The following is a 57018-nucleotide window of genomic DNA, read 5'->3' on the forward strand; positions in this document are numbered from 1 at the left end:
CTGGATATCGATAGCTCTCGCAAGGCGGCGCGGTTCGTGCGCTTCTGCGACTGTTTTGAGATCCCGATTTTGACGCTGGTGGATGTGCCCGGCTTCCTGCCCGGGACGCAGCAAGAATATAGCGGCGTGATCAAGCATGGTGCCAAGCTGCTTTATGCATACGGTGAGGCGACTGTGCCGAAAGTTACGGTTATCACCCGTAAGGCTTACGGTGGTGCTTATGTTGTTATGGCCTCGAAACATCTGCGTGGCGATTTCAACTATGCGTGGCCTACGGCCGAGATCGCGGTGATGGGTGCGAAAGGCGCGACCGAGATCATTCACCGTGCTGACCTCGGCGATGCTGAGAAGACCGCGCAGCATGTTGCCGACTACGAAGACCGTTTCGCCAACCCATTCGTGGCGGCTGAACGCGGCTTTGTGGATGAGGTGATCATGCCGCAATCAACGCGCCGTCGTGTCTCACGGGCCTTTGCCAGCTTGCGCGGCAAGCAGTTGAAAAACCCGTGGAAAAAGCACGACAACATCCCTCTCTGAGCGTGCGGGGTGGGGCGACCCACCCCCGACCCGCTGAAAAATTGCGGTACTCCGCCGCAATTTGCCCGAATTCAAGGCAGAATTGACAAAGAGCGAAAAATCGTCGAATGATCCGATCCATCAGACATAGAACCGCGCGGGCACATAGCACTGCGCGCGCGATCCCGGAAGGAGGAGCCTGCCTTTGGCGGGTCCGGGATCGCGCCTTAGGTCTGATGATCAGCATCTTGTCACTGCCAAGCATTACTATTGCCGAGGCGTCTCTGCCCGTACCCTCGGGCCAACCCGTGCATCTGAGCGACGTTCTGTTGGACAACAACCCCGGTGAGCTGTGGCTGCGGTTCCGGTTCATCGCCCCGAAGATCGGCGCGACGGTGGGGCGGATTGGCTATGACGTGGCCTCGAACGATATGGAGCATCTGTGCCAGACGCTGGCGGTCGCTTATGTCGCCCAGCATGATTTGGATCCGGCCTTGGTGGTGATTTCCCTGTCCGACCGTCCGATCCAGTTCGGCGATGCCGCCCCCGATGCAACTCAGTTTTTCGAAGCCTACCGGCTGGAGCAGTCCCGGTGTATCTGGGAGGGGCTCTGACCATGATCTGTCGTCATGAATTCAGAGTGTCTCAGACAACGGATGCGGCTTTGGAGGTGCGCGCTATGACTTTTACCCCTTACGGGTGCGAATTGTTGTTCCCGATGACAGCAGTTAACGAGGTGCCAGGATGTTGAAACATCGGGGCTTTCCGGGCCGTCTGCCGGGTACGGATTTTCAATTCACCATCCGCCGTGCCAACCCCAAGGGCGTGACGCCGATCACCCGGCGAGAGCGGTTCCGTGACCGCAAACCTGCGGACCGTCGCGCAGATGTCGCCTTTATGGAGGCGCTTTGGCAAAATTTCGGGGATCAGCCCTTTGAGCGCGGCAATCTGGATGCAGGACGTCTGAGCTGGCTATTTGAGCGTGAGGTCGTGCCAGCCGAAGATCCGTTCGACCCGGCGAGCTACGACGCGTTGTTGGTTATTGATCTGGACGCCGCACGTGCGTCTTTTCCCGAAATCTTCGGAGCGGGCTGAGCGGTGATCCACCCTGTGCCTCATATCCTTGCCCGCATGGGTAAAACCCTGCCCGAAGACGGGCAGGGCGGATATGTGGCGTCAGAAGTTCAGCTGTGCTGCAAGTTGAACGCGGTTGCCGTCGAAGGTGTCACCGGTCGTGGCATCGTTCCGCTCTCCATAGATGTACTCGGCGCTCAGCGTCAGGCTGTCGGTCGCCTGATAGAACGCGTTGACGTGGATCGTCTCCAACTCGGTGAAATTGAGGGCTCCAGTGCCGTCCGAGAAGCTGTTGGTCGCCAGATCATAGTCCTCTTTACCGTAGGCGATGCCGACATTCCATTTCTCACCCAAATCCTGGCGGAACTCGATCGTGTAGCCGTCGACGTCATTGGCCTCACCGTTGACGATGGCGTTGCCAAGACCGATCAGGTAAGGGCCAATCGCCTGACCAGTCACGTAATTGACCTGGAACAGACCGCCCTCCCATGGGCGAACCGATCCCGACAGGGTCACGCCCCACTGGTCTACTTCGGTAGCGCCATCGCTGGATTCGGCTTTGCCGTAGAGGCCCGATATGCGCGCGACGTATGTACCGTCGTTATATTCGGCCGCCGCGGTCAGAACCGGGTCGTTCGAGTTCGAGCCGCTGACGTTTTCCTCAAGCGAAACGCTGAACTCAGTGTTTGCGCCGAAGCTGTTGGTATAGCGGATCTGCGGTTGACGGGCGAAGGCGATGCCGACCGGGCCGTTGAATTCAACCGATGTGGGGTAGGTGTCGAGTGGCTGGAAGTTGGTCCAGTACTGACCGATCAGCCAATTGTCACCGATGGTGATGTTGGCGTGGCGCAAGCGCAGCTCGGCTGCGTCGTCGGACGCGAACAGGTCGAGTTCCAACTGACCGCCGATATCACCCAGCGCGCTGGGCGTGCTGGTGCGCAGCCCGATGCGCGACTGGCGTACGGTGCTGCCGAAGGTGCCGCTCGTTGCGGTCGACGGCTCGCCGATGACGTTCACGAACGCGGTGTCGCCCTGGTCGAAGTCGAAGTCATAGAAGAAGTCGGCCTTGATGTAGCCGTAGACGTCCAGACTGGTATTCCCAATGCGAAAATCGCCATTGGCGGGACCGGCGCTGGAGGCCTCGAGCGCTTCGACCCGAGCGCGCAGAGCGTCAAGCTCGGCCTGGGTCTGGGCGTCCTGAGCAAAGGCAAGCGTGCTGGTCACACTAAACGCAGTGGCAGCAAGCAGGATTGCCTTTTTTCTCTTTGTAAACATGTGGGTGTTTCCTTGTATGCGAGTGTGCGTGGCCAAAGTTCCACGCGCCCGGCGATCAGGGAAATCACGAAAAAGGGACGGGAAACGCGCTTTTGCTCAAGCATTTGTGCGAAAAATCCGGCTGTGGTTCACGGCTGGGTGAACAGATCGGTCAACCCTCAGCATATGTTCGAAAAAATTCTGCGAGCGGGTGTGATTGCCCGTGATGTTGCGGGTGCAGCAATCAGTGCGGCAGCAGGGAAATGTAACGAAACTGTGACGATTTTGGTGGGTCCCGCCCCGCAAAGCCGTGCGGGTCTTGTCGGCATGAATTTGCGCGGAGTTTTGCCTGTTGGGCAGATTCTGGCCGGAATCTTGGGTGGAAACAATACTTTGTTTGCAGACGGGATTGTGCAGTGCATCTTGACCCAGCCGTGCGGCTCTACTTTGCCTGCGTCGCACATGCACCTACTATTCCGTACCCCTTCCTTGCGCGGGCAGGCTTGTGTTCCCCACATCGTCCTGTCCGCGTTTTTCTTTGCACAAAAAACTGGCCTGAATGGGCATAAACCTGCGCAAAATGCAGATTTTACCCCGTTGTTATTGAATAACGGTGCTGAGTTCCTGCATCTGCCTCTAAGAGCAATACAAAAAACCACGAGGCAGACATCATGCGTATCTCAAAACTGTTCCTTGCACTGGCAACCTGTGCAGGCCTCGCGGCCTGCGGAGATACTCTCGGCGAACAGGCCATCCTGGGCGGCGGCGCGGGCGCTGTCGGGGCAGCCGTTCTCAGTGCCGATCCGTTGGTCGGTGCGGCCGTCGGGGCCGCAGGCAACGTGCTGTACTGTAAGACGCAGAACACCTGTAACTAACGCGAATTTTCGGGGCGCAAGCCGCCCCGTCCGTCGTCACGCTTTGCGCCGACGTGGGGAAGCCCTCCCTGCGGCGGCTCTTTGCGTTTCCAGAACACCAAGCCAAAGGACGTTCCATGTTCAATAAGATCCTGATCGCCAACCGGGGCGAGATCGCCTGCCGGGTTATCAAGACCGCCCGTAAAATGGGTATCGGCACCGTCGCCATCTATTCGGACGCGGACAAGAACGCTCTGCACGTGTCGATGGCGGATGAGGCTGTCCATATCGGCCCGCCGCCTGCCAACCAGTCGTATATCGTGATCGACAAGGTCATGGATGCCATCCGGCAGAGTGGCGCACAGGCTGTCCACCCCGGCTATGGCTTCCTGTCTGAGAACGCCAAATTCGCCGAGGCGCTGGACGCTGAAGGCGTGGCCTTTGTCGGCCCCCCAGTCGGCGCGATTGAAAGCATGGGGGACAAGATCACCTCGAAAAAGATCGCGAAGGAGGCCGGTGTTTCCACGGTTCCCGGCTATATGGGCTTGATCGAAGACGCCGACGAGGCGGTCAAAATCTCGAACGACATCGGCTACCCCGTCATGATCAAGGCCAGCGCCGGGGGCGGCGGCAAGGGCATGCGGATCGCGTGGAATGACGAAGAGGCCCGCGAGGGGTTTCAGTCCTCGAAGAACGAGGCTGCGAACTCGTTCGGTGACGACCGGATCTTTATCGAGAAATTCGTGACCCAACCGCGCCACATCGAAATTCAGGTTCTGTGCGACAGCCATGGCAACGGCATCTATCTGGGTGAACGGGAATGCTCGATCCAGCGTCGCAACCAGAAAGTCGTGGAAGAGGCTCCGTCGCCCTTTCTGGATTCCGAGACCCGCAAAGCCATGGGCGAACAGGCCGTCGCACTGGCCAAGGCCGTGGGCTATTCCAGCGCGGGTACGGTGGAATTCATTGTCGATGGCGAAAAGAACTTCTACTTCCTTGAGATGAACACCCGTCTTCAGGTGGAACACCCGGTGACCGAACTGATCACCGGTGTCGATCTGGTGGAACAGATGATCCGCGTTGCGAATGGCGAAAAGCTGACCATCACGCAGGATGACGTAACGCTGACGGGCTGGGCGATCGAGAACCGTTTGTACGCCGAAGATCCCTATCGCAACTTCCTGCCCTCGATCGGCCGTTTGACCCGCTATCGCCCGCCGCAGGAAACCGCTGCCGGTCCGATGCTGGTCAATGGCAAATGGCAAGGCGACGCGCCCGAGGGTGAGGCTGCTGTGCGCAATGATACCGGCGTCTATGAGGGCGGCGAGATCAGCATGTACTACGACCCGATGATCGCCAAGCTTTGCACATGGGCCCCAACCCGCGAAGCCGCGATTGAGGCGATGCGCGTGGCGCTGGACAGTTTCGAGGTTGAGGGGATTGGCCACAACCTGCCGTTCCTGTCGGCGGTGATGGATCACCCGAAATTCGTCAGCGGTGACATGACCACCGCCTTTATCGCTGAAGAATACCCGGACGGGTTCGAAGGCGTGACGCTGCCCGAAGACGACCTGCGCCGGATCGCGGCCTCATGCGCGGCGATGCACCGGGTGGGTGAGATTCGCCGGACGCGAGTTTCGGGCCGGATGGACAACCACGAACGCAAGGTCGGCAAGCGCTGGGTCGTTTCGCTGGAGGGTCATGATTTTGCCGTTCAGGTCAACGCAGACAAGGAAGGCGCGACCGTTAAGTTCGAGGACGGCTCGACCGTTCGCGTCGCATCAGACTGGACACCGGGCGACCAGCTGGCGGTGCTGGATGTAGATGGAAGCCCTCTGGTTCTGAAAGTTGGCAAGGTTTCGGGCGGGTTCCGCATTCGCAACCGGGGTGCCGATCTGAAGGTCCATGTGCGCCGTCCGCGTCAGGCCGAGCTGGCCAAGCTGATGCCGGAAAAACTGCCGCCGGATACGTCGAAAATGCTGCTCTGCCCGATGCCGGGTCTGGTCGTGAAGATCGACGTGGAAGTCGGTCAGGAGGTCCAGGAAGGTCAGGCGCTGTGCACCATCGAGGCGATGAAGATGGAAAACATCCTGCGCGCCGAGAAGAAGGGCACCGTTGCCAAGATCAACGCAGGTCCGGGCGACAGCCTTGCCGTAGACGAAGTGATCATCGAGTTCGAATGATCATGACCGCGCTTTTGGCATATCTTCAGGTCTCACCGGCGTTCTGCGCCTGTGGCTTGAGGCGTGGCAAAAGCGTTCAGCCACCCTCGCGCCGTTCGCGGATTTCGCGTTCGCGCAGGGGGGTTTTGTCGATCGAGCGGCCGATCTCGCGCACGCTCCACGGGGACGGTTTGCGCAGTTTGACCACGCCGTCCTTGTCGACAAAAACCATCTGGAACCCGCGCGGGCGCAGCTTGGACCGGATCGCGGATCGTGCGGACGGATCGGTATCCGTTAGCACCACGACATCCCGATCCCGCATCGCGTCCTCACCTTCCAGCAACATGTCGATCTGCTGCTGGAACCGGGGATCGGCGGGCGTGTCGGCGAAGACGACAATGGGCCGGTGGGTCCACATGAAATCGCTCAACTCACTGTCGCCAACAGGGCGAACATATTCATCATCAGCAGGTGCTGTTCCGTCGGCGGCCATGGCAGCCAGCGGGATAAGTGCCGAGAAAACAAGGGCAAGCGTTTTGTTCATGGGGCCTCCTGTCCCGTTGAATATAGCCTCTGCGCGCGCGAATGCGACCGGCGATTTGCACAAGACGCTCAATTTGTCGCGCGTGGGCCATGCCCGGCATCTGCTGAACCACGATACGCACGGATTGCAGGCTGCTGCAGGCCGAACTGACAAGAGGACACCTCGATGACCGATAAGAATGACTGGCGCGCGCTGGCCGAGAAAGAATTGCGCGGACGGCCACTGGACGATCTGACCAAGGAAACGCTGGAGGGCATCAGCGTCAAACCGCTTTATACGCAGGACGACACCGCAGATTTGCCGCATATGGGCTCTCTGCCGGGGTTTGGCCCGTTCACGCGCGGTGTGAAGGCGACGATGTATGCCGGGCGTCCGTGGACCATTCGCCAATATGCCGGGTTCTCTACCGCCGAGGAATCAAACGCCTTTTACCGGCGCAATCTGGCTGCGGGTCAGCAGGGTGTCTCCGTCGCGTTCGATCTGGCGACGCACCGCGGTTATGACAGCGACCACCCGCGTGTTGTCGGCGATGTCGGCAAGGCCGGTGTGGCGATTGACAGCGTTGAGGATATGAAAATCCTGTTTGACGGCATCCCGCTCGACAAAGTCTCGGTCTCGATGACCATGAACGGCGCGGTGATCCCGGTTCTGGCCAGCTTCATCGTTGCGGGCGAAGAGCAAGGGCACGACAAATCGGTCCTGTCCGGCACCATTCAGAATGACATTCTGAAAGAGTTCATGGTGCGCAACACCTATATCTACCCGCCTGAGCCGTCGATGAAGATCATCTCGGACATTATCGAGTACACGTCGAACGAGATGCCCAAGTTCAATTCGATCTCGATCTCGGGCTATCACATGCAAGAGGCTGGCGCGAACCTTGTGCAGGAGCTGGCCTATACCATCGCGGACGGGCGCGAATATGTGCGGGCTGCGCTGGATGCGGGCATGGATGTGGACAAGTTCGCAGGTCGTTTGTCGTTCTTCTTCGCCATCGGCATGAATTTCTTCATGGAGATTGCGAAACTGCGCGCCGCACGGACCCTATGGCATCGCGTGATGACCGAGTTCGGGGCGAAGTCTGAACGCTCCAAGATGCTGCGGACACACTGCCAGACCTCGGGCGTGTCGCTGCAGGAGCAGGACCCCTATAACAATGTGATCCGCACCGCCTATGAGGCGATGAGCGCGGTTCTGGGCGGCACCCAGTCGCTGCACACCAACGCTCTGGACGAGGCGATTGCCCTGCCCACCGATTTCTCGGCCCGCATTGCGCGGAACACGCAGTTGGTCTTGCAGGAAGAGACGGGTGTGACCGATGTGGTCGATCCGCTGGCGGGCTCTTACTACGTGGAAAGCCTGACCAATGATCTGATCGAGAAAGCCTGGGCCCTGATGGAAGAGGTCGAGGAGATGGGCGGCATGACCAAAGCCGTCGCCTCGGGCATGCCCAAGCTGCGGATCGAGGAAAGCGCCGCGCGGCGTCAGGCGATGATCGACCGGGGCGATGAGGTGATCGTTGGGGTCAACAAATACCGCAAGGAACAGGAAGACCCGATCGACATTCTGGACGTCGACAACGTGGCCGTGCGCGAATCTCAGGTCGCGCGGCTGGAAGAGATCCGCGCCACCCGCGACGAGGCCGCCTGTCAGGCCGCGTTGGACGCGCTGACCAAGGCCGCACAAGAAGGCGGAAACCTGCTGGCTGCTGCGGTTGAGGCCGCCCGCGCCCGCGCATCGGTAGGAGAGATCAGTATGGCAATGGAGAAAGAGTTCGGCCGCCACCGCGCCGAGGTGAAGACCCTGGCGGGCGTTTATGGCGCGGCCTACGAGGGTGACGAGGGCTTTGCCGCCATCCAGAAATCCATTGAAGATTTTGCCGAGATCGAGGGACGTCGCCCCCGTCTGTTGGTGGTCAAGATGGGGCAGGATGGTCATGATCGGGGTGCCAAGGTAATCGCGACGGCCTTTGCCGATATCGGGTTTGACGTGGACGTTGGCCCTCTGTTCCAGACCCCGGCCGAGGCCGCGCAGGATGCCGTGGACAATGACGTGCATGTGGTGGGTATCTCGTCTCAGGCGGCAGGCCACAAGACGCTGGCACCGCAGCTTGTTGAGGAACTCAAGAAAGCCGGGGCTGAGGACATCATCGTAATTTGCGGTGGCGTGATCCCGCAGCAGGATTATCAGTTTCTGTATGACAACGGGGTCAAGGCGATCTTTGGGCCGGGGACGAATATTCCCGATGCCGCACAGGACATCTTGCGCCTGATCCGCGACGCGCGGGACTGAGGCGGGGCAGGGGGGCTGTCTGCCCCCTCTTTGCCTGACGGCAAATTCACCCCCGAAGGTATTTTCAAACAGAAGAAGGGCGCGGGTTTGGCTTGCGCCCTTTTGTTGTGTGCTTAAAGCGTTTTGCGTTTTACTTGGGATAAAAGCATCGAAATGCGCGTTCGACCGGAGGGAGAGGCAGCGTATTTTGATTCAAAACAAACGGAAAGCGATCTAGGGTGTCATCGTGGAGGGCGCGATGGAGTTGGATCATATTGCGGTGGCGGGTGCCACGTTGGAAGAGGCCACGGCGCATGTGGAAGATGCGCTGGGTGTCAGTCTTCAGGCCGGTGGCAAGCATGAGGCATTCGGCACGCATAATCGGCTGCTTGGCCTGAAGGATGGGCTGTATCTGGAGGCGATTGCCATCGACCCGGATGCGCCTCGGCCGGACAGGGCGCGATGGTTCGATCTGGACCGGTTCGAGGGTGCGCCACGTTTGACCAACTGGATTTGCCGCGTACCCGATATTGAGGCCTCACTTTCCGTGTTTCCCGATGGTGTTGGGACGCCGATTGATTTGGCCAGAGGGGCCTTGCGGTGGCGGATGGCAGTTCCGCCAAATGGGCGTTTGCCTTTTGACAACTTGTTTCCGGCGCTGATCCAGTGGCAGGGGGATCTTCACCCCGCGCGTATGTTGGAGGATCATGGGTGCCGCCTGAAACGTCTGATTGTCTATCACCCGGATGCGTTGCTCTTGGCAGAGCAGCTGGGTCCGCTTGATCCGGTTGTTTTTGACACAGGACCGGCGTCAATGCAGGCCGAGATCGAAACGCCTCATGGGGTACGTATTTTGCGATGAGGGTCCGTCAGGCCCAACCAGCGGATGCAGCAGAGATTGCTTTGATCACCAACGCGATTATTCGCGACACATTGGTGACCTTCACGACCGACGAACGCAGCGCAGAGTCGATTGCCAATGATATCCGGGCGAGGGGCGCAGCGTTTCTTGTGGCTGAGGATCAGGGCCAGGTCATTGGTTTCGCAACCTATGCCCCGTTCCGATCCGGGCCGGGCTATGCCAAGAGCCGCGAGCATTCGATCCAGCTGGCAGACTATTCGCGGGGCCGTGGCGTTGGGCGCGCCCTTATGGAGCAGTTGCAGCAAGTGGCCCGCAGCGAAGGGGTGCATGTTCTGGTCGCCGGGATTTCTTCGGCCAATCCGGGGGCGATCGCCTTTCATTCAACGCTGGGGTTTTCGGAGGTGGGGCACATGCCCGAGGTTGGGCACAAATGGGGTCAGTATCTGGACCTTGTGCTGATGCAGAAAATTCTTTCTCCCGAAGGATCTATCGCACCTGACAGTCCTGCAATGGGACGCTAGTGTACGCCCATGTCGATCTGGACCCGCATATCCGACGCGCTGAGCGCTCTTGCCCAAGGTGAGAGCCTGACGGCTGTTTTCGAAAAACTGCGCTCGCCACCCGAACGCTCGGTCGCGTTCACCATTGCGGTGATCGCGCTGGGGGCCAAGATGGCCAAGGCCGATGGGCAGGTGACGCGGGATGAGGTGACGGCCTTCCGCGACGTGTTCCAGATTGCGCGCGAAGATGAAGAGGGCGCGGCCCGTGTCTTCAACATGGCCCGCACGGACGTGGCGGGCTATCAGGACTATGCCCGCAAGATCGCTCGGATGTTCTCGGAGGACAGCACCACCCTGTGCGACCTGATGGAGGGGCTGTTCCATATCGCCATGGCCGACGGGTTCTATCACCCGAACGAGAACGAGTTTCTGGAAGAGGTCAGCCAAATCTTCGGGCAGACGGATGCGCAGTTTCTGGCCCTGCGTGCGCGGTTTGTGCCGGATGCGCCGAATGACCCCTACGTGGTTCTTGGGGTCTCGCGCGATATGCCCGTTGCCGAGATCAGGAAGGTCTGGCGCAAGCTCGTGCGGGAAACCCACCCCGATGCGATGATGTCGCGTGGTGTCCCGGAAGAGGCGATCCGCCTGGCCGAAAAGAAGATGATCGACATCAACCGCGCCTGGGATGAGATCAACGGCGCGACGGTTTAGGCGATGCGTCTGGCGACCTACAATATCGAATGGTTTGCCAACCTGTTTGATCGCAATGACAGACTGATCGTCGATGACAGCTGGTCGGGTCGGCATGACGTGACTAAGGCTCAGCAGGTCGAAGCCATCGCCAAAGTCCTCACCGCGATTGACGCGGATGCGGTTCTGGTCGTCGAAGCGCCGAATACGGGCAAGCGGCAGAACACGGTGCGCGCCTTGCAGGCGTTTGCCGAGGTTTTTGACCTGCGCACCTCGCAGGCGATCATGGGATTTCCCAATGATACGCATCAGGAACTGGCGCTTCTCTACGACCCGGAGGTTCTGTCGGTTCGCCATGACCCAAGGGCGGCAGATGACGCCCCGCGTTTTGACTCGGAATTTCGTATAGATCTGGACGTGGATGCGACGCAGGACGTGGTGCAGTTTTCCAAGCCACCTATGGAGCTGTCGGTCCAGACCAAAGCGGGGTTTCAGTTTCGCCTGATCGGCGCGCATCTGAAATCCAAAGCTCCGCATGGGGCGGGGTCACGGGATGAGGCGATCCGTATCTCGATCGCCAACCGCCGCAAGCAGTTGGCTCAGGCGATCTGGTTGTCCCGTCGGGTCGCGCATCACTTGGCTGAGGATGATCCAGTGATTCTGTTGGGTGACTTAAATGACGGCCCCGGTCTGGATGAGTTTGAACATCTGTTCGGGCGCTCCTCGGTCGAGATTGTGCTTCAAGCCGGTCTGTTCGACCCGCATGCGGTGACAGCGCACGGGCCGCACCCCGGTTCGGTGTCCTCGACCGCACGGTTTGCGCGACCCGAGAACGGCACGTTCCTTGAGGCGTTGCTGGACTACATCATGATCAGCTCGGATTTGCAGTCCAGGCGACCTGTCTGGCGCATTTGGCATCCGTTTCGGGATGCGGCCTGCTGGGCCAAACCTGACCTGCGCGAGGCCCTTTTGACCGCATCAGATCACTTCCCTGTCACGCTGGATTTTGAGCTGTGACCTTTCAACCGGGCGCGGAAAGGCTTACATTGAGCATATGAAACATATTCTGATGATCGGCGCGATGACAGCCGCTTTTGCGCTGCCTGCAACGGCCGAGGAAGAAGATACCCCAACGCTGATGGAGCAGGGGGCAGAGTTGTTTTTCGAGGGCCTGCGACGCGAGATGGAGCCGGCTTTGGATGAATTGCTTGGCCTTGCCGATCAGTTCGGCCCGGCGATGCAGTCTTTCATGCAGGAAATGGGGCCTGCGTTAGCAGAACTCGCATCCGAGGTGAAGGATTGGAGCGTCTACGAGATGCCCGAAATCCTGCCCAATGGCGATATCATCATCCGCAAGAAACAGACCGAAGATGCGCCTGAAATACCCGAATCTCTGCCAGAGGCCCCGGACGGCGCCACGGACATCTAAAGCGTTTCGAGTTTTCGTTAAAGCGCCTGCATCGCTTTTCGCGTTCGACCGAAGGGAGAGGCAGTGAAAAAGCGATCCAACATAAACCCGAAACGCTATAGGGGCAGCTCAGCCCTTGATGACCACACGCACCTCGGATTTCAGGGCATTTGCCAGTGAATTCAGGCGGGACTCGGCCACTTCGTTGAAAAGGGGCCGTACGGATTCGGGCAGCACCAGATCAAGTTCGCGCTTTTTGGGATAGAAGCGCAGCTTGCCCACATGCGCGTCGCTGTCCATGCACAACATGGCCCCGAACCGCATCGCCTTGCCCAGAATCTCGGCCTGTTTTTGGCTTTTTTCATCCAGCAACTCGTAGAGAGGCGCAAAACGGTTGCCCTCGCGCTTGTTGCGATAGCGATGTTGCAGCGCAAGGCCGATGAAAACGCGTTCGGAGTGTTTCAGCCCCCCGAGATTGGCGCGGGTGACGTAGTCGAAACAGACTTCGGCCCGGTAATCAGGATGCGCGCGCCAGCTGACATCATGCAAAAGGCAGGCGGCCTTGATCAGACGGACCTGCGTCGCAGGTGCAGATTTGAACAGAGGCATCACAAAATCGAACAGCGTGCGGCCCATGCCCGGCAGGCGGGCATCCTTCGCCTCGGAAAAACGACTGGCCTCGACCAAGGGGTCGCGGTCGCGCTGTTCCTGCGACATCTGCTCGTACAGCAGGCCTTCGCGGATACCATAGCTCGAGATCGCGATATCCTTGGGTTTGAACGTGCGGATCAGCCGCGCAAGCACGTCCATCGCATAAGGGATCAGCGCCATGCGAGAGCTTGAAACTCCGGCCTGACTGCGCAGTTTGTCATGATCGTTCGCATCGATGAACTTGATCGTTTCGCGCACTTGCTTGGTGGTCATGCGGTATTCGTGCAGGACGTTCAGCGGATAGCCCCGCCGCAGCATGTCCAGTCGTGCAAAGGCACGCCAGCTACCGCCCACCAGAAACAGCCGGTCGCGCTGCTGGCCCATCTGACTGTGCAGCTCTTCCATGGTGGATTTGATATGGGCCTTGCGCGCGCGGCGCCCGCCCTTGATATCGCGCAGCTTCAGCGGACCAAGGGCCGAGGTCACGCGGCGACCCACATCGCCGCCTCCGATCTCGGCCAGTTCCATGGACGAGCCGCCTATGTCGCAGATCAGGCCATACGCTCCGGGCCAGCCCAGCATAACACCCTGGGCCGACAGGCGTGCCTCTTCCTGACCGTCGATCACAGCCACATGCAGCCCGGTTTTGGATTTCACGTCCTGACAGAATTCGGGCCCGTCTTTCGCCTCACGTACGGCGGCGGTGGCTACGACATGCAGCCCCGGCAGGCCGAGGTCCTCTGCGATCCGCTGAAAGCGCTGCAGGGCGGCCATCGCCCTCTCACGCCCTCGGGGATTCAGGTGGCCGGTCTCGGACAGGCCCGCGCCCAGCTCGCACATAACCTTTTCGTTGTAGAAATAGGCTGGTGACCGCGCCGCGCCATCAAAGACCACCATCCGGACCGAGTTCGACCCGACATCGACCACGCCCACCCGGGACAGCGCCCTTGTGCCGGGGTCGTCGAACAGAGGTCTTCCGAAAGGCCCCCAATCAGGAATGTCGGTTTCGACGGTCTGGTCCATGTCTTACCCGGAAATTTCGGTGTCAGAATGCGCAATTGGCGCGCTTGGGTCAATCATTCGGTTCGCCTTCATCCGGGTCCATTTTCAAGACGCGGATAGCCAGGGCGCGCGTGATATCCCGTTTCTCGGATAGCGCGAAGTCGTCCAGCTGTGCGACCACATCGGCGGCGGTCTCAAAGCGGCGATCCATGTGCTTGACCAGATAGGCAATCACCTCGGGGCCGGGGTTCAGCTGCCGGTCGACAAACAGTTTCGCAAGCACCGCGCAGAGCAACGCGTCATCCGGGGGATCAAGTGCCACGTGATGCGCGCCTTCGACCCGGCTTTGCAGATCCGCCAGCGGCAATTGCCAGAATTTCGGCGCCAAACGACCCGTCATCAGCAGGGCGTGACCCTCGGCCAGAACGAGGTTGTGCAGGTGAAACAGCACTTTTTGCTGCTCGATATCACCGGCGATCATCGGAACGTCTTCGACCGCAATCGGGCTGCGCGCCAGATCGGGTACGTCCTCGTACCGCAGCGCTTCGGCTTTGATGATGCGCCCACCGGTTTCAGCCGCCCAGACATGGGCCAGGTGGGTCTTGCCTGCGCCCGCCGGGCCGCTCAGCACCAGTTTGTTGCCGGGCCATGAGCTGGCTGAAATCATCGCAACCGCAAGCGCGTTCGCCGGAGAGACAAAGAAATCCTCCCGCCCCAGCGCGGTCTTGGCGGGCAAATCGAAGCTTAATTGTCGGGCCATTTACGCGTTGTCCTGATCCTGGCTTTCGAGACCGGTATAAAGGCGGCTATCCAGGTAAACCGACGTGCCGAACCGAGCCAGCACACCCAAAGCTGCGGCAACCGGAACGGCGACCAGCATCCCGACAAAGCCGAAAAGCGCGCCAAAGACGGACAGGGCCAGCAACAGCCAGACCGGGTGCAAGCCGACCGAGCTGCCGACCAGTTTGGGCGTCAGGAAGTTGCCCTCGGTCACCTGTCCCAGCGCAAAAATGCCTGCGACCAGCCCGATATGCGCCCAATCCCCCCAGAACTGGAACAGCGCCAGCCCGATGGCCAAAGTGCCGCCGATCAACGCGCCCAGATAGGGGATAAAGGTCACCAGCCCAGCAATGAAGCCGACGATCAGGCCGAATTGCAGCCCGACCAGCATCAGGGCAACCGCATAGTAAGTGCCAAGGATCAGACAGACGGTGCCCATGCCCCGCACGAATGAGGCCAGCACGTTGTCGATCTCACCGGCGAGACGTTTGATCGTGGGGGCGTGGTCGCGGGGCAGCAGCTCTCCGATCCGGGCGACCATGCGGTCCCAATCCAGCAGCAGGTAGACCGAGACGACAGGCACGATGACCAGCAGCACCACCACGTTGATTGCCGAACCCAGCGAGGCCACAACGGATTGCAGCACATCCCCGGTTTTGGATTTCAGGGTGTCGCCCAGGCCCACAAGGAATTGGTGCGAGCTGGATTCGCGGTCCAGAATCGACGGGAATTGCTTTTCGATGAACGCGCGTAGTTCCTGGAACAGGCTGGGCAACACGTCGATCAGGTCGATCAACTGCGTGACCAAAGCCGGCACAACCATCAGAATCGCAAGTACAAATCCAAGGACGCCAACCACGGTGATGATCCCGGTGGCAGCCATCCGCGACAACCCCAGCTTTTCCAGCCGATCCGCGACGGGGTCGAGGAAATAGGCGATTGCGCCGCCGATCACGAAGGGCAGAAGCACATCGCCCAAGGCCCACAGGATCACGACAAAGACGACGGCGGCGATGCCCCAGTATCTCAGCTGATCCTTAACCGGCAAAGCCATGGCGCATCCCTTTGTTGCACAGCGTTGCCATGTTCTTGGCCCATGACGCGCGGCGATGCAAGCGGTTCATGGGCCTTGGTTTCCGAGGGTCAGTCGGTCAGCGTGCCAAGTTCCGGAGTAGCCCCTGTCGCGGTCTCGTCCGGCCAGTTGGTACGCCAGATTTCAGCGGACCAATGGCCGCAATGCACGGCGGGGCGGTCAAAGCCGGGCAGGGCGGGTAGCAGAGGCTCAACAACCACATCATGGCGCGGAACGGCGAAATAGGGGAACGAGTACCGCTCGCGCCCTGATCGGTTGACGACGCGGTGCGGCGTGGATTTCAATCGACCGCCCGACCACAGTTCCAACATGTCGCCGATATTGACGACGAAGCCACCGGGCGGGCAGTCGGGTGTGATCCAATCACCGGTGCGGGTTTGTACCTCCAGCCCTCCGACGGGATCTGGGGCGATGATGGTCAGCGCGTCGGTATCCTTGTGTGGGTGAATGCCATAGCCGCCCTCATCCGGCGCCTGCGGAGGGTAGTGCAGCAGGGTCATGTTGGTCATCGGGTCTTGGAATGCGTCGCGCAATTGGCGTTCCGACAAACCCAGCCCGGTTTCGAGCGCTGCGAGCAGAAGGTCTGCCACGTCATCCAGCATCGTCCAGTAGGTCAGGATGACATCGCGCGACCCCGGCACTTCGACTGGCCAGATGTTTGGGCCATACAGCCCGCAATTTTCACGGATTGCAGCATCGGCGTCGACTTCGTGATGCAGCTTGTAGCCTTCGTATTTGTCGGCTTTGCCCGAGCCGTCATTTGGCGTGAAGAACCCCATCGGGATAAACCCGCGGTAGTTCTCGCGGGTGATGGCTTGTTGCCATTTAGAGGCCTCTTCAACCGCAAAGATCGCGCGCGCCATTTCGCGCACCTCATCAACAGTTGCCTGCGGAATGCCAGTGCCTGTGATGGACAGAAAACCGATCTCAGTGCAGGCTTCCATGATCTGCTGCACGGTTTGGTCCCGGTCGGGATGTGTGGCGTCGCGCAGAGGGCTGAGGTCGATTGTTGGAATGTAGTCCATCAGTGAATCCTGACGCCTTGCCGGTCCAGTTCAGCGTGAACAGGGGCAAGGTTCATGCTGTGCAGCTCCTGATTGCTTTTCAGCGATAGGGCAGCCGCGATTCCGGCCCCTTGTCCCATGACCGCGCAGCACGCCATGTTGCGCGTGGCCGCATGGGCCACTTTGTCGGCCCCGTGCGAGCGTCCTGCAACCAAAAGCCCTTTGACCCCTTTGGGCAGCATCGACCGATAGGGCACCTGCATATAGCGGCCAGTGGTCGGCAGGATCAGGATGCCGTAGCCGTCGATAAACTCGGGATAGATACCAATCGTATCCTCAAACCGGCCCTGATGGCGCGCGTCATTTTCGGTCATGTTGTAGACCGCGTCGATCTTGCGCGTGTCGCGGATGCCGATGGTCATCCCAAAATTTCGCAGCCGCGCGTTCTCGCAACCGGGCATGAAGCGACGCAGCGCCTCGATGGCCAGCATCGACTGACGACGGCCTTCGATCTCACCCTTTGTGAGGCTGTCGGGGTCGGTGCCGTCGATTTCAGCCAGATGGATGAGGTTCATATAGGTCAGCTCACCCGTGTCGTGCATCGCGCCCCAGGTGCCTGCGATGGTGTTCAGATGAGGCGGGATCAACCCCTCATCAATCGCCTGCTGGAAAGGCTTGTGAACGAAGGGCGAGAACATGTCGTCCTCTTTGCCCGAGGTCTCAATATTCCATTCGCCACCGCCACCCCAGTCTTTATAGGTCTGGGGGTCAGCCTTGACGCCTTCCATAAAGGCGCGTTTGTCGACACCGGCCAAGTGGAACATGACCGAGGCGGCCATCATATCCTCGCGCGCGGTTTTGTGTGTGGGCGCACCGGCGCGATGGGCGACATCGGCGTCGCCAGTCGCGTCGATCACGACATTGGCCAGAATCGCCTCGCGACCGGCTTTGGATTCGGTGATGATGCCGGTGATCCGGTCCCCCTCCATGATGGGGGCGACGAACTGACGGTGCAGCATCGGATGCACACCCGCCTCTTCGACCAGTTTGTCGGCCACTAGCTTGAACCCTTCGCTGTCCAGCTCATAGCTGAGCGACTGGCTTTCCGGCACTGCGGCGCCCATGTCTTTGGCGCGGGTTTCGAACTCCATGCCGATGCCGCCAGCCTCGACCGTTTGTTCGTGGCGATACCCGGCGAATCCTTCGACCCCCACGGCGGTGATATTGCCGCCCATGCAGCCGAAACGGTCGACCAGCGACACTTCGGCCCCGGCGCGCGCGGCGGCCAACGCGGCGGCCAGCCCGGCGGGGCCGGAGCCGACGACCAGAACATCCGTTTGGTGAACAATAGGGATTTGACGGGCGGGTTCCGAGATTGTCTGCATCGGGGCCTCATGGTTTTACATTTCTGTCACATTTGAAAACCCTGATCGGCGGGTCAATCAAAAATCCGACTGACCTGAGGTCGCAAAATCACCAATGGCCGATTGCCCCCGGCGGGGGTTTGGCATAATCACCTTGAAAAGCTCAAATCCACCTTTGAAGGTCACCCAATGCGCCTTAGCCGTTACTTTCTGCCCGTTCTCAAGGAAAACCCCTCCGAGGCCCAGATCGTCAGCCACCGGCTGATGTTGCGCGCCGGGATGATCAAGCAGGCCTCGGCCGGGATCTATTCCTGGCTGCCGTTGGGCTTCAAGGTCCTGCGCAAGCTGGAGAACATTGTACATGAGGAACAGGCGCGGGCAGGCCATATCGCGATCCAGATGCCGATCCTGCAATCGGCGGATCTGTGGCGCGAATCCGGTCGCTATGACGACTACGGTCAGGAAATGCTGCGCATGCAGGACCGTCACGGTCGCGACATGCTGTATACGCCGACCGCTGAGGAACTGGTGACCGATATCTTCCGTGGCCATGTCAGCAGCTACAAGGACCTTCCGCTGACCCTCTACCAAATCCAGTGGAAATTCCGCGATGAAATCCGCCCGCGTTTCGGCGTGATGCGGGGGCGCGAATTCTACATGAAGGATGGCTATAACTTCGACCTGACCAAAGAAGACGCGCTGCACGCCTATAACCGCCATCTGGTGAGCTACCTGCGCACTTACGAACGCATGGGCCTGCAGGCGATCCCGATGCGCGCCGATTCCGGCCCGATTGGCGGCGATGACACGCACGAATTCCTGGTTCTGGCCGAAACCGGTGAATCCGAGGTGTTCTATGACAGCGCCGTCACTGATCTGACCTTTGGCGACCGTCAGATCGACTATGATGACCGCGCGCAATGTCAGGCGATTTTGGAGGAGTTCACCTCGAAATACGCGCGCACGGACGAAACCCATGATGAGGCGCTGTTCAACCAGATCCCTGAAGAGCGCCGCCGCGTGGCGCGCGGGATCGAGGTTGGTCAGATCTTCTACTTCGGCACCAAATATTCCGAGGCTATGGGCGCGACCGTTCAAGGCCCCGATGGCAAGCCGGTTCCGGTTCACATGGGCAGCCATGGCATCGGCGTCAGCCGCCTGATCGGCGCGATCATCGAGGCCAGCCACGATGACAAAGGCATCATCTGGCCCGAAGGCGTGACACCGTTCCATTGTGGCATCGTCAACCTGAAACAGGGTGATGAAGAAGCAGACGCGGCCTGTGACAAGCTCTATGGCGCTCTAACCGCTCTGGGTCTTGAGCCGCTCTATGACGACCGTAATGAGCGGGCAGGGGGCAAGTTCGCCACCATGGACCTGATCGGTCTGCCATGGCGTATCACCGTCGGGCCGCGCGGGTTGAAAAACGGTGTGGTCGAGTTGACCTGCCGTCGCACGGGCGAAAGCGAAGAGCTGAGCCCCGAAGCCGCCGTCACCAAAATTGCCGGGATTTATGAGCAGATCGCCTGATCCGCTGATCTCGGTCATCACCGCGACCTACAACCTGCTGTCCCAAGGGCGGCAGGACAGTTTCAAAGGCGTTGTCGATTGCATGAAGCGTCAGAATTGCGCGCGGGCCGAGCACATAATTCAAGACGGTGCCTCAACCGACGGCACCGTCGCTCTGCTGCACGAGTTGACCGAAGGGATGCCGCGCACGACTGTGATCAGTGAACCGGATGGCGGTTTGTATGACGCGATGAACAAGGGCGCGCAGGCGGCAAAGGGTGAATACCTTTTGTTCCTGAACTCAGACGACTCGCTGGCCTCGGATGATATTCTTAACCAAGCCGCAGATCGGCTGGAGGCGACCAAGCCTGACTTCCTATATGGCTCAACGCTGCGCCGTTATGAGGATGGTGGCGAGACGATGGAAAAGCGGATGTCGCTGAAAGCCATCCTGCAGCGCATGCCGTTCTGCCATAACTCGGTCTTCATTCGTCGTGATGTATTTCAGGCGCTGGGGGGGCACGATCGCCAGTTCCGTATTGCTGCCGACTATGACCTGATGCTGCGCCTGATTGGTTCGGGCTATCAGGGTGAGCGTATGGATGAGCCGATCTCACTGTTCTGGGATCGTGGCGCGACCAGTGATCAGGATGCGACCGGCAAGGATTACGCTCGGGTCTGGATGAACTACTACGCGGGATTCAAATCCGCGAAAGCCCTCAGTCTGGATGATTTCGCCGGGTTCTATCGACGTGGCCACATGCCGGCTCGTCTGATCTGGGAGCTCTTACGGCGACCCGACACACCCGAGCCGATCAAGATCGCCGCGCGCCACAGTCTGGCAAAAACCCTGCGCCGATCCGTTCAGTTTTGGCGCAGCTACTAGGCCTGTACCACCGGACGCGCAGTCAGAATGTCGCCGTCTGCGTCGTTCCCGCGGGCCACAACGATCGGACGCCCCATGCGGCGCACCAGCTCCCGAAGCTCAAAGCCCAGAAACCGGATCCCACAGACGCGTGCGCCGGTGTCGCGGTCGGTTACGCAAAGACGCCCTTCGCGAAAGGCAAGGCGATAGCCTTTGTCCCTCAGGACCTCGGCCAAATTGTTCCAGCTAACTGCGCTTGCAAAGATCGGACGGATCGCAGCACGAAGCAGTGCCGCAGTTTCACAATCCAAATCTGATGAAGGTTTGTGGGCCAAAATCGGGCCCGTCCCAAGTGTTGTATTTTGAATATTCATGAGCGACCCCCGCTCTTTCAAATGTGTTCCCCCAAAGTCAGGGTGACAAAGTTTCTGATATTAAGCAAAAAGCGAAATAAAATTGCTTAATTGTTGTGGCATTTTGAGTTCAGTGCCTCACGCAATGCCGATATTGACTTCATAGCTGAAACAATAGCGGCCTGTCTGTGAAGGTCGTCACAACCTCTGGTGTAACCAATTGGCGGGCAAGACTACTTTTACCCTGCCAAAGTGCCGGCAAGTGATTCGTTTCGATCTGGAGGCAGTGCAATTTGACCTCGGCAGATTTGCTGATAGACGAGGGCACGCCCCAGAGAAAGGCCGCAGGTTCGTGCTGAGTTTCGCCACTATTGTCTATTCCAAGGATTATCCGCTGCTCAGGCTTCAGGCGATGTCTATGGCCAGGTTTGTTGCGCCGGATCAGGTGGCCTCGATCCATGTTATTCTGAACGATGTAGATGAGGCCGGGCTAGCCGCGGAGATCGAACCGATCCTGCAGCACTACGGCCCGCTGCGCCCTAAGGTGCGGATTCTGAAAGGCGAAGAGGTGTTGCTGGGCGAAGGGCACACTGCCAAGCGGCCGCTGAAAGATCGAATCCTGATCGAAAACCGCTATCGCCTTCCCCTGATCCGCAAAGGCGGATGGAGGGGCAACAATGGCTACCGTATGCAACAGGTGCTGAAACTGGGCGCGGCGCGGGTGGCAGAGACCGAGAATATCGTCATTCTCGACACCAAGAACCTGTTCTTGCGGTCGTTCGAAGAAGGCGAGTTCTTCTCACCCCAAGGACCAGCCCGCATTCAGTTCATGCCAGTTCAAAGCGACTATCACCGCAATTGGTTGCTCCAGAGTCTAGAGGCTTTGGGTGTTGAACAAACGCTGACGGACGACCTGCGTACCACGACGTTTTCGACGCCCTTTCCGGTGCGCCGGACGCTGATCCTTTCGCTGCTTGATGAGATCAATACACGCTACGGCTCGGTTCAGGCGCTGTTTGCGTCTAAACGGCGGCCATCGGAGTTCATGTTGATGAACGCGTTCTGTCTGAAGTCACGTGATGGCTATGCGCCGTGGTTCGAACCCACTGACCCTGCGCATATTGGGATGTGGCCGACGTATTCCACGGATGAACTGGCTAAGCTGGTCGCGCGGCTGCAGGACGACAGGTCGCTGACCCTCGGGCTGCACAACAGGGCGGTCGCGAATCTGCCGGAGGATTTGCGCGGGCAAGTCTATGCGGCCCTTGAAACGCGTGGCATATGCGATCGCCAGGTGACCGAAGAGGTTCTGCAGCAAACTTCCGCGCTTTCGAGCTGACCTATAAGGACAAGCGGCTTGACCCTCGGGCGAAATGCCGAAAGGGTCGCGCCAAACCAGAAAATAACCCGGAGCAGGCATGGCCAAAACACCCCAGCCTTTCGCCCCTTTTGAATGGAAGATCGCCTGGCGCTACCTACGCGCGCGTCGGGCCGAGGGTGGCGTCAGCGTGATGACCTGGATCTCGCTTATCGGGATCACATTGGCTGTTTTTGCCCTGATTGCCACTTTAGCGGTGCGCTCGGGATTTCGGGCCGAATTCGTTGGCACCATTCTAGGGGCTAACGCACATGTGACGGTCTATTCCTCGGGTGAGATCGACGCGCAGGGGCGGGTTGATCGGACCATTGCAGATTTTGAGGAGCGCACGGCGCGTCTGGCGCAAGTGCCCGGGGTTGAACGGGTCGCGCCCTTGGTCAAAGGGCAGGTGCTGATCACCAACCGCGACCGCAGCAGTGGCGTTCAGGTGTTCGGGATGCGCCCCGACGATCTGCGTGATTTGCCGGGGATTGCGGAAAGCGAGGAAGCGGTTGGCGATCTGTCCGAGTTTCAGACGGGCGAAGACGTCATCGCCATCGGCTCCGGCGTAGCGCGCAGCATTGGTGCCACGGTTGGCGACACCGTTAAGCTCACTTCGCCCAACGGGGTCAAAACCGCCTTTGGAACGTCGCCACGGGTGAATGCATATCGCGTTGTCTACGTGTTCTCGGCCGGGCGCTACGATATCGACCGCACGCGGGTCTATATGCCGTTCTCGCAGGCGCAGAGTTTTTTCAACCGTGAGGGCGTCGCCGACGAGATCGAAGTCATGGTCGAGCGCCCCGAAGACCTCAATCCGATCCTGATCCCTATCCTTGAAGCCGCAGGCGAGCGCAGCCAGATCTGGACGTGGCAGGATGCCTCGGGCGGGTTCCTGAGGGCACTGGAGGTCGAGGACAACGTGATGTTCATCATCCTGTCGATCCTTGTCCTCATTGCGGCGATGAACATCGTCTCGGGCCTGATCATGCTGGTCAAAAACAAGGGCCGAGATATTGGCATCCTGCGCACCATTGGTCTCAGCGAGGGTTCGGTCCTGCGGGTGTTTTTCATCTGCGGCGCGTTCACGGGCATCATCGGCACGGTCATGGGTGTGATCCTGGGTTGCCTGTTCGCGCTCTATATCGACCCGATCTTCTCGTTTGTGAACTACGCGATGGGCGGTGGTGTCTGGGATCCTTCGATCCGAGGGATCTACGCCTTGCCCGCCGAGCTTCACCTCAGCGACGTTCTGAAGGCGATAGGCCTGTCTCTGGGCCTGTCTTTCTTTGTCACCTATTTCCCTGCCCGCCGCGCCGCGCGGCTGAATCCGGTTGAGGCGCTGCGCTATGAATGATGTGAGCTTGCGGCTGAACGGCCTGACGAAAACCTACCTGCAAGGCACCCCCGGTGAGGTGCAGGTTTTGCGCGGGATTGATCTAGAGTTGCAGGCGGGTGAGGCCGTCGCGCTTGTTGCGCCGTCTGGCGCGGGCAAGTCGACCCTTTTGCATATCGCCGGGCTGCTGGACACGCCCGACAGCGGTAACGTTGAGATTGCGGGTCAGGATCTTGCAGGAAAAGGCGACCGCACGCGCACGGCTATGCGGCGTCAGGGTGTCGGGTTTGTCTACCAGTTCCACCATCTGCTGCCCGAGTTCACAGCGCTCGAGAACATCACCCTGCCACAACTCGCCAACGGTGTGTCCGAGCGGGATGCGCAGGACAGGGCGATGTCCCTGTTGGATCGCGTCGGTGTCGCCCAACGCGCCGATCACCGTCCGGCGGCGCTGTCCGGGGGTGAACAGCAACGGGTCGCGTTCTGTCGTGCTCTGGCCAACGCGCCGCGCGTTTTGCTGGCGGATGAACCAACGGGCAACCTTGATCCGGATACATCGGATCAGGTGTTCGAGGCCCTGATGACTTTGGTTCGCGACCAAGGTCTGTCTGCTCTGATCGCCACGCATAATCTGGACCTGGCCGCGCGGATGGACCGCATCGTCAGGTTGGAAGGCGGAGTGCTCAAGCCAGTTGAGTGATCGCCACTCCGATTGCCATCACCGCAATCCCGCCTGCGCGCATCAGGGTAAGTGGCGTGACCTGCGCGCCGAAAAGGCCGAAATGGTCGATGGCGGCCGTGCTGATCAATTGTCCCAGAAGGACAAAGAACACGGCATTGCCGACGCCGAAATGCGGCGCGACATGGGTGATCGACAGGACGTAGAAAGCGATCAGAACGCCCGCCAGCAACAGGTGTTTTGGGGCCTGCGCCACTTTTGACAGCGCCTCAAAACCGGGAAAGACGACCATCACCAGCGCGGAAGACCCGAAGGCGATGGCAAACAGGATCACAGCCGCAGTGGTCGGCGAGCCGATGAGTTTGCCAAGCGCCGCGTTCAAAGCGGCCAGGATTGGGACTCCGATCCCGGCGGCCAACATGATGGCTGCGTAGTGTGTCATGGCCCGAACCCTCTTTACCCGTATTCGTTGATCTGGATCATTGCGCCAAGCCGCGCAGCGGGCAAGCCTGTTGAGAGCAAATGTGGTAGGAGGATGCGATGATCACAAAGCTTTGTTTTGCAACGGCGTCAGCTCTGATTGCCATGTCTGTCCCGCTATGGGCGCAGGATGCGGAGAAAGGCGCTGAGCTTTACCAGCACTATTGCGCCACCTGTCACGGGATTGATGCAACCGGCCATGGGCCGATGGCGGGTGTGCTGGTCATTCAGCCAACCAACCTGAAGACACTGGCAAACGCGGACGGTGCCTTCCCAACGGCCCGTGTGGTGGCGCGGATTGACGGGCGTGATCCGTTGGTGAGCCACGGCAGTCCAATGCCAGTTTATGGCCCGTATTTCCAAGGGCAGGACGCCGCGATCAAAACGCCCGAGGGGCAACCGATCCTGACCAGCCAGCCCATTGTCGATCTGGTGGAATATCTGAAAACCTTGCAGGGCAGCTAAACGCTCAGCTGCAGATGCCTTCGATCTTTGCCTCGCTCCACGGGATTGCGATGTCACGCTCGCGGCCGGTCTGTGGCAGCGGGGACAGATCAAAGTGTATACCTAGCATATCGTGCAACCTTTTGGTGCGCTCCGCCTGAGGGTCCAGCGCGCGGCAGCAGACATATTCCTCGACAATCGCGCCCTGCTGTTCGAACCCGTAGGACAGGAAATCCGGCGAGGTTTCCAGATCGAACAGATACGGATCCTTGCGCCCTCCATGTTCCGCCGCGGCGCGCAGAGGGTGATAGCCTGTGGTCTCGCGGTTCTGCCATTGCCAGATATGGGTCAGTTCGTGCGCCAGCAGCATGGCGGCGATCAGGTTCATCTCTTCGGGGTAGTCGGACATGTAGTCCTCAAGATACCAATCGCGTGCGAAATAGACCTTGTTGAACAGGGCAACGGCGGCCGGTTTTCCGGTGACCACGCCTGCCTCGACCGGAGGCAGGATGCGTTCCCGACAGGCCTCACGCGGGCGCGCTTCGCGGAAATAGGTGACCGGTACGACAGGGGCCCCTTTGACCAGCCGGACGCTATCCAGATCCAGCGTCGTGCCTTGCACCGCGCTTGCAAAGCCACGCTCCTGCTCGGTCAGGGGACGCCCGCAGGAGGACAGAAGCAAAAGGAGCATAAACAGAGTGCGCAAGGCCATGTGATCAACCCTAGTGCGTCACTAGAGTTGCGCAAGGCGATTTCACGTAGACGTGGCCGGGCCGCAGCCGGTGCTTGATTCAGCGCAAGACCAAATCGGCACGATACCGCTACACGGGTCGAAATATCTATCGGAGAGTCCATGTCCAGTTGGGTGCCATTCATATCGGCTTTGACGGCGTTTTTCCTCAGCCACGCCATTCCCGCGCGGGCTCCGGTGCGGGCCGGATTGGTCACGGTTCTGGGGCAAAGGGGGTATCTTCTGGCGTATTCGTCATTGTCCGTCATTGTCCTTGCATGGCTGATCGTGGCCGCGGCGAATGCGCCCTATGTCGAGGTCATCCCTCCGTGGCCTGTGCTGCGTTGGGTGCCGTTGGTCGTGATGCCGGTGGTGTGCTGGCTCGCGATGGCCGGACTGACCATCCGCAACCCGTTTTCGTTTGGTGGGTTGGGAAAGACGGCTTTTGATCCGGAACGCCCCGGTATTCTGCGCACAACCCGCCATCCGCTTCTGGCGGCTCTGTCGCTGTGGGCCGGGGCGCATCTTCTGGCGAATGGCAGTTTGTCTCATGTGATCCTGTTTGGCCTTTTCGCCGTTTTTGCCGCGCTGGGCATGACGTTGATCGACCGCCGGACGGCCCGGTCATTAGGCAAGGACTGGCCTCGCCTGTCGCGCAATACCGCACGGTTTTCGCTACGCGCGCCCTCACCGTGGCCGCCCATTCACGTATGGCTTGCCTCGCTTGCCGTCTTTGCGGTTCTGATCGGCTTGCACGGTGCTGTGATCGGCGTCTCGCCACTTCCCTGAAGCAAGGAGTGGTCGACCCGCATATCCCGTGCTATCTGGTATGCCGAAATCTGAACTACGAGGTCCAAAAATGCATCTGGCCTATGTTACCACCACCGATCGCGGCGCGACCGACCGCTTGCTAAGCGCCGTCGCCGCACACCTGCTGGCGCGTGGGGCGAAACTGGCGGGGGTCGTGCAGACCAACACGGAATGCACCGATAGCAGCAAATGCGATATGGATGTGCAGGTTTTGCCCGATGGCGAGACCATCCGTATCTCGCAATCCCTGGGCGAGCATGCGCGCGGCTGCCGTCTGGACCCTGCAGCGCTCGAGCAGGCTGTAGGACAGGTCATGGCCACGCTTGCCGATGATCCGCAGTTGATGATCATCAACAAGTTCGGCAAGCACGAGGCCGACGGACGTGGTTTCCGCCCCGTCATCGCCGAGGCTCTGGCACAGGACATCCCCGTTTTGCTGGGCGTCAACGGGTTGAATGATGAGAAGTTTCAGGCCTTCACGGGCGGGGCGGCAGAACAGCTATCCCCGGATCTTGAGGCGATTGTCAGCTGGTTCGAAAAGGTCTCAGCACAGCGGGCGGATGCCGCCTGAAGGCAGCCTCACGTAGCGTAATGCGCTGATATCCTGACTTGTTTGGCGGTGCCTTGGCTGCAATCCTCGTTCAGGGAGGATGATAGGCATGTGGACAAACTGGGCCAGGAACGAAACCGCCACCGTTCCGATTGCGCGCCCTTTGGGGTTGGAACAGCTGCGGGCGACGGTGGCGGAACCTGAAAACCTGCGGGTCGTCGGGGCAGGGCATTCCTTTACCCCAATCGTAGGCGGCGCCGAGCGGATATTGGATCTGTCACAGTTGCATTTGCCTACGGTTGGACCAGTCAAAGATGGGCAGGTCTGGGTCAATGCCAATGCGCGTTTGCGAGATCTTTCGCCCGCTTTGGCCGAGCAGGGCTTGGCGTTTCGCAATTTGGGTGACATCAACACGCAGTCTCTGGCCGGGGCTGCATCCACGGCCACCCACGGCACCGGACGCACTCTGCCCTGCCTTGCGGCCGAGATCACGGATGCCAAGTTCATAGGGGCGACCGGTGACATGCTGACCACCTCGCAGATCCCTCTGGAGATGGCGCAGGTGACGTTGGGCTTGCTGGGCATTTTGACGGAGGCGCGGATCAATGTCGTGCCGAAATACAATCTGCGCCGTCAGGTCACGCTGACCGATCTGTCGGATGTCTTGTCCAACATGCATCAGAACTGGGCCGAGAACCGGAATTTCGAGTTCTTCTACATCCCCTTCACCGGCAAAGCGGTCGAGCTGCGCCATGCCGTCTCCGATGCCCCCGAAAGCAAGGCCCCGCGCGATCTGGATATGCTGGCGGTCAAGGTACTGAAGCTCGCCCGAAACGCTGGGCGCTTCAGCCCCGGTCTGCGCAATCTTTTGCTAAACCTGCTCACGCTGGCTCAATCGGATGAGGACTACGTCGGCGAAAGCTGGCGGGTGCTGTGCAGCGACAGACATATTCGGTTCAAGGAGATGGAGTATCATCTGCCCGCCGATATCGCTGGTGATGTGTTGGCCGAGGTCTTTCTCCGACTGGAGCGTGACCACAAGGACATCTATTTCCCAATCGAAGTGCGCCAGACAGCAGGTGACACGGCCTGCCTGTCACCGTTTCAGGGCGGCCCACGGATCTCGATCGCGCTGCACACGGATGCGGGTGAAGACCACAGTCGCTATTTCAACGCGCTGGAACCGCTGTTTCTTGAGGCCGGAGGGCGCCCGCATTGGGGCAAGATGCATAGTCTTTCGTACAAAGACTTGTCCGGCCTGTATCCGGATTTCGACCGGTTCTGCGCCCTGCGTGAGGAATTGGACCCAAAGGGCAAATTCATGACGCCCGCCTTGGCCCGGTTGTTCCGGCCATGAGCGATCCCTACTTCACCCAACTATCAGAGACCCTGCGCACCCACGGGGTCGACCAGCCTGTCGTCGCGATAGATCTGGATCGTGTCGAGGCAAATTGTCGGGCAGCACAGGCCTCAGCTGACCCCGGACTGGACCGGCGCTTGGTCGCAAAATCTCTGCCTTGCCTGCCGTTGCTGGATCATATCCGCGGGCTGATCCCAAGTTCAGGCCTGATGAGCTTTTCCGAACCGATGCTAATGGAGTTACTGCAAGCGGAACAAAACACGGACCATCTCATCGGAAAACCGTTGCCTGTTTCTTCTGCCGCGCGTGTGTTGCAGACCTGCGCGGGCGCCGCATACCGGGTGCAATGGCTGATTGACACCCCCGAACGCCTGCGCGCGTATCTGACCTTGGCGGAGACAAGCCAAACGTCCCTGCGTTTGTCGCTTGAGGTGGATATTGGTCTGCATCGCGGCGGGCTGAGGGTAGATCAGGTTTCCGAACTCGCGCAAGTGACCTCAGCGCATCCAAACGCGCGTCTCAGCGGGCTTATGGGGTATGAGGCGCATCTGGCGAAACTGCCCGGTGTCCTGAAGGCGCGGGCGACGAAGGCCAGCGCCAAAGCGTTTGAACATGCCGTGGCTGCACTGCCTGAAGGCGCGGGGTATTGCTTGAACACCGGCGGCAGCCTGACATTTCAGAGCTACCGCACGCCCGGGCCAGCCACCGAGGTTGCGTTTGGCTCGATCCTCGTGAAGCCATCCGATTTTGACCACGCGACCACGACGGGCTTTCAACCAGCTGCGTTTCTGGCCACCCCTGTTCTCAAGACCATGCCGTCAAACCCTCTGCCCGGATTGGAATTCCTGCCCCGGCGCAAAACCCATATCGCGATCTTCGGAGGGCATTTCCTCGGCCAACCCGTGCACCCCGGCGGGTTCACCTATTCCTCGGTCTTCGGGCGGTCGAGCAATCAGGAGGTTTGGACTGGCCGCTCTAGTCATGCCGTCAAACCCGGTGACATCGCGTTGATCCGCCCGAGCCAAAGCGAGGCTGTTCTGAACCTGTTCGGAACGGTTTTAGCGTTGCGAGAGGGGCAGGTGATCGCGGAATGGCCCTGCTTGCCGAATTGACTCCGATAACACTGCGATACTTGTGCGATTTTTCAGCCGTTTTTCACCGCGAAGCGCATTGAATTCGCAAAGCTATGGGCGTAGGTCTCAACGCGTGCCGACCACGGGTCGACACAGGTTGCCCGCGTGGTGGAATGGTAGACACAAGAGACTTAAAATCTCTGGGCCGGAAGGCCGTGCCGGTTCGAGTCCGGCCGCGGGTACCACACACAGCTCCTTATACCGGATAGTCGAGCCTTGTGATCAGCTGCCAGATATCTCGGTTCAGGGTGGACAGGTCTTCGACAACCTGTTCAATCTCGCGCAGGGCCTCACCATCCAGAGTATCTGAACGACCCATTTTGATGTCTGTTTTCCGATCCGCAATGCGCATCAGAATGGTCTTGGGGTTGCCGCTTTCGGGATCAAAGGAATAGATGCAGTGATTGAACCGGTTGCGGATGCCGGACAGTTTTCCAAGCCGTCTTGTGTGCTCCAGGATCGGGTCCCGAATGCCCTCGGCGCGGCCATCCATTTTTGCAAGCCGCTCAACCAGATCAATCCGGGCGCGGGTCGTGTTCAGGGTCAGAAAGATGATAACGGCGGCATCTTTGCTGGTGCCTGCCAGACCCGCAATTAGGTGGATCAGCAGGCTTTCGGTGTTGGTCCACATATAGTTCAACCGCCCCACCAGCAGGATCAGCCGGTCAAACCGTTCTTCCACGAGATCAGCCAACACGGGGGCTTTGCGCGTCAAAAGGCGCAACCTCGAAATAGAAATGTGCGGCGGCGGTGCGGTTGCTGACCCCGATCTTGCCGACCACATTGTGCATATGTAATTTGACGGTGTGTTCCGTGATCCCCAACCCGGCCGCGATGACCTTGTTGCTCTGCCCTTGAGACACCAGCCTGAGGACCTCTTTTTCCCGTTTCGTCAGCTTGCCGAAAAGCTCAACCTGCTGAGTGTTGACGGGCTTGGGCGTAACAGAGGATGCAGGTGACTTGCAGGGGGTCGCCTGAGGGCCCGCGACACAATCGGCGAGGAAACTGGGCAGATGAAGCTGCTCATGCATAAGGAGCCGCAGGATCGATCGCCACACATCAGGGGCGACGTTCATAGGCAGAAAGCCGATCTCGCCAAATTTGGTGCGATCCCAGCGTTCAAACAAATACCGGGCTGCGGCGTCCTTGCGGTAGGAAAAGGCGAGGCACCCGAACGGAACTTGTGCCGCATATTCGCTTGGCCGTTCCAGCAGGTCCTCAAGCATGACCTGATCCACGACCAGAACGCGGCTGGCCTGCGCTTTGGCCGAGGTCAAGTCGTCCAGTGAATCGAAACGCGACGCACGAACATCGAATTCGTTCTGTACGCTTCTCAGGGTTTGATTGGAGAGAAAAAGCTCTCGACCAATAAAGTGAATTGAAAGGTCTTCGGTCTTGGTATTCTGGTAGGCGTAGTCACGTTCAGACGGGTCAATCATTACTGTCCCCCCCCACTAAAAAAACCGAACCGCTTTTCGCAGTTCTGCACAAGAAATTCAGGCAATTCGAAAGTCAAAAAAGTCTACAAAATATAGACATATTGTAGACGAAATATGGGGTATCAGCAACCTGATATTCGGATTTGATAATAGGTCCTAGAACCATTGATTAGGGTCGTAGTGCGGGTATTTCGGGTAAGTAGAGGGAATTCAACGGCTTCTTTCGTCTAAGCCCAATCGGTAGGGTTTTAGGTCGGATTTTTTAGAGAAAACTCCGACCACTCCCGCAATATCTTCAGATTTCAATGGGCTATCCGTTCTAGAGCTTTTCGATAGCTTGGCAGCTTTGTTAAAGGCTGCGACGCTTCTTCTACTTCAGATTGCGAAGATTTTTCCTTTAACGCCCGCCCCTCGCGCAATTTCGCGAATCTCTTTTGGCGGGATCGTCGGCTTAGCCGGGAAAGGAGGTGCAGAAAGCTCGGAACCAGTAGACCGCAGGGATATGCGCTTAGGCATACCGTGCGGATTTTTGTTTCAACCGCACAGGTAACCACCTTTGAGATGAATGGTGGTCAGGTGCGCCAATAGAGTGGAAATCAATATGTCTGACCGTAGAATTCTATCCCCAGTCACAACCGTCGAAGAAATTGATGTCGAAGACATGGACCCGGTCGTTGATGAACCGGTTGTTGAAGATCCCGAAATGGAGATGGCTGCAAACGCCCAGCAGCAACAACAGCAACAACAGCAGTCCGTTGACAACACCACCGGTGGTGATGACACCAACACCAATGGTGGCAACGACAGCAACACCAATGGCGGCAATGACAGCAATACGAACGGTGGCAATGACAGCAACACCAATGGCGGCAATGACAGCAATACCGTTCGCGACAATGGCAACAGCACCAATGACAACGTGAACCGGGTCGATATCGACTTTGGTGAAGGTGAGTGGATCCCGCGTGACGATGATAAAGTCGACGTGGATATCGCTGATTCCGCCTCCACTGGTGATGTCATCACGGCAGGTGATGACGTGAACTATGATCCGGGCGACGATCTGAACCTAGACTTCTCGTTGAACGGCGAAGGCAACGACATGGCCTCGTTCAACAACCAGTATGCCAGCCTGACGGACAATGACACGCTGAACGGAGCGACGGTGTCCAACACCGGCACATTCGAACAGAACGGCCATGCGACCGGAGGCAACGCAACCGCGGAAGAGGGCATTGATTCCTCGTCTGATGGTGGAGCGTCCGGCAGCGGTGGCACCAGCCATGGCGGCGAAGCCTGGGGTGACACCTATGGCAGCACGTCTATGGCCCTTGGTGGTCACTCCGGAGACGCCAACGGCGCGGCAACCGGTGGTGCGGGCGCAAGCTCAGGCGAGGCGCACAATGCCAGCCTCGGTCTTGGCCTATCCGGTGCGCATGCGGATGGCACCGGTACTGGCGCAGCAGGCGGCAATGCCAACAGCAACTCGACCGCGAACAATACCGGGTCCTCCAGTGCAAGTGGTTCCGGCAATGGCGGCGAAGGTGGCGCGGCCGGATCTCTTGGTCTTGGCCTGGGTCTTGGCCTGTCTGGTTCGAACGCTGACGGCAATGCCAACGGCGGCGACAATACGTCTGGCTCGCTAGGAACCGGTCTTGGTCTGGCGGGCACGGATGCGTCCGCACAAGGCTCGAACGCTGGCAGCGGCAATGCGCAGTCCAATGGTACCGCTGACAACACAAGCTCTGGCAGCAACCAAGCTAATGGCGCGACCGCAGGCAGCAACAATGCTGCGGGTATCGCGGGTTCTGGCGCTCTGGGTGCCAATGACGCAGATGGCGGCAATGGTCCGGGCGGTGCAGGCTCTGGTGGTGCTGGGACCGGCGGCAATGGTCCGGGCGGTGCCGGGACTGGCGGCAATGGTCCGGGCGGAGCTGGCACTGGCGGTAACGGACCGGGTGGTTCGGGCACCGGTGGTAACGGACTAGGCGGTACGGGTACCGGCGGTAATGGTCCGGGTGGAGCTGGCCCAGGCGGCACAGGCTCTGGCGGAGCTTCTGGCACAGCGGAAGGCGCATTGTCTGCGCTGAACCAGCAAAATCTGGGTCTTGGCCTGAATCTCGCCGATCCCGATCCGACAACGGGCGGCGGCGGCACAGCCGGCGACGCAACCGGAACCGGTGGTGCCGGAACGGGCGGCGCAGGCTCTGGTGGCAATGGCCCCGGCGGCGCAGGCTCGGGCGGTAACGGCCCAGGCGGCACGGGTGCTGGTGGCAATGGTCCTGGTGGAGCCGGTTCGGGCGGTAATGGTCCTGGCGGTGCAGGCACCGGTGGCATGGGCTCAGGCGGGAATGGTCCCGGCGGCGCAGGTGCCGGTGGCGCAGGCGGTGGCCGCGTTGACACAAGCTCGGACGCACAAGGCGTTGGCGACCAGTCCGCGACAGGTCCTGACATCTCGCAAAGCCCGGGTGACGTGACAGGTGCGACCAACAACCTGCAAACCCCCGATGGTTCGGGCGGAGCCGGTGGCAGCAATGCGACCGATGGCACGGCCGAAGCAACCGGAACCGGTGAATCGACTGCCGAAGGGACTGGTGGCGCAGGTGGTATGACCTCGCCGACGTCGACATCGACCGGTAGTGGTGCTGGATCTGCGGATGCGACCAACACAGCTGGCGATGGTGGTGACAACGAGGTGTTTGCAGAAGCTGACACCGATGGAACCGCTGACAGTCTGGCCGAAGCGATTGCCGGTTATGGCGGCGCGGGGTCTGCTGACAACGATGCGACCTCGACTGGAACCGGCAGCGCGACGGGATCGGCAATGTCCGGTGACGGCGGCTATGGTGGCGCGGCCACAGCGGCTGGCGGCACCAGCGGCGCGGTCATGGGAAGCTCGACCGGCGGCATGACAAACGGTGCAACCAACACCGGTGGCGAAGCCTCGGGCGCCAATTCTGGCGCAGGTGGTGCAGGCGGAAACGCCGGTACCTGGGGCTCTGACAACGGTGGCGATGGCATCGTGAACGGCGAATCCTATGCCTCGGCTGCGGCTGTTGTCGATACGGCGGCGTTCAACCAGTCGATCGTCATGGGCGCAAACGTCCTTGGTAACTCGGTCGATACGACCATGGTGGGCGGCTCGATGACGTCGTCCTATGCCAGCGACGATACCGAGGTCTAAGACCCGTTTCGGGCTCTGCCATTTTCAGAGCCCGAGCTTTTTTCAAAACCGCCGGGGGCGCGCCACGTGGCCCCGGCTTAGCAAACCCAAAGCGGAAATTTTCGGCCGTCGCGGGTGACAAGGAACCTTAATATGTCCCTCGACAGTATTACTGAAACGATTGCACATTTTGTTGGAACTTTTGAGCTGACAATCGAACAAGGACGATTGAGAGACCAGTATGAAGAGTTCACCGCGCTACGGCGGAAAGTCGAACTTGAAGATCTGTCAGACCCCACGAGAATTGAGGTCAAGGCCACGTTGAAGGCCGATCCGGGCAACTATGCCCCAATCCCTTTCAAATTCAACACACCCCCGGCCGAGCTGCCGCCGCCACCCCCGGCAAACGGCCCGATCTATGAGACAAGCATTTTCCTCGACCCACCAGAGGGTCCTTCTGAGGCGGTACGCGAGGCGGCATTGGGTCCGTCGGAAGCACCGCCTTTGATGCTGTTCCAGTTTCAGAACGAACTGATTGGATCAGCAGTCACCTACACCTTCCAGACCCTGTTCCTGCGCGACAATGACGTCGTCGGAGAAGGGGAATTCCGCGATGTCGACGCCCTGATCAGTGCAGGGCAAGACATGCTCGAGGCCGCGCTGACTTTCCATGCAGTCGCTGCGCCGTCCTTTGCGTTGGCCGACTATGCTTCGCTTGAACTGCTCTCTGAGATTGCCGAGCAGATCGTGAACCCGATGAACTCCGACATCGAAGGTGTCACGGTTCACCAGTTCCACGGCGAAGACGCCGTTGGTGTGATCATAAACGGCGAAAAGGTTGAAGAGGCCCTGGAATGGGACGACCTGCTTCCGGCCTATCACCAACCAGATGAGGAAGCCGACACCCCAGATATGCTGCCCACAGAATGGGACCGCTCGGATGATGAAGACTTTGCCGACGGCCATATGGTCATCGCGGGCGGCAATCTTGCGGTCAACGAAGTGGCGGCAACGATTGCATGGATTGATGCGCCCTACATAGCCGTAGGCGGCAAGGCGATGGATTTGACCGTGATCAGCCAGGTCGCTGTGATTTCCGACTGGGACCAGATCGAACAAGGCGGGAGCAGCGGAACCAAGGTGGTGCAGTCAGCCTCGGTCGGCGTTGAGGCGAAAGCCGCCTATTGGCTGAACCAGGCTGAGGGGGCCGAAGGACAACCCGCCTTTGCCTCGGTCGATTGGATCAGTGGCGATCTGGTCGTTGCGAATTTCATCAAGCAAGAGATCGACGCCACGGATATCGACCACATCCAGGCCGAAATCTCGGCCAGCACGACGCTTTATGCGATGGGTGACAACCAGATGGTCAACGTCACCGAGATTATCCAGCTGGGCAGCTACTATGATGTGATCATGATCGGCGGCAACATGATATCCGTCGATATGCTGTTCCAAACCAACGTGTTGATGGATGACGATATCGTATCGGGCGGCTCGATCTCGGCGCAGGGTGATGAAAACCTTGTCATGAACGAGGCCTCGGTTTCGAAAACGGGCGAGGACAGCCACAAGGAGCTGCACCAGGATATGGCCAATGCCATGGCGCTGGGTGAAGCGGATATGGACGCGCTTGAGGACGCCCTGCTTAACGATCCCATGTTCGCAGGGATGGAGCAGATCCGTGCCCTGAAAATCGAAGGCGATCTGCTGCAGGTCAACATCATGGAACAGGTCACCATGCTGCTGGATCAGGATGATGTGCACGTGTCTGGGCCCAAGGCCGCCGAGACGGAGATCATCGCGGGTAGCAATGCCCTGCTGAATGCGGCAAATGTTGCCAAGGCCGGGATCGACTCGGTGGTGATGGCGGCTGAGGAGACCTATTCGGATCTGCTTCTGCATCAGGCGAGCCTGTATGATGTACCTGATCAGGGCGACATTTCTGAGCTGACGAATGATGCCATCGCCGTGTTGATGGAAGAGGCCAACAGCGAGCTGGCCAAGATCCACGAAACCGTCGCCAAACAAACAGCCCCGACCGAGATGGCGGGCGCTGACGACGGCCTGCAGACCATGCTGGCCTGATTTCCTGTAATTATAGCGAGTGACCGGAAGGTTAGTTTATGTCGATTGTGTTTTCGTCGCGCCGCACCATCTGTTCCAGCCCTTTGGATCGAAATGGCGGCGTTGCCGTGTCCGAGGCGCCGCGTACCGAAAAGGGATCGAATGCGCCGCAAGAACCCAAAAAGTCAGCCCTGCTTCTGCTGCATGATGCGCTGCGCGTCGATACGCCTGACGCGTCGCGGGGCAAGGAGCAAATGGCAGCTAAGCCTAGTTCTGCAGAACCGAAGAACACTCACCGCGCCGATCCTCCCCTTCGGCGCGAACAGCCGTACCCTTCGCAAGATACGACTCCTGAAGGTGGCGGCGCTGGGGTGGCCAAAGCCGAGGCCTCTGATCCTGTTGACACCAACATACCCAAAGCGCGTAAGACCCCCTCTGCGCGCACAGATGGTGGGGATCGCATAGGCACTACGATTGAGGCCAAGGCAAACGAGCCGTTGCCGCCGACCAAGTCCGGCGGTGGTGACGGCAATGGGCCACCCCACACCTTTCACAAGCGAACCCCGCCCGAGGATTTCCGGCGCACGTTGCGGGTTTCGATGCGCGCGATCTACCGTAATCTGGTGTTCGTTCTGGTGCTGACTTGTGCCACCAATATTTTGATCCTAGCTATTCCGATCTACCTTTTTCAGATCAGCGACCGGGTCCTGACCAGCCGGTCTCTGGACACGCTGATCATGCTGACCACGATCGTTGCCGGAGCGGTTATCTTTCAGGCGGCATTTGATGCGGTCCGTCGGTTCATGCTGATGCGCACGGCGGTCGAAGTGGCGGCGCGGCTGGGCGCTCCGGTGCTGAGCGCTGCGGCCCATGCCTCATTGCACGGTAATGGTCGCGAGTATCAGACCCTTGGGGATCTGCAGCAGGTGCGCGGTTTCTTGGTCTCGGGTACGCTGATCTCGTTCCTGGATGTGCCCTTTGCTCCGCTTTTCATCCTGATGATCTTTCTGGTGCATCCGCAGCTTGGAATGATCGTGGTCGTGACGGCCCTGTTGCTGATGACAATTGCCCTGATCAACCAGAAAACGACCGCGAAACCGTTTGCCGAAGCGAATAAGGCCCAGTCCATGGCGAACCAGCATCTGGATTCGATGTCGCGCAACAGCCAGATCATCAACGCGCTGGCGATGATCACCGAGGCGGTGCGGATCTGGGGCCGCGACACCGCGCAATCGCTGACATGGCAGGTGCGTGCGCAGGATCGCAATGTGATCTTCGCGGCTATTTCGCGGGCCGTGCGTCTGCTGACCCAGATCGCCATCTTGGGGTGGGGGGCGTTTCTGGCCCTGCAAGGTGAGATCACCGGCGGCATGGTCATCGCAGCCTCGATCATCGCCGGGCGTGCCTTTGCACCGATTGAAGGCTCGATTGAGGGGTGGAACGGCTTCCTTCTGACCCGCGGAGCCTATGGGCGGATCAATGCGCTCCTGTCCAATTCCGCGCTTCAGTTCGAAAAACTGCGCCTGCCGCGTCCCGAAGGCAGGCTGGATGTCGAACGTCTTCTCTATGTGCCCGGAGGGACCAAACGCGTCGTGCTGAACGGGATCACCTTTGCGCTCAATCCGGGTGAGACGCTGGCGATCATCGGCAATTCCGGCGCGGGCAAGACGACGCTTGGTAAGACGCTTGTGGGCTCGATCCTGCCGACCTCGGGCAGTGTGCGGCTGGACCTGATGGATATCCGCAACTGGGACCCGCGCCAGTTTGGTGAAAGCATCGGCTACCTGCCGCAGGACGTGCAGCTGTTCCCCGGCACCATCAAGGACAATATCGGCCGGATGCGAGAGGACGCGACCGACGAACAAATCCACGACGCTGCCGTTCTGGCCGATGTCCACAACATGATCGCAACCTTGCCGCAGGGCTATGAAACCGTTGTCGCCGCTGACGGATCGCCCCTGTCGGGTGGGCAGAAACAGCGTATTGCGCTGGCGCGCGCCTTCTTTGGTAACCCACGTCTGGTGGTGTTGGATGAGCCGAACTCGAACCTCGACGTGGCGGGGGATCAGGCGCTGGCGCGGGCGATAGCGCAGGCCAAGGACAGCAAGATCACAGTCGTTGTGATTACGCAAAAGCCGACACTTCTGAATGTGGTGGACAAGATCATGCTGCTGACCGATGGGCGCGTCGCCTTGTTCGGCCAGCGTGAACAGGTGCTGCAGCAACTGAATGCGCCACGCAAACAACCCGGCATTGAAGGCCAGCAGGGGGGCTGATCATGAACGATATCGTACCCGTCAACACGTCTCCGTCCGAGCCGACCGTCTGGTATGCCGAGGTTCCGCGCTCGATCAACCGTCTGATCGTGGTGGGGTTCGTGATGCTTGTCGTATGCTTCGGCGGCTTCGGCGTCTGGGCTTTCAGCGCGCCACTGGCGGCAGCCGTCATCGCGCAGGGCAGCTTTGTTGCCACCGGCCGCAACAAGATCGTTCAGCACCTTGAGGGGGGGATTATCGAGGATATCAAAGTCTCGGAAGGTGAGGCCGTGCAGGCCGGTCAGGTACTGATGACGCTGGATCAGACCTCGGCCGAGGCCAATGAGAGAGAGCTGTTCATTCGCAAGATCCGCCTGCAAGCCATGACCGAGCGGTTGCTGGCAGAATATGGCGAGCGCGAAAAGCTCAACTTCTCCCCCGACCTGATCGAGGCGTCAAATGATGTTGAGGTGATGACGATCCTCGATGGCCAACGGCTCAGCTTTGATGTCTCGCGCAAAACGCTGCTGAACGATGTCGCGCTTCTGGCCCGCAACATGGAGGCCCTGAAAATCCGCGCCAGCGGGTTTGAGGCTCAGTTGAAAAGCATGCAGAGACGCTCGGAGATCTTGCAAGAAGAGTTCGAGACAAAGGAAGCCTTGTTCGAAAAAGGGTTGGTGCGCAAAGGCGATCTCAACACGATCCGCCGCGTTCAGGCCGAAGCCGATGGTCAGCAGGCGCGTTTGCAGGCCGAAGCCGCCGAGATCAACCAGATGCTGTTGAAATACGAAGAACAGATATCCCGCACCCGTTCAGCCTATCGCGAGGCCGCGTTGGATGAGTTGGGTGTGATCGAAGCCGACCTTGAAAGTGTGCGCGAGAAATCCCGACAGGCCCGCAGCGTTCTGGCTCGCGCGGTCGTGCGTGCGCCCGTCACCGGAACCGTTGTTCGCCTGCACTACCACACACCCGGCGGCGTGATCGAAACCGGCGAACCCATAGCCGAGATCCTGCCCGCAGACGCCCCACTGATCATCGAGGCCCAGATACCCCGCACCGAGATCGACAGCGTCGTCACCGGACAGGACGCGACCGTGCGCCTGATTGCGCTCAATCAGCGCACAACCCCGGTTCTGAGCGGGCAGGTCTTCTATGTCTCAGCCGACGCGCTGGTCGAGGACTCCCAGGGCGTCCCGCAAGAGGTCTATTTGGCGCGCATCTCTCTAACACCTGAAGAGCTAAAACGTGTCAGGGGGTTTGTACCCACTCCGGGCATGCCGGCCGAGATCATGATCCAGACCGAAGAACGCACTTTTGCCGCCTATATCGCCAAACCAGTCTCAGACAGCATGTCTCGGGCATTTCGCGAGCAATAGTTTGATTTGGCTACACCAACCCGTCGTCGCATGCTAATCCTCGCATGTGTAGGCAAAATGGGGGGCGGTGTAAATGCCACTAACAGTGAAGGACATGATGGAGGCGGCCAATGCGGTGGTCGCGCGCATCGAAGTGGATCAGGCCAAGGCGCTGATCGAGGGCGGAGCGCTTCTGCTGGATGTCCGCGACATGGTCGAGCTTCAGCAGTCGGGTCGCGCAACCGGCGCGCATCACATCCCACGCGGCATGCTTGAGTTCCGTGCCGATGAAACGCTGAAATCCCATGACCCCGAGCTGCGGAAAGACCGGGCCATTATCCTCTATTGCGCCGCCGGAGGGCGCGCGGGGCTGGCAGGGAAGCTCCTCAAGGATATGGGCTATGACGAGGTCTACAACCTTGGCGGCCTCGCGGATTGGGTCAATGGCGGCGGCGAGACTACGCCCGCCTAAAGGCGCAGGTTATGCGTTCAGGAAGGCCCGGACGGCGGCTTCAAATTCTCGGGGTTTTTCGGCATGCAGCCAATGCCCGGCCCCGGGGATTTTGGCAAAGCGCGCGGCGGGAAAGAGGGTTTTGATCTTGTCGCGGTGTTCGGGCAGAACATAGTCGGAATTGGCGCCGGCCAGAAACAGCGCTGGGCCACCCCAATGGGCGTCTATTTCTGGGAACCCCATGATCTTGGGCATCTCGGACGCCAGAGCATCAAGGTTTAAAAGCCAGCGTTTCCCCTCGATATCCAACGATTGGGTAAAGAAGCTCTGCAAAGCCGGGTCAACCCCTTGCTCTGCCAGCTGCTCCGCCGCGTCCGACCGGCGCGTGACCCGCGAAAAATCGACCGCGCGCATCGCCTCGATGAACTGGATCTGGCTATGGCCGTAGGTCACCGGCGCAATATCGGCGACCGCCAGTTTGCGGACCAGACCTCCATGCTGCAAAGCCAGCATCATGGCCGCCTTGCCCCCCATCGAATGCCCCACCACATCGGCTGATCCGCCAAGGCCCTCGATCACTTCCGCCAGATCGGACGCGAGATCGGGATAGTCGTGCTCCTCACTCCACAGGCTCTGCGAGTGGTTGCGCATGTCGACGGCAATCACCTGCCGCTCGTCGGAAAGTCGCCGCGCGATGACGCCCCAGTTGCGAGCCGAGCCATAAAGCCCGTGCGCAATCAACAGGGGAGGGGTGTCCGTCGGGTCGCCATGGATGATCGTATTCAGCATAGTCTTGTGATACGCGCGACTGCACCGAACAACCAGCCCCATTGTCGCCCCTTCGCAGGGCGGTTAAGTTGTCCCGTCAGGAGGCGCAGATGACTCAGGAAACAGATATCCAGACCCAGATCGCGCAGACCATTCAGTTGCTGCGCAAGAAACTGGGGGTCAAGGACAAGACGCTGATCGCCTCGGTGCGCCGCGCCAAGCGACGCTTGCCGCGCAATGTCTACAAGCAGGCCATGGTGTTGGCGCAAGCCGAACCGATGGCAGAACATCCGAAACTGCGTCTGGTTCTGGACGGGCCAAAGCTTGAGAAAGCCTCGGATGAGGTGCAGAGCCATCTGAACGCTATCAATTTGGCGGACCGTCGATTGGGATGGTTTCTGAGCTTTCTGGGCTCAGTCGCGTTGGGCCTGATCGCTTTGGCAGCAGTGGCGATGATTGTGTTGCGCTGGCGCGGGTTCATCTGACCCAAACGTGACTTCAACGAAAAACGGCGCCATCTCTGGCGCCGTTTTCTTTTTGGGTTTCCGAGAAAAATCAGAGGTTCGGATAGATAGGGAAACGGGCGCAGAGGTCGGCGACTTCGGCTTTGACCTTGGCCTCGACCTCGGCATTGCCGTCCTCGCCATTGGCGGCGAGGCCGTCGACCACTTCGATGATCCAATCCGCGATCTGGCGGAACTCGACCTCGCCAAAGCCGCGCGTAGTGCCGGCGGGCGAGCCCAGACGGATGCCCGAGGTGATGGTCGGCTTCTCAGGGTCAAACGGCACGCCGTTCTTGTTGCAGGTGATATGCGCGCGGCCCAAGGCCTTCTCGGTCGCGTTGCCCTTCACGCCTTTGGGACGCAGGTCGACCAGCACCACATGGGTGTCGGTGCCATGGGTCACCGTGTCCAAACCGCCCTTGATCAGCTGATCCGACAGCGCCTGTGCGTTGGTGATGACTTGGCTGATATAGGTCTTGAATTCGGGACGCAGAGCCTCGCCGAAGGCAACCGCCTTGCCTGCGATGACATGCATCAGCGGGCCACCCTGAATGCCGGGGAAGATCGCCGAATTCACTTTCTTAGCGATATCTTCATCATTGGTCAGGATCATACCCCCACGAGGACCGCGCAGGGTCTTGTGGGTTGTCGTGGTCGCCACATGCGCGTGCGGGAAGGGGCTGGGATGCTCGCCTGCGGCCACCAGACCGGCGAAATGCGCCATGTCCACGTGCAGGTAGGCGCCGACCATGTCGGCGATCTCGCGCATGCGGGCAAAGTCGATCTGACGCGGGATGGCCGAGCCGCCTGCGATGATCAGCTTGGGCTGGTGTTCTTTCGCCAGCGCCTCGACCTGATCGTAGTCGAGCATGTTGTCTTCTTTGCGGACGCCGTATTGCACGGCGTTGAACCACTTGCCCGACTGGTTCGGGCGCGCGCCGTGGGTCAGGTGACCACCGGCGTCGAGGCTCATGCCCAGAATGGTGTCGCCTGGCTGGATCAGCGCCTGGAACACGCCTTGGTTGGCCTGGCTGCCCGAGTTCGGCTGCACATTGGCAAAGCCGCAACCAAACAGCTCTTTCGCGCGGTCGATGGCCAGATTCTCGGCAATGTCGACGAACTGGCAGCCGCCATAGTAGCGACGGCCGGGATAGCCTTCGGCGTATTTGTTGGTCATCACCGAGCCCTGCGCCTCCATCACGGCGGCAGAGACGATGTTTTCCGACGCGATCAGCTCGATCTCGTCGCGCTGACGGCCCAGCTCGGACGTGATCGAGCCAAATAGCTCAGGATCACGGTCCGACAAAGACTGGGTGAAAAAACCGGTGTCACGGAGATTGGCGTTCATGATAGCTCCACATGTCTGGGGTATTGCTTGCGGATTTCCTATCGGAAACCCTGCCGAGGCAACAGCTTTAAAGCGACGAATTGCACCGCGTGGGCGTCAACTCTGGCCTATTGGGGAAAGGTATGTTTGTTTCGGAACCAAATGTGCAGCACCGGAAACCGGAAAAAATGAAAAAGAGAATCGCTTTTCTCGCAAGCGAGGCTGATGTCGCGCAATCAGCCCGCGAGGTCCTGGTTGCCAAATACGGAAACGCCGCGCCACGCGATGCGGATGTGGTGGTGGCGCTGGGTGGCGATGGGTTCATGCTGCGCACGCTCAAGAATATGCAGCACCTCGATGCGCCGGTATACGGGATGAACCGGGGAACCATCGGGTTCCTGATGAACACCTATTCTGATACCGATCTCTTGGAACGTCTCGATGATGCCGAGGTTGAGGTCATCAATCCTCTGGCCATGCGCGCCATGGATCAATCCGGGAAACTGCATGAAGCGCTGGCGATTAACGAAGTGTCACTGTTGCGCGCAGGTCCGCAAGCGGCGCGTCTGAAGATCAGCGTCGATGGCCGCGAAAGGATGGGAGAGCTTGTCTGTGACGGCGCGCTTCTGTCTACGCCTGCGGGATCGACAGCGTATAACTACTCGGCCCATGGTCCGATTTTGCCGATCGGGGCGGATGTGTTGGCCCTCACCGCGATTGCTGCATTTCGACCCCGTCGGTGGCGCGGAGCCTTGCTGCCCAAAACCGCGAAAGTTCGCCTAGATGTTCTGGATGCAGACAAGCGCCCGGTGATGGCCGATGCCGATTCTATTTCCTTTCCTGACATTGATTGGGTCGAAATCTGCTCGGAATCCGAAATCACCCATCGTATTCTGTTCGACCCCGGACATGGCCTTGAAGAACGTCTGATTTCCGAACAATTCACTTAGAATTTCGTCAGTTTTGGAAATTAATTTTGCCTTGTGTGAACAAGTTCACATGCGGGTGAGCGTAGGACAGATATTGTGATCTTGCCTGGAGAACACGCTTAGGTGGGAGTGAGTGGCCACCAAACAGCGTTTTCGACATACTTGCGCATTTTTTGCGCTGGCGAGGGTGGGTGGTGCCACGCTCGTTATCTGAAATCCAGGCATATTTAAGCAAGCGGACCCCGGGCACAAAAACCCGGGGTCGATTTCTTTGGGATCAGCCGGAGGGTGACATTTGTTCCCAAAGAGGCTTGCACATCTGCCCGACCCGCGCCTCGATCGCCGCCGCCGCATCGACCGCCAGATCTTCACGCCAACGACGCGCAGCGATCTGAACATTGATTGGCTGCGGGCCGTTGGGCAATTCTGCCAGTCTTGCCGGAACGCAGGCGGCAGGCAGGCCAAGGAAGTTCATCGCATAAGAATAGACCGCGCAGCCCAGAACCTCATGCACGCCCTCGGCCCCTTCGGTGTCTCGGTCCGGCTTGAAAAAGGGTTGAGGCAGGAATGGCGACAGGACCAGAGGGTAATCTTCAAGGAAGAGGGACCATTCACGGGCATAGTGGCTGCGTTTGGCGAGCATTCGCAGCAGTTCAGTCTCGACGATAGGCGGGAATTCCTGAAAATAGACCTCGAAGATATCTTGGATGGTTTGCGAACCGGCCGCCTGGATATCGGATTTCAGAAGGGTCAGAACCTCACCCATCAAGGTGCGGTATCCGATGCGACCGCATTCGAAGACATCAGGGGGATCGACCTCGTCGACCTGATAGCCCGCATCGACCAGCGCGTCGCGCGCGGTTTCCAGCGCCTTTTCAACCTCTGTATGAAGGGCGTATCCGAATGTGTTCTTGGTAAAGGCCACTTTGATCGGGGTGTCCAAAGCCTCACCCCGCCATGGCAGGGGTACATGAAACGGGTCTCGACGGTCTGGGGCGATCAGGCTGGGCATCGACAGGGACAGGTCGGCTGCGGACCGGGTGATCAGGCCCTGAACGGACATGGATTGGGCGAGTATTCCGCGCTCGGCCGTTTGGCTGGGGTTCCAGGCAGGGACGCGACCAAGGCCGGGTTTGACTGTCACCGCCCCGTTGGCGGCAGCCGGAAACCTGAGGCTTCCGCCAATGTCGTTTCCATGCGCCAAAGCGCCAATCCCGGCCATGACGGCAGCCCCGGCACCGCCCGACGACCCTCCGGTCGAGATATGCCGCCCCCACGGATTATGCGTGCGCCCATAAAGCGGATTATCGGTGTCGGCGCGGAAGGAAAACTCGGGCGTGTTGGTCCGGCCAATAACGATGGCACCGGCATTCTGAAGGTTTGATACAACAGGCGCGTCATCAGGGGCGATGACATCTTTCAGCGCCACGACCCCGTTTGTGGTGGCGTGGCCCTTCTGGTCGACATTTATCTTGATGGTCACCGGCACCCCTTGCAGCGGCCCGGTCGGTGCCCCAGCTGCCCGCGCGTGATCCAAGGCGCGCGCGCGTTCTAAGGCCTGCTGGCTCAGATCCTCGACCACGGCGTTCAGGTCGGGATTGACGGCATTCATACGTGAGATGGAGGAGGCAACGGCGTCCTCAGCACTCAGGTCACCGTTGCGGGTCAGGGTGGTCAGCTCAGTGGCGCTGAGTTGCCAGATTTTGCTTTGAGTCATGGGCCCTCACTGTCTTAGCAAGACAGTAAGGGGCCTGTTTCAGGTTGCAAGAGGGGGGCCGCGCTACTGAGCGTAACCAATCGTCTGCAACGCGTCCTTGATCTCGTCCAGGATGGCGGGATCGTCGATGGTCGCGGGCATCTTGTAGTCTTTGCCATCGGCAATCGACACCATGGTGCCCCGCAGGATCTTGCCCGAGCGGGTCTTGGGCAGGCGGTCCACCACCACGGCCAGTTTAAAGGCAGCCACAGGGCCGATTTTGTCTCGGACCATCTTGACGACTTCGTTCGAAACCTCGGCATGGTCACGGTCGGCACCGGTATTCAGACAAAGGAAACCCACTGGCATCTGGCCTTTCAACTGGTCTGACACTCCGATCACCGCGCATTCGGCCACATCGGGGTGGGCGGCCAGTACCTCTTCCATGCCGCCGGTCGACAGGCGGTGGCCCGCGACGTTGATCACGTCATCGGTGCGCGCCATGATATATAGGTAACCATCCTCGTCGATCATGCCCGCATCGCCGGTCTCATAGTAGCCGGGGAAGTGGTTCAGGTACGAGCTTTTGAACCGCTCTTCGGCGTTCCACAGCGTCGGCAAAGTGCCCGGAGGCAGCGGCAGCTTGACCGCGATCGCGCCTAGCTCACCCGGTTTCAGCGGATGGCCGCCTTCGTCGAGGATCTGAACGTCATAGCCTGGCATCGGCTTGGCCGGAGATCCCAACTTGACCGGAAGCTCCTCGATCCCCAGCGGGTTGCCTGCGATTGCCCAGCCGGTCTCGGTCTGCCACCAGTGGTCAATGATCGGAACGTTCAGCGCGTCCTGCGCCCAGGTGATCGTATCGGGGTCGGCGCGCTCGCCCGCAAGATACATGGCGCGCAGACCGGACAGGTCGTATTTGCCAATCAACTCACCCTTGGGGTCTTCACGCTTGACGGCGCGGATCGCGGTGGGGGCGGTGAAGAAACTGCGCACGTTGTGCTCGGAGATCACCCGCCAGAAGGTGCCCGCGTCGGGGGTGCCGACGGGTTTGCCCTCGAACACGATGGTGGTGTTGCCGTGGATCAGCGGGGCGTAGCAGATGTACGAGTGGCCAACGACCCAACCTACATCCGATGCGGCCCAGAACACATCACCCGGATCGACATTGTAGATATTCTTCATCGACCAGTTCAACGCAACCAGATGCCCGGCGGTCGGGCGCACAACGCCTTTGGGCGCGCCCGTGGTGCCCGAGGTATAGAGGATATAGGCCGGATCATTGCCGGCGACCGGCACACACTCGGCAGGCTCGACGCCGTATTGGAAGCCATGCCAGTTGAAGTCGCGCCCCTCGATCAGCTGGGCCACTTCCTGTTCGCGCTGGAAGATGACGCAGAACTCGGGCTTGTGGCTGGCCAGGTCGATGGCGCCGTCCAGCAGAGGTTTGTAGTGAACCACGCGGCCCGGCTCCAACCCGCATGAGGCGGCGATGATGGCTTTGGGCTTGGCATCGTCGATCCGTACAGCCAGTTCGTTGCTGGCAAAGCCGCCGAACACCACAGAATGCACGGCACCCAGACGGGCACAGGCCAGCATCGCCTCGAGCGCTTCGGGGATCATCGGCATGTAGATGATGACACGGTCGCCTTTTTCAACGCCCTTGGCACGCAGCGCACCGGCAAGCGTTGCCACTCGGTTCCGCAGCTCGACATACGAGATCTCGCGCTTGGTATGGGTGATCGGGCTGTCATATATGATGGCTGTCTGTTCGCCGCGCCCGTTTTCCACATGGCGGTCGACGGCATTCCAGCAGGTATTAACCTGCGCGTCGCTGAACCATTCGTACAGAGGGGCGTTGTCGGCAAACAAGGCTTTGCTGGGGGCCGAGACCCAATCAATGCCTTTGGCGGCATCCATCCAGAACGCCTCGGGGTCGTTTTTCCAGCCATCGTAAACGTCTTGATATGCCATCAGGCCCTCCTCCCAAAATCACTGCAACTGTTGTTAGGCAGCGATAGGGCAGTGGGCAAGCGGCGCGAGTGACGGCGCGTCAGTTTATCGCAAAATATTTGCAGGATGGCCAAAAACAGCCTGCAAATTTTTGCAAACCTCAAGATTTTATGGAATTTAGCAGGTTCAGAATAGGATTTTGCAAACCTGCAAATTTTTGAGTGCAAAGGGTTTTGGCTGAGTCGGACAGCCAGACACCCGCAGGATGTCTGGCGTTGATCTAGCCGCTCTAGCCGTAGTGGGTTACGGGCGTGCCGGCGATTGCAGCCATATTCAGCAACCCCCGTGAGGTGATCGAAGGGGTCACGATATGTGCCTTGTTGCCCATGCCCATCAGGATCGGACCAACTTCGATTCCGTCGGCTTTCATCTTCAGAACGTTGCGCACGCCACTTGCGGCATCCGCATGCGCGAAGATCAGGACATTCGCAGCACCCTCAAGGCGTGAGGCGGGGAAAATACGCTCGCGCAGTTCGGGGTTGAGGGCCGTGTCTAGGTTCATCTCGCCTTCATAAGTGAAGTCGCGCGGTTCGCTGTCCAGAATGCCAATTGCCTCACGCAGTCGCTTGCCCGAGCCTTCGGCCTGGTTGCCAAATTGCGACTGCGAGCAGAAGGCAATCTTGGGCTCCAGCCCGAAACGCCGCACGTGGCGGGCAGCGCCCAGCGTGATCTCGGCCAGTTCTGCCGGATTCGGCAATTGCCGTACGTGGGTGTCGGCGATGAATAGCGGGCCGTCCTCGAGAATCATCAGCGACAAAGCCCCATGTGGACGCAGGTCTGGGGTGCCCAGAACCTGCTCGACGTAATTCAAATGCCAGCGGTATTCGCCGAACGTGCCGCAGATCATGCTGTCGGCTTCGCCGCGCTGAACCATGATTGCGCCAATCGCGGTGGAATTTGTGCGCATGATCGCCTTGGCCAGATCGGGGGTGACGCCGCGGCGCTGCATGATTTGGTGGTAAGAGTTCCAATAGTCGTAGTAGCGCGGGTCGTTTTCCGGGTTCACGATCTGCAGATCTTTGCCGGGACGGACGACCAGACCCAGACGCTCACAGCGGGCCTCGATCACTTCGGGGCGGCCAATCAGGATCGGAGTTTCGGTCGTTTCTTCAAGGATGGCCTGCGCGGCGCGCAAAACGCGTTCGTCTTCACCCTCGGCAAAAACGATCCGACGGCTTGAGGCTGCAGCGGCCTCGAACACGGGGCGCATAAGAAGGGCAGATTTGAAGACGGTCTGGTTCAGCTTTTCCTTGTAAGCCTCAAGGTCGTCGATCGGACGTTTGGCAACGCCGCTGTCCATTGCGGCCTTCGCAACCGCAGACGATACGATCCCCACGAGGCGCGGATCAAAGGGTTTAGGGATAAGGTAGTCCGGGCCAAAAGTCAGCTGTTCGCCTTTATAGGCCGCGGCGGCCTCGGCGCTTGTGGTGGCGCGGGCCAATTCGGCAATGCCTTCAACGCAGGCAACCTGCATCTCGTCATTGATCTCGGTCGCGCCGACATCCAGCGCGCCGCGAAAGATGAAGGGGAAACACAGCACGTTGTTGACTTGATTTGGAAAATCGCTGCGTCCGGTCGCGATGATCGCATCCGGTGCGACCTCACGCGCGGCTTCGGGCAGGATTTCGGGCGTCGGGTTGGCCAGAGCGAAAATGATCGGGCGATCGGCCATCTTCTCGACCATCTCGGGTTTCAAAACATTCGGGCCGCTCAAACCCAGGAACAGATCGGCCCCGCCGATCACGTCATCCAAGGTGCGCAGGTCGGATTTCTGGGCGAACTGATCTTTGTGCGGATTCATATCCTCGGCGCGGCCCTCATAGACCAGCCCGTGAATGTCGCACAGCCAGATATTCTCGCGCTTGACGCCAAGTTTGACCAGCATATTGAGGCAGGCGATCCCGGCCGCTCCACCACCGGTCGAGACGATTTTTATGTCTTCGAACTTCTTGCCAGCGACGTGCAGCGCATTTCGGGCGGCGGCCCCGACAACAATGGCGGTTCCGTGCTGGTCGTCGTGAAAAACGGGGATGTTCATTCGCTCGCGACACAGCTTTTCGACGATGAAGCAATCGGGGGCCTTGATGTCTTCAAGGTTAATTGCACCGAAGGTCGGCTCCAACGCGCAGACGACATCGGCCAGTTTTTCGGGGTCCGGCTGGTCGACCTCGATGTCGAAGCAGTCGATACCAGCGAATTTCTTGAACAGGACGGCCTTGCCCTCCATCACCGGTTTCGAGGCGAGGGCACCGATATTGCCCAGCCCCAGAACGGCTGTCCCATTCGATACCACGGCCACAAGATTGCCGCGCGCCGTATAGTGTTCCGCGTTCGAGGGGTCGGCCTTGATCTCAAGACTGGCCTCGGCCACGCCCGGCGAATAGGCGCGCGCAAGATCACGGCCGTTTGCCATCGGCTTTGTAGCCTTGATTTCAAGCTTTCCGGGCTTGGGATGAGCGTGGTAGTCAAGCGCGGCCTGCCGCAAGCTGGGTGTGTCAGACATCGGCGGTAAAGCTCCCTTTGAAATTTGATTTAGCCTTAAACTATTTTTCTGGGCTTGGCTACGCCGCGTCTCAAGCTTGGCAAAACCTGCCCCTTTCCTTGATTAATTGTCGCAAAATTTCTAAGAACTGCAAATTCCTGCCATCTGCTCTGAGACCCAAAAATGCCCAACGACTTCAAAATGGCACCTTCCGAGGTGTTCCCGCCATCCCGTTTCCGCTTTGGGGTGGACCGGTTCTGGTTCTGGGCTGCGCTCGGCGTTGCGACTCTGATCCTCGGGTGTATTGCCTTGTTCCCGTTGCGGGCTGAGGTATTCAACCAGGAAGGCGGATTGATCGAGACGATCTCGGCGGCTGGCTTGTTCACGGCTGGGGTTGTGGCCTTGGTCAAATACCGAGGCCTCGCGCGGCTTTACATCGGCGTGGGGTGCCTGCTTCTGGCCGAGCGTGAGCTTGAGGCGGATATTTACGCGGAAGGCTCTGTGCCATTTGCCCTGCTAAGCGGCTTGGACGGTCTGCTGGACATGACGCTGGTGCGTGTCGCCCTGGCGGTCGTCGTGCTGGGGGGCGTGCTGTGGCATGGCATTCCCAACGCGTGGCGGGCGGTCAGGGTTCAGGCGCCCTTCCTTGCGATCTTTGTGCTGGCCGGGCTGGCCGCCGTTGTGGCGCAGGGGCTCGAGGAAATCTCGGGCCTGTATCAGGCCACGATGTCTTCGGTCATGAAGACGCGTCTGTTTGTTCTGGAAGAAACGCTCGAGATGTATTTTTCGATTGGCATTCTGGCGTCGGTTCTGATCGGATGGCCGAAAGAACCGACTGACGAGAGCTTGCATGACCCAGACAGCGCACGCGGCGAACACCCGCGCTGAAATCCGTTTGCCGACGCAGGAGTTGCGCGACGATATTCCGTTCTACACCAAGGTGTTGGGGATGCAGATGGATATGATCTATCCTGCTGACGATCCTCGAACTGCCGTGTTTTCCGGCCATGGCCTACGGGTGCGGATCGAGAAGGATGCGCCCGAAACCCCCGGCACCTTACGCATTCTGACTGAAAACCCCGATGGCTTTGCAAATGGCGACCGGGTTCTGGTAGCTCCGAATGGCACGCGTATCGAAATCGAGGACCTCGATCCCCCTCTGGTGATGCCTGAAACGGTGCATTCCTTTGTGGTGCGCAGGCTAAAGGATCAGGCGCCGTGGATCATCGGGAGGGCCGGGATGCACTATCGCGATCTGGTGCCGGATCGTTTGGGCGGGTCGATCATTGCCAGCCATATTCGCATCCCCGATGGCGGCCCTGTGCCGGATATGGTGCATTTCCATAAGGTCGGGTTTCAGCTGATCTTCTGCATCCACGGCTGGGTTGATGTCGTTTACGAAGATCAGGGCGACAAATTGCGCCTGACCGCCGGGGATTGCTTTATCCAACCGCCGGAAATCCGCCACCGCGTGCTGGAAGCCTCGGACAATGTGCAGGTGATCGAGATCGGCGTTCCGGCCGAACATGTCACCGAAATTGATCACGAGATGACTTTGCCGACGCCGCATCTGCGCCCCGACCGGGAATGGCAGGGGCAACGCTTTGTTTACAATCAGGCGAAAGATGCGGATTGGGTGCCGTTCCGGCTGCCGGGATACATCTGCCGCGACACTACGATTGCCGAGAACACCAAGGGCGTTGCTGGTGTTCAGGTCGTCCGGCGCGGGCAGGGCGAGCCGGTCTGGGCCAGCCACGACACCGACATCCATTTCACCTTCGTCATGAACGGAGAGGTCACTCTGGAGGGCGAAGGCCGTGACCCCTATCAACTGGAGCAAGGGGATGCCTTTGTGATACCACCGGGTATGCGCACACGCTTGTCGCAGCCCTCTGACGATGTGGAACTGCTCGAGGTGACCTTGCCGGGGGTGTTCAAAACGGTGCTGGAATAAATGCACGGTGGGGCTTCTATTCGCCCCTCGTTTTCCGGTAGGGTTTGAATTTCTGACCAACTGATCAAAAAATGGGGAACCGCCATGTCGCTTAAAGATGCCGCCTTGAAGGTCCGCGAAAACGCCCATGCGCCTTATTCGAACTTCAAGGTGGGCGCGGCGATTCTGTCGGGATCAGGGACGCTCTATGTTGGATGCAACGTTGAGAACGTGGCCTATCCCGAAGGCACTTGTGCCGAGGCGGGCGCAATTGCCGCCATGGTCGCCTCGGGCGAGACCGAGCTGGCCGAGGTCTATGTCGTTGCCCAAAGCCCGCAGCCAGTGCCGCCTTGTGGTGGCTGCCGTCAGAAACTGGCCGAGTTTGGCACGCGGGATGTAAAGGTCACCTTGGCGACAACCGACGGCGCCGAGCTGGAAACCACGATCGGACAGCTTTTGCCCGGCGCATTTGACGCCTCGCACATGCAGGACAGCTGACCGCATGGATGCACGTTCGATCATCGCTAAACTGCGTCGCAGCGAAGTGCCCACCGGGCCAGAGCTTACGTGGTTTGCCCAAGGTCTGGCCGATGGCAGCGTCAGTGACGCGCAGGCTGGGGCCTTTGCGATGGCCGTCTGTATGGGCGGGCTGGGCGCGAAGGGTCGTGCCGACCTGACCGTTGCAATGCGAGACAGCGGCGATGTGCTGCGCTGGGATCTGGATGGTCCGGTGATCGACAAACACTCCACGGGCGGTGTCGGCGATTGCGTCAGCCTGATTCTGGCTCCGGCCCTTGCCGAATGTGGGGCTTATGTGCCCATGATCTCGGGCCGTGGGCTGGGCCACACGGGCGGTACGCTGGACAAGCTTGAGGCGATTCCGGGCGTCACCACTCAGATCGGGCAGGAGCGTCTGACGCAGGTATTGCGCGACACCGGGGCTGCGATTGTCGGCGCGACAGGGCAGATCGCGCCTGCAGACAAACGGCTTTATGCGGTGCGGGATGTGACGGCGACGGTGGAGAGCCTCGATCTGATCACGGCCTCGATCCTGTCCAAGAAACTCGCGGCAAGTCCTGATGCGCTGGTGCTGGATGTCAAAACCGGCAGTGGCGCGTTCATGAAAACCATTGAAGACGCGCGCGAGCTAGCTCAGGCGCTGACCGCAACTGCTAACGCTGCCGGCTGCCGAACCTCCGCCGTCATCACCGATATGAACCAACCTCTGGCCTCGGCACTGGGCAACGCGTTGGAGGTGGCCGAGGTCATGAAGGTCCTGACCGAAGGGGGAGCGTCTCCTCTGGCCGAAATCTCTGCCGAATTGGGCGGGGTGTTGCTGGTGGATGCGGGTATCTCTGAAACAGTAGATCAGGGCCGTGCCACAATTGCCGAGATCATTCGGGATGGCCGCGCCGCAGAACGGTTTGGTCGCATGATGGCCGCCGTTGGAGGCCCTGTGCAATTTGTTGAGACGTGGTCGCGGTTCCTGCCCGAAGCCAGCGTGATCACCGAGGTGGCAGCTCCGCGTGATGGATACATCACCGCCATCGACGGTGAGGCTTTGGGGCTGGCCGTGGTCGCTCTGGGCGGTGGGCGTCAGGTGGAAAGCGATGTAATCGACCCGGCTGTGGGCCTGTCAAACATGGTGCGCTTGGGCGAGCGGGTCGCCAAAGGTGCGCCTTTGGCCGCTGTTCACGCAGCGCGCGAGGACGCGGCAGCTCAGGCGGCTCAGAGCGTATTGGCGGCGATCACGATCGGTGATGCTCCGGTTGCCCCGCCCGATCTGGTGCATGAAAGGATCACGGCATGAGCCGCGCCTTTCTCGTCGTGATGGACTCGGTCGGTATTGGAAGGGCACCGGATGCAGGCGCGTTCTTCAACGGGGATGTGCCTGACACGGGGGCCAACACCCTGGCCCACATCGCGCAAGCCTGCGCCGAGGGGCGGGCTGAGGACGGTCGCAGCGGCCCACTTGTGCTGCCCCATCTGGATGCGCTGGGTCTGGGTGCTGCGACGCGTTTGGCCTCGGGCGACGCAACGCCGGGGCTGGAGGCTCAACCGACTGGCCTGTGGGGATGCGCGCGCGAACTGTCGCCGGGCAAGGATACGCCCTCGGGCCATTGGGAACTGGCGGGGCTGCCCGTGCCGTGGGACTGGCACTATTTTCCTGACACGCAGCCCGCATTTCCGACCGATCTGAGCCAAGCAGCAACGCAAGCTGCAGGAACCGAAGGTATTCTGGGCAATTGCCACGCATCTGGAACGGCCATCATTGCCGAGCTGGGGGCCGAGCATATACGCACCGGCTGGCCGATCTGCTACACGTCCGCCGACAGCGTGTTCCAGATCGCTGCGCATGAGGAAAGCTTTGGCCTCGATAACCTGCTTGCGATGTGCCGGACACTCGCGCCGCGTTTGCATGAGATGAAGGTAGGCCGTGTCATCGCGCGCCCTTTCGTCGGTTCGCCAGAAGAGGGGTTCACCCGCACAACGAACCGCAAGGATTTTGCCATCTTGCCGCCCGCGCCGGTGCTGACGAACTGGGTTCAGGACGCAGGCCGCCGCGTCCATGCCGTTGGAAAAATCGGAGACATCTTTTCGATGCAGGGCATCGACACGCTGCGTAAAGGCTCCGATGCCGAATTGATGGGGCACCTGTCCGATCTGGTGGGTCAGGCCGAGGATGGCAGCCTGAGTTTTGCCAATTTCGTCGAATTCGACAGCCTCTACGGTCATCGTCGCGATATCAGCGGCTATGCCCGTGCGCTGGAATGGTTTGATCGGAAAATCGGAGCCATCCTGCCTAAGCTGCGCCCGGATGACATGCTGGTATTGACGGCGGATCACGGCAACGACCCCAGTTGGATCGGCACCGACCACACCCGTGAACAGGTGCCGGTTTTGGTGGCCGGGCAAGGTTCAGGCCAGCTCGGTCAAATCCATTTCGCAGATGTTGCCGCCAGCATTGCCCATCACCTGAACGTACCGGCGCAAGGACCGGGAAAGAGCTTTCTATGAGTGTCGCAGACCTTCCGAAAATCGAATTGCACCTGCACCATGAGGGCGCCGCACCGCCCGCATTCATCCGGCAGCTGGCGCATGAAAAACGCATCGATCTGAGCGGTATCTTCAAGCCCGATGGCAGCTACGACTTCCGTGACTTCGCCCATTTCCTCAGCGTCTATGAGGCCGCGTGTGAGGTCCTCAAATCGCCGGAGGATTTCCGCCGTCTGACCCTGGCGATCCTTGAGGAAAGCGCCGCCAATGGGGTGGTGTACTCCGAGACCTTCCTCAGCCCCGATTTCTGCGGAGGTGGCGATCTGCACGCGTGGCGCGACTATCTGAACGCCATTCAGGACGCCGCCGATGAGGCCGAGCGCAAGTTCGACATCACTCTGCGCGGTGTGGTCACCTGTGTCCGCCATTTCGGCCCGGAAAAGGCCAAGATCAGCGCCCGGTGCGCTGCGGAAACCGCAGGCGATTGGATTACGGGTTTTGGCATGGGAGGCAATGAGTCCATCGGCACCCAGGGCGACTTCAAATGGGCCTTCGATTGCGCCCGCGAGGCCGGTTTGCGCCTGACCACCCATGCGGGTGAGTTCGGCGGCCCCGACAGCGTGCGCGACGCGGTCCGTGACTTGGGTGTTGAACGTCTCGGCCACGGTGTCCGCGCCATTGAAGACCCCGATCTGGTGCATGAACTGATCGACCGGGATGTCACGCTCGAGGTCTGTCCGGGATCAAACGTGGTTCTGGGGCTTTACCCCGATTTCGCCGCGCATCCGATTGCGCGGTTGCGAGACGCCGGGGCGAAAGTCACCGTTTCCACGGATGACCCACCATTTTTCCATACCACTATGCGGCGTGAATATGAGATGTTGCAGGCAGCCTTTGATTGGGGCGCTGAAGACTTCGCAGCCCTGAATGAAACGGCCCTGAACGCCGCCTTTTGCGATGAAGACACCCGCGCGCGGGTCAAGAAAAGACTGGAGAACACATGAGCGAACACCTGACCGTCGTTGACCACCCGCTGGTGCAGCACAAACTGACGCTCATGCGGGACAAGGGGACCTCGACCGCCGAATTCCGCCAGCTGCTGCGGGAAATCACGCTGTTGCTGGCTTATGAGGTGACCCGCGAGCTTAAGCTGACCACCCGCCATATCGAAACCCCGATGGAGGAGATGGACGCACCCATTCTGGCTGGCAAGAAGCTGGCACTGGTCTCGATCCTGCGTGCCGGGAACGGGATGCTGGACGGGGTGCTGGAGCTGATCCCATCGGCCCGCGTGGGGTTTGTGGGACTTTACCGCGACGAAGAAACGCTGAAACCGGTTCAGTATTATTTTAAAGCACCCGAGGGCCTGAAAGACCGGCTGGTCATCGCCGTAGACCCGATGTTGGCCACGGGCAACAGCTCGGCCGCAGCGATTGATCTGCTGAAAGAGGCGGGCGCGACCGAGATCCTGTTCCTCTGCCTGCTGGCAGCACCAGAAGGGGTTGCCCGCATGAAAGAGGCCCATCCGGACGTGCATATCGTCACTGCCGCGCTGGACCGTGAGCTGAACTCGAAAGGCTATATCATGCCCGGCCTCGGCGATGCCGGAGACCGTATGTTCGGCACCAAATAAGCCCGATCACTCGCTGCAGATGTTTTGAAGCTGGACCCAATCGCGGTCCGGCAATACCCGTTCCAGTGTGCGTCCTGCCATTGGGTCGGCCTCGATCAGGCCAAGAACCGTTTCCCCTGTCACATCCCGCGCATAGGCATATGGGGTTGAGGGCAGGGCGGCCTGTGCAAAAACTGCCAGCAGTGCCTCATCTGTCAGAGACGGGCGGGGTTCCGACAGGACTTGCTCGGTATAGCTGTCGACGATCTCGGGCGTCAGGCCTCCGGTCGTCAGCAGGCGAAAGGCCGAGGAGGCTCCGGTTCGGTCCAGAACATCATCCAACGGGTCTTGCGCCGCGATACGTGCGCGCTCGGCGATGACATAGCCGGCGGCCAC

Annotated in this window: 53 protein-coding genes and 1 tRNA gene (2 of these 54 running past the window's edge); 36 read left to right on the forward strand and 18 right to left on the reverse strand. The window is 59.8% G+C overall.

Features of this window, described 5'->3' with window-relative positions:
* The 3 genes from J7394_RS16355 to J7394_RS16365 all read left to right on the forward strand — a co-directional run.
* Positions 1-537, forward strand: partial view of an acyl-CoA carboxylase subunit beta gene (locus J7394_RS16355; RefSeq protein ID WP_209254517.1) — the 3' end only. It extends 996 nt beyond the left edge of the window; 537 of the gene's 1533 nt are visible here — the last part of the coding sequence; its start codon lies beyond the left edge, outside the window; it ends in the stop codon at positions 535-537.
* Between the two features lie 215 nt (positions 538-752).
* Positions 753-1130, forward strand: coding sequence for a DUF6497 family protein (locus J7394_RS16360; protein WP_247748266.1), 378 nt, complete (start codon positions 753-755; stop codon positions 1128-1130).
* 130 nt (positions 1131-1260) lie between these two features.
* Complete coding sequence (locus tag J7394_RS16365) at positions 1261-1611, forward strand: hypothetical protein (protein WP_170378032.1); 351 nt, start codon at positions 1261-1263, stop codon at positions 1609-1611.
* 81 nt (positions 1612-1692) lie between these two features.
* On the opposite strand, the gene J7394_RS16370 is transcribed toward J7394_RS16365, so the two are convergent.
* Positions 1693-2865 (reverse strand): DcaP family trimeric outer membrane transporter, encoded by a 1173-nt coding sequence (locus tag J7394_RS16370; RefSeq protein WP_209254521.1) that lies wholly within the window; start codon positions 2863-2865, stop codon positions 1693-1695.
* A 650-nt stretch (positions 2866-3515) separates the two neighbouring features.
* Here J7394_RS16370 and J7394_RS16375 point away from each other — a divergent pair.
* Positions 3516-3719, forward strand: a complete 204-nt coding sequence (locus J7394_RS16375; protein ID WP_209254523.1) for a hypothetical protein — start codon at positions 3516-3518, stop codon at positions 3717-3719.
* Positions 3720-3835: 116 nt separating this feature from the next.
* Entirely contained in the window at positions 3836-5881 is a 2046-nt protein-coding gene (locus J7394_RS16380) for an acetyl/propionyl/methylcrotonyl-CoA carboxylase subunit alpha (RefSeq protein ID WP_209254525.1), read from the forward strand.
* 76 nt (positions 5882-5957) lie between these two features.
* On the opposite strand, the gene J7394_RS16385 is transcribed toward J7394_RS16380, so the two are convergent.
* On the reverse strand, positions 5958-6404 hold the full coding sequence (locus J7394_RS16385; RefSeq protein WP_170378042.1) for a DUF4174 domain-containing protein: 447 nt from the start codon (positions 6402-6404) through the stop codon (positions 5958-5960).
* Between the two features lie 165 nt (positions 6405-6569).
* Here J7394_RS16385 and scpA point away from each other — a divergent pair, with 165 nt between their 5' ends.
* From scpA to J7394_RS16415, 6 genes are all read left to right on the forward strand, one after another.
* Complete coding sequence (gene scpA / locus J7394_RS16390) at positions 6570-8696, forward strand: methylmalonyl-CoA mutase (RefSeq protein WP_209254527.1); 2127 nt, start codon at positions 6570-6572, stop codon at positions 8694-8696.
* Between the two features lie 238 nt (positions 8697-8934).
* Positions 8935-9537, forward strand: a complete 603-nt coding sequence (locus J7394_RS16395; RefSeq protein ID WP_209254529.1) for a VOC family protein — start codon at positions 8935-8937, stop codon at positions 9535-9537.
* Positions 9534-10058: a GNAT family N-acetyltransferase gene (locus tag J7394_RS16400; RefSeq protein ID WP_209254532.1), complete on the forward strand. Its 525-nt coding sequence runs from the start codon at positions 9534-9536 to the stop codon at positions 10056-10058. Before J7394_RS16395 ends, J7394_RS16400 begins: the two co-directional genes overlap by 4 nt.
* 9 nt (positions 10059-10067) lie before the next feature.
* Positions 10068-10748, forward strand: a complete 681-nt coding sequence (locus J7394_RS16405; RefSeq protein ID WP_209254534.1) for a molecular chaperone DjiA — start codon at positions 10068-10070, stop codon at positions 10746-10748.
* A gap of 3 nt (positions 10749-10751) precedes the next feature.
* Complete coding sequence (locus J7394_RS16410; RefSeq protein WP_209254536.1) at positions 10752-11744, forward strand: endonuclease/exonuclease/phosphatase family protein; 993 nt, start codon at positions 10752-10754, stop codon at positions 11742-11744.
* 37 nt (positions 11745-11781) lie between these two features.
* Complete coding sequence (locus J7394_RS16415) at positions 11782-12156, forward strand: hypothetical protein (RefSeq protein WP_209254538.1); 375 nt, start codon at positions 11782-11784, stop codon at positions 12154-12156.
* Between the two features lie 108 nt (positions 12157-12264).
* On the opposite strand, the gene J7394_RS16420 is transcribed toward J7394_RS16415, so the two are convergent.
* The 5 genes from J7394_RS16420 to J7394_RS16440 form a co-directional block, all read right to left on the reverse strand.
* Positions 12265-13809, reverse strand: coding sequence for a Ppx/GppA family phosphatase (locus J7394_RS16420; protein ID WP_209254540.1), 1545 nt, complete (start codon positions 13807-13809; stop codon positions 12265-12267).
* 49 nt (positions 13810-13858) lie between these two features.
* The gene (locus J7394_RS16425; RefSeq protein WP_209254542.1) at positions 13859-14548 is read right to left on the reverse strand and encodes a DnaA ATPase domain-containing protein; all 690 of its coding nucleotides are present in this window, start codon (positions 14546-14548) and stop codon (positions 13859-13861) included.
* A complete protein-coding gene (locus J7394_RS16430; RefSeq protein ID WP_209254544.1) occupies positions 14549-15622 on the reverse strand; it encodes an AI-2E family transporter in 1074 nt (357 codons plus the stop codon).
* Between the two features lie 89 nt (positions 15623-15711).
* On the reverse strand, positions 15712-16686 hold the full coding sequence (locus J7394_RS16435) for an isopenicillin N synthase family oxygenase (protein WP_209254546.1): 975 nt from the start codon (positions 16684-16686) through the stop codon (positions 15712-15714).
* Positions 16686-18050 (reverse strand): FAD-dependent oxidoreductase, encoded by a 1365-nt coding sequence (locus J7394_RS16440; RefSeq protein ID WP_209254548.1) that lies wholly within the window; start codon positions 18048-18050, stop codon positions 16686-16688. The genes J7394_RS16435 and J7394_RS16440 overlap by 1 nt, the downstream gene beginning before the upstream one ends.
* A 168-nt stretch (positions 18051-18218) precedes the next feature.
* On the opposite strand from J7394_RS16440, the gene proS reads away from it, so the two are divergent.
* Together proS and J7394_RS16450 are read left to right on the forward strand one after the other, a co-directional pair.
* Positions 18219-19559, forward strand: a complete 1341-nt coding sequence (proS, locus tag J7394_RS16445; protein ID WP_170719296.1) for a proline--tRNA ligase — start codon at positions 18219-18221, stop codon at positions 19557-19559.
* On the forward strand, positions 19543-20424 hold the full coding sequence (locus tag J7394_RS16450) for a glycosyltransferase family 2 protein (RefSeq protein WP_209254550.1): 882 nt from the start codon (positions 19543-19545) through the stop codon (positions 20422-20424). Before proS ends, J7394_RS16450 begins: the two co-directional genes overlap by 17 nt.
* Here J7394_RS16450 and J7394_RS16455 read toward each other — a convergent pair.
* Positions 20421-20777, reverse strand: a complete 357-nt coding sequence (locus tag J7394_RS16455) for a hypothetical protein (protein ID WP_209254552.1) — start codon at positions 20775-20777, stop codon at positions 20421-20423. The two genes, J7394_RS16450 and J7394_RS16455, sit on opposite strands and share 4 nt — an antisense overlap.
* A gap of 331 nt (positions 20778-21108) precedes the next feature.
* Between J7394_RS16455 and J7394_RS16460 the strand changes: the two genes are divergently transcribed.
* From J7394_RS16460 to J7394_RS16470, 3 genes are all read left to right on the forward strand, one after another.
* Positions 21109-22095 carry a DUF6492 family protein gene (locus J7394_RS16460; RefSeq protein WP_371812054.1) on the forward strand — a complete coding sequence of 329 codons (987 nt, stop codon included), beginning with the start codon at positions 21109-21111 and terminating at the stop codon, positions 22093-22095.
* A gap of 79 nt (positions 22096-22174) precedes the next feature.
* Complete coding sequence (locus tag J7394_RS16465) at positions 22175-23470, forward strand: lipoprotein-releasing ABC transporter permease subunit (RefSeq protein ID WP_209254556.1); 1296 nt, start codon at positions 22175-22177, stop codon at positions 23468-23470.
* Positions 23463-24149 carry an ABC transporter ATP-binding protein gene (locus J7394_RS16470; protein WP_209254558.1) on the forward strand — a complete coding sequence of 229 codons (687 nt, stop codon included), beginning with the start codon at positions 23463-23465 and terminating at the stop codon, positions 24147-24149. The genes J7394_RS16465 and J7394_RS16470 overlap by 8 nt, the downstream gene beginning before the upstream one ends.
* Here the strand turns inward: J7394_RS16470 and J7394_RS16475 are convergent.
* Entirely contained in the window at positions 24133-24570 is a 438-nt protein-coding gene (locus tag J7394_RS16475; protein ID WP_170471758.1) for a DMT family transporter, read from the reverse strand. The genes J7394_RS16470 and J7394_RS16475 overlap by 17 nt on opposite strands.
* A 98-nt stretch (positions 24571-24668) precedes the next feature.
* Between J7394_RS16475 and J7394_RS16480 the strand changes: the two genes are divergently transcribed.
* Positions 24669-25073, forward strand: coding sequence for a cytochrome c (locus J7394_RS16480; RefSeq protein ID WP_209254560.1), 405 nt, complete (start codon positions 24669-24671; stop codon positions 25071-25073).
* Positions 25074-25077: 4 nt separating this feature from the next.
* On the opposite strand, the gene J7394_RS16485 is transcribed toward J7394_RS16480, so the two are convergent.
* Positions 25078-25764, reverse strand: a complete 687-nt coding sequence (locus J7394_RS16485) for a hypothetical protein (protein WP_209254562.1) — start codon at positions 25762-25764, stop codon at positions 25078-25080.
* 141 nt (positions 25765-25905) lie between these two features.
* Between J7394_RS16485 and J7394_RS16490 the strand changes: the two genes are divergently transcribed.
* From J7394_RS16490 to J7394_RS16510, 5 genes are all read left to right on the forward strand, one after another.
* Positions 25906-26571, forward strand: coding sequence for an NnrU family protein (locus J7394_RS16490; RefSeq protein WP_209254564.1), 666 nt, complete (start codon positions 25906-25908; stop codon positions 26569-26571).
* Positions 26572-26641: 70 nt separating this feature from the next.
* Positions 26642-27163, forward strand: a complete 522-nt coding sequence (locus tag J7394_RS16495) for a DUF2478 domain-containing protein (RefSeq protein ID WP_170489822.1) — start codon at positions 26642-26644, stop codon at positions 27161-27163.
* An 88-nt stretch (positions 27164-27251) separates the two neighbouring features.
* Positions 27252-28499, forward strand: coding sequence for a D-arabinono-1,4-lactone oxidase (locus J7394_RS16500; RefSeq protein ID WP_209254566.1), 1248 nt, complete (start codon positions 27252-27254; stop codon positions 28497-28499).
* Positions 28496-29614: an alanine racemase gene (locus tag J7394_RS16505; protein WP_209254568.1), complete on the forward strand. Its 1119-nt coding sequence runs from the start codon at positions 28496-28498 to the stop codon at positions 29612-29614. The genes J7394_RS16500 and J7394_RS16505 overlap by 4 nt, the downstream gene beginning before the upstream one ends.
* 120 nt (positions 29615-29734) lie before the next feature.
* Positions 29735-29820, forward strand: a tRNA-Leu gene (locus J7394_RS16510).
* An 11-nt stretch (positions 29821-29831) separates the two neighbouring features.
* Here J7394_RS16510 and J7394_RS16515 read toward each other — a convergent pair.
* Both J7394_RS16515 and J7394_RS16520 read right to left on the reverse strand, forming a co-directional pair.
* Entirely contained in the window at positions 29832-30350 is a 519-nt protein-coding gene (locus J7394_RS16515; RefSeq protein ID WP_247748267.1) for a hypothetical protein, read from the reverse strand.
* Positions 30322-31074, reverse strand: a complete 753-nt coding sequence (locus J7394_RS16520; RefSeq protein WP_209254570.1) for a helix-turn-helix transcriptional regulator — start codon at positions 31072-31074, stop codon at positions 30322-30324. The genes J7394_RS16515 and J7394_RS16520 overlap by 29 nt, the downstream gene beginning before the upstream one ends.
* Positions 31075-31675: 601 nt before the next feature.
* Between J7394_RS16520 and J7394_RS16525 the strand changes: the two genes are divergently transcribed.
* The 5 genes from J7394_RS16525 (at position 31676) to J7394_RS16545 (ending at position 40383) form a co-directional block, all read left to right on the forward strand.
* Positions 31676-34258: a hypothetical protein gene (locus J7394_RS16525; RefSeq protein ID WP_209254572.1), complete on the forward strand. Its 2583-nt coding sequence runs from the start codon at positions 31676-31678 to the stop codon at positions 34256-34258.
* 132 nt (positions 34259-34390) lie between these two features.
* Positions 34391-36322, forward strand: a complete 1932-nt coding sequence (locus J7394_RS16530; RefSeq protein WP_209254574.1) for a type I secretion protein — start codon at positions 34391-34393, stop codon at positions 36320-36322.
* Positions 36323-36555: 233 nt separating this feature from the next.
* Entirely contained in the window at positions 36556-38577 is a 2022-nt protein-coding gene (locus J7394_RS16535) for a type I secretion system permease/ATPase (RefSeq protein WP_371812060.1), read from the forward strand.
* Positions 38578-38579: 2 nt separating this feature from the next.
* Positions 38580-39932 carry an HlyD family type I secretion periplasmic adaptor subunit gene (locus J7394_RS16540; RefSeq protein WP_209254578.1) on the forward strand — a complete coding sequence of 451 codons (1353 nt, stop codon included), beginning with the start codon at positions 38580-38582 and terminating at the stop codon, positions 39930-39932.
* A gap of 73 nt (positions 39933-40005) precedes the next feature.
* Complete coding sequence (locus tag J7394_RS16545) at positions 40006-40383, forward strand: rhodanese-like domain-containing protein (RefSeq protein WP_209254580.1); 378 nt, start codon at positions 40006-40008, stop codon at positions 40381-40383.
* Positions 40384-40392: 9 nt separating this feature from the next.
* Here the strand turns inward: J7394_RS16545 and J7394_RS16550 are convergent, their stop codons facing one another.
* Positions 40393-41151, reverse strand: a complete 759-nt coding sequence (locus tag J7394_RS16550) for an alpha/beta fold hydrolase (protein WP_209254582.1) — start codon at positions 41149-41151, stop codon at positions 40393-40395.
* Positions 41152-41240: 89 nt separating this feature from the next.
* On the opposite strand from J7394_RS16550, the gene J7394_RS16555 reads away from it, so the two are divergent.
* Positions 41241-41615: a hypothetical protein gene (locus tag J7394_RS16555; protein ID WP_209254584.1), complete on the forward strand. Its 375-nt coding sequence runs from the start codon at positions 41241-41243 to the stop codon at positions 41613-41615.
* Between the two features lie 70 nt (positions 41616-41685).
* Here J7394_RS16555 and glyA read toward each other — a convergent pair whose 3' ends face one another.
* The gene (glyA, locus tag J7394_RS16560; RefSeq protein WP_209254585.1) at positions 41686-42981 is read right to left on the reverse strand and encodes a serine hydroxymethyltransferase; all 1296 of its coding nucleotides are present in this window, start codon (positions 42979-42981) and stop codon (positions 41686-41688) included.
* A gap of 122 nt (positions 42982-43103) precedes the next feature.
* Here glyA and J7394_RS16565 point away from each other — a divergent pair, with 122 nt between their 5' ends.
* Positions 43104-43910 (forward strand): NAD kinase, encoded by an 807-nt coding sequence (locus J7394_RS16565; RefSeq protein WP_209254586.1) that lies wholly within the window; start codon positions 43104-43106, stop codon positions 43908-43910.
* 256 nt (positions 43911-44166) lie between these two features.
* Here the strand turns inward: J7394_RS16565 and J7394_RS16570 are convergent, their stop codons facing one another.
* From J7394_RS16570 to J7394_RS16580, 3 genes are all read right to left on the reverse strand, one after another.
* On the reverse strand, positions 44167-45606 hold the full coding sequence (locus tag J7394_RS16570) for an amidase family protein (RefSeq protein ID WP_209254587.1): 1440 nt from the start codon (positions 45604-45606) through the stop codon (positions 44167-44169).
* A gap of 63 nt (positions 45607-45669) precedes the next feature.
* Positions 45670-47559 (reverse strand): propionate-CoA ligase PrpE, encoded by a 1890-nt coding sequence (gene prpE, locus J7394_RS16575; protein ID WP_209254588.1) that lies wholly within the window; start codon positions 47557-47559, stop codon positions 45670-45672.
* Positions 47560-47827: 268 nt separating this feature from the next.
* The gene (locus J7394_RS16580) at positions 47828-50101 is read right to left on the reverse strand and encodes an NADP-dependent malic enzyme (protein WP_209254589.1); all 2274 of its coding nucleotides are present in this window, start codon (positions 50099-50101) and stop codon (positions 47828-47830) included.
* A gap of 162 nt (positions 50102-50263) precedes the next feature.
* Between J7394_RS16580 and J7394_RS16585 the strand changes: the two genes are divergently transcribed.
* The 7 genes from J7394_RS16585 to upp all read left to right on the forward strand — a co-directional run bounded on the left by J7394_RS16585 (position 50264) and on the right by upp (position 56643).
* On the forward strand, positions 50264-50968 hold the full coding sequence (locus J7394_RS16585) for a hypothetical protein (protein WP_209254591.1): 705 nt from the start codon (positions 50264-50266) through the stop codon (positions 50966-50968).
* Positions 50931-52034 (forward strand): cupin domain-containing protein, encoded by a 1104-nt coding sequence (locus tag J7394_RS16590; RefSeq protein ID WP_209254593.1) that lies wholly within the window; start codon positions 50931-50933, stop codon positions 52032-52034. Before J7394_RS16585 ends, J7394_RS16590 begins: the two co-directional genes overlap by 38 nt.
* Positions 52035-52118: 84 nt before the next feature.
* Positions 52119-52511 carry a cytidine deaminase gene (locus J7394_RS16595; protein ID WP_209254595.1) on the forward strand — a complete coding sequence of 131 codons (393 nt, stop codon included), beginning with the start codon at positions 52119-52121 and terminating at the stop codon, positions 52509-52511.
* Positions 52512-52515: 4 nt separating this feature from the next.
* A complete protein-coding gene (locus J7394_RS16600) occupies positions 52516-53823 on the forward strand; it encodes a thymidine phosphorylase (protein ID WP_209254597.1) in 1308 nt (435 codons plus the stop codon).
* Positions 53820-55031, forward strand: a complete 1212-nt coding sequence (locus J7394_RS16605; protein WP_209254599.1) for a phosphopentomutase — start codon at positions 53820-53822, stop codon at positions 55029-55031. Before J7394_RS16600 ends, J7394_RS16605 begins: the two co-directional genes overlap by 4 nt.
* Positions 55028-56014 carry an adenosine deaminase gene (locus tag J7394_RS16610; RefSeq protein WP_209254601.1) on the forward strand — a complete coding sequence of 329 codons (987 nt, stop codon included), beginning with the start codon at positions 55028-55030 and terminating at the stop codon, positions 56012-56014. The genes J7394_RS16605 and J7394_RS16610 overlap by 4 nt, the downstream gene beginning before the upstream one ends.
* On the forward strand, positions 56011-56643 hold the full coding sequence (gene upp / locus J7394_RS16615; protein WP_170374268.1) for a uracil phosphoribosyltransferase: 633 nt from the start codon (positions 56011-56013) through the stop codon (positions 56641-56643). The genes J7394_RS16610 and upp overlap by 4 nt, the downstream gene beginning before the upstream one ends.
* 6 nt (positions 56644-56649) lie before the next feature.
* Here the strand turns inward: upp and J7394_RS16620 are convergent, their stop codons facing one another.
* Positions 56650-57018: the end of a hypothetical protein gene (locus J7394_RS16620; protein WP_209254602.1), read on the reverse strand. The gene runs 645 nt beyond the window's last position; only the last 369 of its 1014 coding nucleotides appear in the window; its start codon lies beyond the right edge, outside the window; the stop codon is at positions 56650-56652.

Source organism: Ruegeria sp. R13_0, assembly GCF_017743995.1.
In the GTDB taxonomy this organism is placed as follows: Bacteria; Pseudomonadota; Alphaproteobacteria; order Rhodobacterales; family Rhodobacteraceae; genus Ruegeria.

Excerpts from the sequence above, each read along its gene's own strand:
- J7394_RS16485 (WP_209254562.1), bottom strand. The coding sequence starts at position 25,764 with ATGGCCTTGCGCACTCTGTTTATGCTCCTTTTGCTTCTGTCCTCCTGC.
- J7394_RS16505 (WP_209254568.1), top strand. The coding sequence starts at position 28,496 with ATGAGCGATCCCTACTTCACCCAACTATCAGAGACCCTGCGCACCCAC.
- J7394_RS16580 (WP_209254589.1), bottom strand. The coding sequence starts at position 50,101 with ATGTCTGACACACCCAGCTTGCGGCAGGCCGCGCTTGACTACCACGCT.
- J7394_RS16385 (WP_170378042.1), bottom strand. The coding sequence starts at position 6,404 with ATGAACAAAACGCTTGCCCTTGTTTTCTCGGCACTTATCCCGCTGGCT.
- J7394_RS16495 (WP_170489822.1), top strand. The coding sequence starts at position 26,642 with ATGCATCTGGCCTATGTTACCACCACCGATCGCGGCGCGACCGACCGC.
- J7394_RS16610 (WP_209254601.1), top strand. The coding sequence starts at position 55,028 with ATGAGTGTCGCAGACCTTCCGAAAATCGAATTGCACCTGCACCATGAG.
- J7394_RS16545 (WP_209254580.1), top strand. The coding sequence starts at position 40,006 with ATGCCACTAACAGTGAAGGACATGATGGAGGCGGCCAATGCGGTGGTC.
- J7394_RS16475 (WP_170471758.1), bottom strand. The coding sequence starts at position 24,570 with ATGACACACTACGCAGCCATCATGTTGGCCGCCGGGATCGGAGTCCCA.
- J7394_RS16410 (WP_209254536.1), top strand. The coding sequence starts at position 10,752 with ATGCGTCTGGCGACCTACAATATCGAATGGTTTGCCAACCTGTTTGAT.
- J7394_RS16595 (WP_209254595.1), top strand. The coding sequence starts at position 52,119 with ATGTCGCTTAAAGATGCCGCCTTGAAGGTCCGCGAAAACGCCCATGCG.
- J7394_RS16565 (WP_209254586.1), top strand. The coding sequence starts at position 43,104 with ATGTTTGTTTCGGAACCAAATGTGCAGCACCGGAAACCGGAAAAAATG.
- J7394_RS16420 (WP_209254540.1), bottom strand. The coding sequence starts at position 13,809 with ATGGACCAGACCGTCGAAACCGACATTCCTGATTGGGGGCCTTTCGGA.
- J7394_RS16520 (WP_209254570.1), bottom strand. The coding sequence starts at position 31,074 with ATGATTGACCCGTCTGAACGTGACTACGCCTACCAGAATACCAAGACC.
- proS (WP_170719296.1), top strand. The coding sequence starts at position 18,219 with ATGCGCCTTAGCCGTTACTTTCTGCCCGTTCTCAAGGAAAACCCCTCC.
- J7394_RS16365 (WP_170378032.1), top strand. The coding sequence starts at position 1,261 with ATGTTGAAACATCGGGGCTTTCCGGGCCGTCTGCCGGGTACGGATTTT.
- J7394_RS16530 (WP_209254574.1), top strand. The coding sequence starts at position 34,391 with ATGTCCCTCGACAGTATTACTGAAACGATTGCACATTTTGTTGGAACT.
- J7394_RS16375 (WP_209254523.1), top strand. The coding sequence starts at position 3,516 with ATGCGTATCTCAAAACTGTTCCTTGCACTGGCAACCTGTGCAGGCCTC.
- J7394_RS16525 (WP_209254572.1), top strand. The coding sequence starts at position 31,676 with ATGTCTGACCGTAGAATTCTATCCCCAGTCACAACCGTCGAAGAAATT.
- J7394_RS16395 (WP_209254529.1), top strand. The coding sequence starts at position 8,935 with ATGGAGTTGGATCATATTGCGGTGGCGGGTGCCACGTTGGAAGAGGCC.
- J7394_RS16555 (WP_209254584.1), top strand. The coding sequence starts at position 41,241 with ATGACTCAGGAAACAGATATCCAGACCCAGATCGCGCAGACCATTCAG.
- J7394_RS16450 (WP_209254550.1), top strand. The coding sequence starts at position 19,543 with ATGAGCAGATCGCCTGATCCGCTGATCTCGGTCATCACCGCGACCTAC.
- J7394_RS16550 (WP_209254582.1), bottom strand. The coding sequence starts at position 41,151 with ATGCTGAATACGATCATCCATGGCGACCCGACGGACACCCCTCCCCTG.
- J7394_RS16455 (WP_209254552.1), bottom strand. The coding sequence starts at position 20,777 with ATGAATATTCAAAATACAACACTTGGGACGGGCCCGATTTTGGCCCAC.
- upp (WP_170374268.1), top strand. The coding sequence starts at position 56,011 with ATGAGCGAACACCTGACCGTCGTTGACCACCCGCTGGTGCAGCACAAA.
- J7394_RS16360 (WP_247748266.1), top strand. The coding sequence starts at position 753 with ATGATCAGCATCTTGTCACTGCCAAGCATTACTATTGCCGAGGCGTCT.
- J7394_RS16605 (WP_209254599.1), top strand. The coding sequence starts at position 53,820 with ATGAGCCGCGCCTTTCTCGTCGTGATGGACTCGGTCGGTATTGGAAGG.
- J7394_RS16470 (WP_209254558.1), top strand. The coding sequence starts at position 23,463 with ATGAATGATGTGAGCTTGCGGCTGAACGGCCTGACGAAAACCTACCTG.
- J7394_RS16490 (WP_209254564.1), top strand. The coding sequence starts at position 25,906 with ATGTCCAGTTGGGTGCCATTCATATCGGCTTTGACGGCGTTTTTCCTC.
- J7394_RS16415 (WP_209254538.1), top strand. The coding sequence starts at position 11,782 with ATGAAACATATTCTGATGATCGGCGCGATGACAGCCGCTTTTGCGCTG.
- J7394_RS16435 (WP_209254546.1), bottom strand. The coding sequence starts at position 16,686 with ATGGACTACATTCCAACAATCGACCTCAGCCCTCTGCGCGACGCCACA.
- glyA (WP_209254585.1), bottom strand. The coding sequence starts at position 42,981 with ATGAACGCCAATCTCCGTGACACCGGTTTTTTCACCCAGTCTTTGTCG.
- J7394_RS16425 (WP_209254542.1), bottom strand. The coding sequence starts at position 14,548 with ATGGCCCGACAATTAAGCTTCGATTTGCCCGCCAAGACCGCGCTGGGG.
- J7394_RS16430 (WP_209254544.1), bottom strand. The coding sequence starts at position 15,622 with ATGGCTTTGCCGGTTAAGGATCAGCTGAGATACTGGGGCATCGCCGCC.
- J7394_RS16500 (WP_209254566.1), top strand. The coding sequence starts at position 27,252 with ATGTGGACAAACTGGGCCAGGAACGAAACCGCCACCGTTCCGATTGCG.
- J7394_RS16465 (WP_209254556.1), top strand. The coding sequence starts at position 22,175 with ATGGCCAAAACACCCCAGCCTTTCGCCCCTTTTGAATGGAAGATCGCC.
- J7394_RS16540 (WP_209254578.1), top strand. The coding sequence starts at position 38,580 with ATGAACGATATCGTACCCGTCAACACGTCTCCGTCCGAGCCGACCGTC.
- J7394_RS16440 (WP_209254548.1), bottom strand. The coding sequence starts at position 18,050 with ATGCAGACAATCTCGGAACCCGCCCGTCAAATCCCTATTGTTCACCAA.
- J7394_RS16370 (WP_209254521.1), bottom strand. The coding sequence starts at position 2,865 with ATGTTTACAAAGAGAAAAAAGGCAATCCTGCTTGCTGCCACTGCGTTT.
- J7394_RS16400 (WP_209254532.1), top strand. The coding sequence starts at position 9,534 with ATGAGGGTCCGTCAGGCCCAACCAGCGGATGCAGCAGAGATTGCTTTG.
- scpA (WP_209254527.1), top strand. The coding sequence starts at position 6,570 with ATGACCGATAAGAATGACTGGCGCGCGCTGGCCGAGAAAGAATTGCGC.
- J7394_RS16590 (WP_209254593.1), top strand. The coding sequence starts at position 50,931 with ATGACCCAGACAGCGCACGCGGCGAACACCCGCGCTGAAATCCGTTTG.
- J7394_RS16380 (WP_209254525.1), top strand. The coding sequence starts at position 3,836 with ATGTTCAATAAGATCCTGATCGCCAACCGGGGCGAGATCGCCTGCCGG.
- J7394_RS16535 (WP_371812060.1), top strand. The coding sequence starts at position 36,556 with ATGGCAGCTAAGCCTAGTTCTGCAGAACCGAAGAACACTCACCGCGCC.
- J7394_RS16405 (WP_209254534.1), top strand. The coding sequence starts at position 10,068 with ATGTCGATCTGGACCCGCATATCCGACGCGCTGAGCGCTCTTGCCCAA.
- J7394_RS16600 (WP_209254597.1), top strand. The coding sequence starts at position 52,516 with ATGGATGCACGTTCGATCATCGCTAAACTGCGTCGCAGCGAAGTGCCC.
- J7394_RS16480 (WP_209254560.1), top strand. The coding sequence starts at position 24,669 with ATGATCACAAAGCTTTGTTTTGCAACGGCGTCAGCTCTGATTGCCATG.
- J7394_RS16570 (WP_209254587.1), bottom strand. The coding sequence starts at position 45,606 with ATGACTCAAAGCAAAATCTGGCAACTCAGCGCCACTGAGCTGACCACC.
- J7394_RS16585 (WP_209254591.1), top strand. The coding sequence starts at position 50,264 with ATGCCCAACGACTTCAAAATGGCACCTTCCGAGGTGTTCCCGCCATCC.
- prpE (WP_209254588.1), bottom strand. The coding sequence starts at position 47,559 with ATGGCATATCAAGACGTTTACGATGGCTGGAAAAACGACCCCGAGGCG.